This window comes from Leucobacter sp. USHLN154 (assembly GCF_037145595.1).
GTDB classification, from domain to species: Bacteria; Actinomycetota; Actinomycetes; order Actinomycetales; family Microbacteriaceae; genus Leucobacter; species Leucobacter alluvii.
In genome coordinates this window covers 1-56,760 of record NZ_JBBCXF010000006.1, presented here as the reverse complement: position 1 = coordinate 56,760, position 56,760 = coordinate 1, and the positions used below count along the sequence as shown (strand labels likewise).

At 64.8% G+C, this 56,760-nt stretch carries 52 protein-coding genes, 1 tRNA gene and 3 pseudogenes (1 of these 56 only partly in view); 31 read left to right on the top strand and 25 right to left on the bottom strand.

Features of this window, described 5'->3' with window-relative positions; all coding sequences use genetic code 11:
- The 5 genes in view from mvaD to WFH23_RS11660 are tightly spaced (at most 40 nt apart) and all read left to right on the top strand, a layout consistent with a single transcriptional unit that may run on beyond the window.
- Positions 1-636 carry the 3' portion of a diphosphomevalonate decarboxylase gene (mvaD, locus tag WFH23_RS11680; RefSeq protein ID WP_090146193.1) on the top strand. Its footprint begins 375 nt before the window's first position, so only the last 636 of its 1,011 coding nucleotides appear in the window; its start codon lies off the left edge, out of view; it ends in the stop codon at positions 634-636.
- Entirely contained in the window at positions 633-1,727 is a 1,095-nt protein-coding gene (locus WFH23_RS11675; protein ID WP_090146191.1) for a phosphomevalonate kinase, read from the top strand. The genes mvaD and WFH23_RS11675 overlap by 4 nt, the downstream gene beginning before the upstream one ends.
- On the top strand, positions 1,717-2,889 hold the full coding sequence (gene fni / locus WFH23_RS11670; RefSeq protein WP_200330476.1) for a type 2 isopentenyl-diphosphate Delta-isomerase: 1,173 nt from the start codon (positions 1,717-1,719) through the stop codon (positions 2,887-2,889). The genes WFH23_RS11675 and fni overlap by 11 nt, the downstream gene beginning before the upstream one ends.
- A 40-nt stretch (positions 2,890-2,929) precedes the next feature.
- Entirely contained in the window at positions 2,930-3,997 is a 1,068-nt protein-coding gene (locus tag WFH23_RS11665; RefSeq protein ID WP_090146187.1) for a hydroxymethylglutaryl-CoA reductase, read from the top strand.
- Complete coding sequence (locus tag WFH23_RS11660) at positions 3,994-5,139, top strand: hydroxymethylglutaryl-CoA synthase (protein WP_336662640.1); 1,146 nt, start codon at positions 3,994-3,996, stop codon at positions 5,137-5,139. Before WFH23_RS11665 ends, WFH23_RS11660 begins: the two co-directional genes overlap by 4 nt.
- 104 nt (positions 5,140-5,243) lie before the next feature.
- Here the strand turns inward: WFH23_RS11660 and WFH23_RS11655 are convergent, their stop codons facing one another.
- From WFH23_RS11655 to WFH23_RS11635, 5 genes are all read right to left on the bottom strand, one after another.
- Positions 5,244-5,663, bottom strand: a complete 420-nt coding sequence (locus WFH23_RS11655) for an organic hydroperoxide resistance protein (protein ID WP_090146175.1) — start codon at positions 5,661-5,663, stop codon at positions 5,244-5,246.
- 89 nt (positions 5,664-5,752) lie between these two features.
- On the bottom strand, positions 5,753-7,216 hold the full coding sequence (locus WFH23_RS11650; RefSeq protein WP_200330480.1) for a sodium:solute symporter family protein: 1,464 nt from the start codon (positions 7,214-7,216) through the stop codon (positions 5,753-5,755).
- A complete protein-coding gene (locus tag WFH23_RS11645) occupies positions 7,213-7,443 on the bottom strand; it encodes a hypothetical protein (protein WP_336662639.1) in 231 nt (76 codons plus the stop codon). Before WFH23_RS11645 ends, WFH23_RS11650 begins: the two co-directional genes overlap by 4 nt.
- Positions 7,444-7,515: 72 nt before the next feature.
- Positions 7,516-8,943 carry an amidase family protein gene (locus WFH23_RS11640; protein ID WP_336662638.1) on the bottom strand — a complete coding sequence of 476 codons (1,428 nt, stop codon included), beginning with the start codon at positions 8,941-8,943 and terminating at the stop codon, positions 7,516-7,518.
- Positions 8,944-9,044: 101 nt separating this feature from the next.
- Complete coding sequence (locus tag WFH23_RS11635; protein ID WP_336662637.1) at positions 9,045-9,992, bottom strand: Lrp/AsnC family transcriptional regulator; 948 nt, start codon at positions 9,990-9,992, stop codon at positions 9,045-9,047.
- 146 nt (positions 9,993-10,138) lie between these two features.
- Here WFH23_RS11635 and WFH23_RS11630 point away from each other — a divergent pair, with 146 nt between their 5' ends.
- Complete coding sequence (locus tag WFH23_RS11630; protein WP_090146165.1) at positions 10,139-10,357, top strand: hypothetical protein; 219 nt, start codon at positions 10,139-10,141, stop codon at positions 10,355-10,357.
- Positions 10,358-10,443: 86 nt separating this feature from the next.
- Positions 10,444-10,517: transfer RNA gene (locus WFH23_RS11625), tRNA-Met, on the top strand.
- A 246-nt stretch (positions 10,518-10,763) separates the two neighbouring features.
- On the opposite strand, the gene pcaC is transcribed toward WFH23_RS11625, so the two are convergent.
- The 6 genes from pcaC to WFH23_RS11595 all read right to left on the bottom strand — a co-directional run bounded on the left by pcaC (position 10,764) and on the right by WFH23_RS11595 (position 15,723).
- On the bottom strand, positions 10,764-11,201 hold the full coding sequence (gene pcaC / locus WFH23_RS11620) for a 4-carboxymuconolactone decarboxylase (RefSeq protein ID WP_200330490.1): 438 nt from the start codon (positions 11,199-11,201) through the stop codon (positions 10,764-10,766).
- Positions 11,198-11,998 (bottom strand): alpha/beta fold hydrolase, encoded by an 801-nt coding sequence (locus tag WFH23_RS11615; protein WP_336662636.1) that lies wholly within the window; start codon positions 11,996-11,998, stop codon positions 11,198-11,200. The genes pcaC and WFH23_RS11615 overlap by 4 nt, the downstream gene beginning before the upstream one ends.
- Positions 11,995-13,473 (bottom strand): lyase family protein, encoded by a 1,479-nt coding sequence (locus WFH23_RS11610; protein WP_336662635.1) that lies wholly within the window; start codon positions 13,471-13,473, stop codon positions 11,995-11,997. The genes WFH23_RS11615 and WFH23_RS11610 overlap by 4 nt, the downstream gene beginning before the upstream one ends.
- Positions 13,463-14,053 (bottom strand): protocatechuate 3,4-dioxygenase subunit alpha, encoded by a 591-nt coding sequence (gene pcaG / locus WFH23_RS11605; RefSeq protein WP_336662634.1) that lies wholly within the window; start codon positions 14,051-14,053, stop codon positions 13,463-13,465. The genes WFH23_RS11610 and pcaG overlap by 11 nt, the downstream gene beginning before the upstream one ends.
- Positions 14,053-14,871 carry a protocatechuate 3,4-dioxygenase subunit beta gene (pcaH, locus tag WFH23_RS11600; RefSeq protein WP_336662633.1) on the bottom strand — a complete coding sequence of 273 codons (819 nt, stop codon included), beginning with the start codon at positions 14,869-14,871 and terminating at the stop codon, positions 14,053-14,055. Before pcaH ends, pcaG begins: the two co-directional genes overlap by 1 nt.
- A gap of 87 nt (positions 14,872-14,958) precedes the next feature.
- A complete protein-coding gene (locus WFH23_RS11595; protein ID WP_336662632.1) occupies positions 14,959-15,723 on the bottom strand; it encodes an IclR family transcriptional regulator in 765 nt (254 codons plus the stop codon).
- 209 nt (positions 15,724-15,932) lie between these two features.
- On the opposite strand from WFH23_RS11595, the gene WFH23_RS11590 reads away from it, so the two are divergent.
- From WFH23_RS11590 to WFH23_RS11575, 4 genes are all read left to right on the top strand, one after another.
- The gene (locus tag WFH23_RS11590) at positions 15,933-17,111 is read left to right on the top strand and encodes a 4-hydroxybenzoate 3-monooxygenase (protein WP_336662631.1); all 1,179 of its coding nucleotides are present in this window, start codon (positions 15,933-15,935) and stop codon (positions 17,109-17,111) included.
- 102 nt (positions 17,112-17,213) lie between these two features.
- Positions 17,214-18,281, top strand: coding sequence for a 3-oxoacyl-ACP synthase III (locus tag WFH23_RS11585; RefSeq protein ID WP_090146151.1), 1,068 nt, complete (start codon positions 17,214-17,216; stop codon positions 18,279-18,281).
- Positions 18,278-21,007, top strand: a complete 2,730-nt coding sequence (locus WFH23_RS11580; RefSeq protein ID WP_336662630.1) for an alpha/beta fold hydrolase — start codon at positions 18,278-18,280, stop codon at positions 21,005-21,007. Before WFH23_RS11585 ends, WFH23_RS11580 begins: the two co-directional genes overlap by 4 nt.
- A 31-nt stretch (positions 21,008-21,038) precedes the next feature.
- Entirely contained in the window at positions 21,039-22,007 is a 969-nt protein-coding gene (locus tag WFH23_RS11575) for an NAD-dependent epimerase/dehydratase family protein (protein ID WP_336662629.1), read from the top strand.
- Between the two features lie 87 nt (positions 22,008-22,094).
- On the opposite strand, the pseudogene WFH23_RS11570 reads toward WFH23_RS11575, so the two are convergent.
- Positions 22,095-22,292 (bottom strand): annotated as a pseudogene (locus WFH23_RS11570) (thiamine-binding protein); the annotation flags it as partial.
- Between the two features lie 143 nt (positions 22,293-22,435).
- Between WFH23_RS11570 and WFH23_RS14115 the strand changes: the two are divergent.
- Positions 22,436-23,132, top strand: a pseudogene (locus tag WFH23_RS14115) (SDR family oxidoreductase).
- A 192-nt stretch (positions 23,133-23,324) separates the two neighbouring features.
- On the opposite strand, the gene WFH23_RS11565 reads toward WFH23_RS14115, so the two are convergent.
- From WFH23_RS11565 to WFH23_RS11545, 5 genes are all read right to left on the bottom strand, one after another.
- Positions 23,325-24,674 carry a hypothetical protein gene (locus tag WFH23_RS11565; RefSeq protein WP_336662628.1) on the bottom strand — a complete coding sequence of 450 codons (1,350 nt, stop codon included), beginning with the start codon at positions 24,672-24,674 and terminating at the stop codon, positions 23,325-23,327.
- 496 nt (positions 24,675-25,170) lie between these two features.
- Positions 25,171-26,418, bottom strand: coding sequence for an amidase (locus WFH23_RS11560; RefSeq protein ID WP_336662627.1), 1,248 nt, complete (start codon positions 26,416-26,418; stop codon positions 25,171-25,173).
- 82 nt (positions 26,419-26,500) lie between these two features.
- Entirely contained in the window at positions 26,501-28,009 is a 1,509-nt protein-coding gene (locus WFH23_RS11555) for a sodium:solute symporter family protein (RefSeq protein ID WP_336662625.1), read from the bottom strand.
- A 194-nt stretch (positions 28,010-28,203) separates the two neighbouring features.
- Complete coding sequence (locus WFH23_RS11550) at positions 28,204-29,172, bottom strand: LacI family DNA-binding transcriptional regulator (RefSeq protein WP_336662624.1); 969 nt, start codon at positions 29,170-29,172, stop codon at positions 28,204-28,206.
- A gap of 222 nt (positions 29,173-29,394) precedes the next feature.
- On the bottom strand, positions 29,395-30,051 hold the full coding sequence (locus tag WFH23_RS11545; protein WP_336662623.1) for an HAD family hydrolase: 657 nt from the start codon (positions 30,049-30,051) through the stop codon (positions 29,395-29,397).
- A gap of 130 nt (positions 30,052-30,181) precedes the next feature.
- On the opposite strand from WFH23_RS11545, the gene WFH23_RS11540 reads away from it, so the two are divergent.
- The 8 genes from WFH23_RS11540 to ptsP are packed head-to-tail and all read left to right on the top strand — an operon-like array spanning position 30,182 to position 36,692.
- Positions 30,182-30,934: a GntR family transcriptional regulator gene (locus WFH23_RS11540; protein WP_336662622.1), complete on the top strand. Its 753-nt coding sequence runs from the start codon at positions 30,182-30,184 to the stop codon at positions 30,932-30,934.
- A gap of 42 nt (positions 30,935-30,976) precedes the next feature.
- Positions 30,977-31,783: a PTS mannose/fructose/sorbose/N-acetylgalactosamine transporter subunit IIC gene (locus WFH23_RS11535; protein ID WP_336662621.1), complete on the top strand. Its 807-nt coding sequence runs from the start codon at positions 30,977-30,979 to the stop codon at positions 31,781-31,783.
- Between the two features lie 3 nt (positions 31,784-31,786).
- Complete coding sequence (locus WFH23_RS11530; RefSeq protein ID WP_336662620.1) at positions 31,787-32,623, top strand: PTS system mannose/fructose/sorbose family transporter subunit IID; 837 nt, start codon at positions 31,787-31,789, stop codon at positions 32,621-32,623.
- Positions 32,624-32,666: 43 nt separating this feature from the next.
- Positions 32,667-33,161: a PTS system mannose/fructose/N-acetylgalactosamine-transporter subunit IIB gene (locus WFH23_RS11525; RefSeq protein WP_336662619.1), complete on the top strand. Its 495-nt coding sequence runs from the start codon at positions 32,667-32,669 to the stop codon at positions 33,159-33,161.
- A gap of 3 nt (positions 33,162-33,164) precedes the next feature.
- A complete protein-coding gene (locus WFH23_RS11520; protein ID WP_336662618.1) occupies positions 33,165-34,286 on the top strand; it encodes an SIS domain-containing protein in 1,122 nt (373 codons plus the stop codon).
- Between the two features lie 11 nt (positions 34,287-34,297).
- A complete protein-coding gene (locus tag WFH23_RS11515) occupies positions 34,298-34,726 on the top strand; it encodes a PTS sugar transporter subunit IIA (RefSeq protein WP_336662617.1) in 429 nt (142 codons plus the stop codon).
- The gene (locus tag WFH23_RS11510) at positions 34,717-35,001 is read left to right on the top strand and encodes an HPr family phosphocarrier protein (protein ID WP_336662616.1); all 285 of its coding nucleotides are present in this window, start codon (positions 34,717-34,719) and stop codon (positions 34,999-35,001) included. The genes WFH23_RS11515 and WFH23_RS11510 overlap by 10 nt, the downstream gene beginning before the upstream one ends.
- The gene (gene ptsP, locus WFH23_RS11505) at positions 34,998-36,692 is read left to right on the top strand and encodes a phosphoenolpyruvate--protein phosphotransferase (protein WP_336662615.1); all 1,695 of its coding nucleotides are present in this window, start codon (positions 34,998-35,000) and stop codon (positions 36,690-36,692) included. The genes WFH23_RS11510 and ptsP overlap by 4 nt, the downstream gene beginning before the upstream one ends.
- A 351-nt stretch (positions 36,693-37,043) precedes the next feature.
- Here ptsP and WFH23_RS11500 read toward each other — a convergent pair whose 3' ends face one another.
- On the bottom strand, positions 37,044-37,337 hold the full coding sequence (locus WFH23_RS11500; RefSeq protein WP_336662614.1) for a hypothetical protein: 294 nt from the start codon (positions 37,335-37,337) through the stop codon (positions 37,044-37,046).
- Positions 37,338-37,572: 235 nt separating this feature from the next.
- Between WFH23_RS11500 and WFH23_RS11495 the strand changes: the two genes are divergently transcribed.
- The 3 genes from WFH23_RS11495 (at position 37,573) to WFH23_RS14110 (ending at position 39,269) form a co-directional block, all read left to right on the top strand.
- Positions 37,573-38,022: a hypothetical protein gene (locus tag WFH23_RS11495; protein ID WP_336662613.1), complete on the top strand. Its 450-nt coding sequence runs from the start codon at positions 37,573-37,575 to the stop codon at positions 38,020-38,022.
- Between the two features lie 139 nt (positions 38,023-38,161).
- Positions 38,162-38,695, top strand: a complete 534-nt coding sequence (locus WFH23_RS11490) for a hypothetical protein (protein ID WP_336662612.1) — start codon at positions 38,162-38,164, stop codon at positions 38,693-38,695.
- 340 nt (positions 38,696-39,035) lie between these two features.
- Positions 39,036-39,269, top strand: coding sequence for a DDE-type integrase/transposase/recombinase (locus WFH23_RS14110; protein WP_442918744.1), 234 nt, complete (start codon positions 39,036-39,038; stop codon positions 39,267-39,269).
- A 258-nt stretch (positions 39,270-39,527) separates the two neighbouring features.
- On the opposite strand, the gene WFH23_RS11485 is transcribed toward WFH23_RS14110, so the two are convergent.
- The 6 genes and pseudogenes from WFH23_RS11485 to WFH23_RS11460 form a co-directional block, all read right to left on the bottom strand.
- Entirely contained in the window at positions 39,528-41,348 is a 1,821-nt protein-coding gene (locus tag WFH23_RS11485) for an AIPR family protein (protein ID WP_336662611.1), read from the bottom strand.
- 964 nt (positions 41,349-42,312) lie between these two features.
- Positions 42,313-42,447, bottom strand: a pseudogene (locus tag WFH23_RS11480) (thiamine-binding protein); the annotation flags it as partial.
- 44 nt (positions 42,448-42,491) lie between these two features.
- Positions 42,492-44,024 (bottom strand): DHA2 family efflux MFS transporter permease subunit, encoded by a 1,533-nt coding sequence (locus WFH23_RS11475; protein ID WP_336662610.1) that lies wholly within the window; start codon positions 44,022-44,024, stop codon positions 42,492-42,494.
- Between the two features lie 31 nt (positions 44,025-44,055).
- A complete protein-coding gene (locus WFH23_RS11470) occupies positions 44,056-44,457 on the bottom strand; it encodes a cytidine deaminase (protein WP_336662609.1) in 402 nt (133 codons plus the stop codon).
- A gap of 119 nt (positions 44,458-44,576) precedes the next feature.
- A complete protein-coding gene (locus tag WFH23_RS11465; protein ID WP_200330513.1) occupies positions 44,577-45,716 on the bottom strand; it encodes an ABC transporter permease in 1,140 nt (379 codons plus the stop codon).
- Positions 45,713-46,618 carry an ABC transporter ATP-binding protein gene (locus tag WFH23_RS11460; RefSeq protein ID WP_090146091.1) on the bottom strand — a complete coding sequence of 302 codons (906 nt, stop codon included), beginning with the start codon at positions 46,616-46,618 and terminating at the stop codon, positions 45,713-45,715. The genes WFH23_RS11465 and WFH23_RS11460 overlap by 4 nt, the downstream gene beginning before the upstream one ends.
- Before the next feature lie 148 nt (positions 46,619-46,766).
- Between WFH23_RS11460 and WFH23_RS11455 the strand changes: the two genes are divergently transcribed.
- Positions 46,767-48,071 carry a sensor histidine kinase gene (locus WFH23_RS11455; protein ID WP_336662608.1) on the top strand — a complete coding sequence of 435 codons (1,305 nt, stop codon included), beginning with the start codon at positions 46,767-46,769 and terminating at the stop codon, positions 48,069-48,071.
- A 27-nt stretch (positions 48,072-48,098) separates the two neighbouring features.
- Positions 48,099-48,827, top strand: a complete 729-nt coding sequence (locus WFH23_RS11450; protein WP_336662607.1) for a response regulator transcription factor — start codon at positions 48,099-48,101, stop codon at positions 48,825-48,827.
- A 199-nt stretch (positions 48,828-49,026) separates the two neighbouring features.
- Here the strand turns inward: WFH23_RS11450 and WFH23_RS11445 are convergent, their stop codons facing one another.
- Positions 49,027-50,040 (bottom strand): LacI family DNA-binding transcriptional regulator, encoded by a 1,014-nt coding sequence (locus WFH23_RS11445; RefSeq protein ID WP_336662606.1) that lies wholly within the window; start codon positions 50,038-50,040, stop codon positions 49,027-49,029.
- A 231-nt stretch (positions 50,041-50,271) separates the two neighbouring features.
- On the opposite strand from WFH23_RS11445, the gene WFH23_RS11440 reads away from it, so the two are divergent.
- The 6 genes from WFH23_RS11440 to rhaI all read left to right on the top strand — a co-directional run bounded on the left by WFH23_RS11440 (position 50,272) and on the right by rhaI (position 56,711).
- The gene (locus WFH23_RS11440; protein WP_336662605.1) at positions 50,272-51,801 is read left to right on the top strand and encodes a sugar ABC transporter ATP-binding protein; all 1,530 of its coding nucleotides are present in this window, start codon (positions 50,272-50,274) and stop codon (positions 51,799-51,801) included.
- Positions 51,798-52,829, top strand: a complete 1,032-nt coding sequence (locus WFH23_RS11435; RefSeq protein WP_090146081.1) for an ABC transporter permease — start codon at positions 51,798-51,800, stop codon at positions 52,827-52,829. Before WFH23_RS11440 ends, WFH23_RS11435 begins: the two co-directional genes overlap by 4 nt.
- A complete protein-coding gene (locus WFH23_RS11430) occupies positions 52,826-53,896 on the top strand; it encodes an ABC transporter permease (protein ID WP_336662604.1) in 1,071 nt (356 codons plus the stop codon). Before WFH23_RS11435 ends, WFH23_RS11430 begins: the two co-directional genes overlap by 4 nt.
- A gap of 87 nt (positions 53,897-53,983) precedes the next feature.
- Positions 53,984-55,027, top strand: a complete 1,044-nt coding sequence (gene rhaS / locus WFH23_RS11425; protein ID WP_200330525.1) for a rhamnose ABC transporter substrate-binding protein — start codon at positions 53,984-53,986, stop codon at positions 55,025-55,027.
- A gap of 132 nt (positions 55,028-55,159) precedes the next feature.
- Positions 55,160-55,513, top strand: coding sequence for an L-rhamnose mutarotase (locus tag WFH23_RS11420; protein ID WP_090146074.1), 354 nt, complete (start codon positions 55,160-55,162; stop codon positions 55,511-55,513).
- A gap of 28 nt (positions 55,514-55,541) precedes the next feature.
- Positions 55,542-56,711, top strand: coding sequence for an L-rhamnose isomerase (gene rhaI / locus WFH23_RS11415; RefSeq protein ID WP_090146072.1), 1,170 nt, complete (start codon positions 55,542-55,544; stop codon positions 56,709-56,711).
- Positions 56,712-56,760: the final 49 nt, after the last annotated feature.

Below are 56,760 nucleotides of genomic sequence, written 5' to 3'. Positions count from 1 at the left end.
GGCCTCGATCTCGATCGCCGCGACCTCAGCCGCCTCGCGCGCCGCGGATCCGGGTCCGCATCGCGCAGCCTCGTCGACGGCCTCGCCGTCTGGCACGCCGGCGACGACGCGCATTCGTACGCCGAAGCCGTTGCAGGACCGGATATGCGGATGGTGATCGTCACGGTCGATACCGCTCAGAAGGCCGTCTCGAGCCGAGCGGCGATGCGGCGGACCGCGCTCACGTCCCCGTTCTTCCCCGCGTGGATCTCATCGACCGAGGAGTCGCTCGCGGCGATGCTCGAGGCCTGCGCCGCCGACGATTTCACCCGGGTGGGACGCATCACCGAGTCGCACGCTCTGCGCATGCACGCGGTGATCCAGTCGTGCGACCCGCCGATCCGTTACCTCGCTCCCACGAGCGTCGCCGTCTTCGACGCGGTCGCGGCATTGCGCGAGCAGGGTCTCGAGGCGTACTCGACTGCGGACGCCGGCCCGAACGTCGCCGTCATCGTGCGGCCGGAGCAGGCGGAGGACCTGCGCGACGCCCTTGCGGGCTTCGGGTCGGTGCGGCTCGTCGGCGCGGGCGACGGCGCGCGCCTGATCGATGCGGGAGCGACTGCGGCGGCGGAAGCCAGACCCGGAGCCGGCGCATGATCGAGCAGCGCGCGCCAGGCAAGCTCTACATCGCAGGCGAGTACGCCGTCGTCGACCCGGGGCAGCCCGCCGTGATCGTCGCGGTCGACCGCTACATCACGGTGCAGCTCACCGAGGGATCGCAGGTGGGCCGCGTGCGTTCGAGCGCCTATGGCCGCTCCCCGCTCGTATGGGTGCGCGACGACGCGAACGACCGCATCGTGCTCGAGCACCAGCCCTACGACTACGTCTTCGCAGCGATCACCGCCGTCGAACAGCTGCGCTCGGAGCTCAGCCTCCCGCCCCGCTATTACGATCTCGACATCAGCAGCGAACTCGACGATGTCAGCGGCCGCAAGTTCGGGCTCGGCTCGTCGGCCGCGGTGACCGTCGCCGTCGTCGCCGCGCTCGACGAGTTCTACAGTCTGGGCCTCAGCCGGGTCGACCGCTTCAAGCTCGCCCTGCTGGCGACCATCGAGGTCGCGCCAACGGCTTCGGGCGGCGACCTCGCGGCGAGCACCTTCGGCGGCTGGATCCGCTACGCCTCCCCCGACCGGGGCGCACTGCGCACGCACCGCGCCGCGCACGGCGTCTCCGCCGCGCTGGCGGCATCGCAGCAGTGGGCCGGAAGCGGCGTGACGCGGCTCGACCACCCCGACGCGGTGCAATTGCTCGTGGGCTGGACCGGATCTCCGGCCTCGACTGAACGGCTCGTCGAGCAGGTGCGCACCTCGGACAGCCGCACACCGGTCCAACCGTACGCGACGTTCATCGAAGACAGCAGCGCTCTCGTCGACGCCCTCGTCGACGCATTCGGACGGGGCGGGGCGGGAGCCCCCGAGGTCATCGGACGGGCTCGCCGAGTGCTGCAGCGGTTGAGCGCGTCATCGGGCATCACCATCGAGACGCCGCAACTGCAAGCGCTCTGCGACATCGCCGAGCGCCACGGGGCTGCGGGCAAGCCGTCGGGAGCCGGCGGAGGCGACTGCGGTATCGTGCTTGCGGACGCGGATCTCGCGACCGACCCCATCTTGCGCGAGTGGGAGGCCAACGACATCCGTCGCCTCAGCCTCGCTCCGCACCCCGCGTCAGGAGGCGTCGATGCATTCTGATCTCGAGTCGGACCAGGTGTCCGCAGCTCTTCCGCCCGCTCTCGAGACCGACGGCTCCCGCGCGGCCCGCAAAGACGAGCACGTCGACCTCGCGCTCGGCCAGCAGGGCGACGGCGCCGCGCACAACGAATTCGACGATCTCGACTTCGTGCATCAGGCGCTCGACGGCGTCGACGCCGAGCGCGTCGATCTCGGTGTGGGCATCGCCTTCGGCGCCGGCCCTCAGCACGCCGCCGGCGAATGGCACTGGGAGACGCCGTTCTACGTCAACGGGATGACGGGCGGAACCGATCGCACCACGCGCATCAACCGCGAGCTCGCGATCGCAGCGCGTGAGACAGGTCTGCCGATGGCCAGCGGTTCCGTATCGGTCGCGCTCGACGATCCAGACGCTGCACGGGGTTTCGCCGTGATCCGCGCCGAGAACCCCGACGGCTTCGTCATGGCGAATCTCGGCGTCGGCCGGCCCGCCTCCGACGCTCCGCGTGCCGTCGAGCTGCTCGGCGCGAACGCGCTGCAGATCCACGTCAACGCGGTGCAGGAGACGGCGATGCCGGAGGGCTCGCGCGACTTCTCGTCGTGGATCTCGTCGGTCGAGCAGCTCGCAGCCGCCTCGCCGGTGCCCGTCGTCGTGAAAGAGGTCGGCTTCGGCCTCAGCCGCAGCGCGCTGCGGCACCTCTCCGATATCGGCGTCGGCATCGCCGATGTCGGCGGCCGGGGCGGCACCGACTTCCTGCGGATCGAGAACGCGCGTCGTTCGGCCGGCGAGTACGCGATGCTCGCCGGCTTCGGTCAGTCGGCGCTCGCGAGCCTGCTCGACGCCCCGCGGAACGCGCCGACGCTGCTCGCATCGGGAGGCGTTCGCACGCCGTTCGACGTGGTGAAGGCGCTCGCCGCCGGCGCCCAGGCCGTCGGCGTCGCCGGCGCCTTCCTCGCCGCCATCGGCAGCGACGGCGCGTCTGGCGGCGCCGAGCGCCTCATCGCGCTCGTCGACGACTGGAAGCTGCGCACCCGGGCCGTGTACGCACTGCTCGGCGCGGTCACACGCGACGATCTGCTCGCCACCGATGTCATCCTGCGCGGCAGGCTCAGGGAATTCTGCGCCGACCGCGGCGTTAACCTCAGTGCGCTCGCGCTCCGCTCGGAGGCGCGACGCCCGTGAACTTCACCCAGCACCCACGCACTCACTCACGAAGGAAGCCATGAGCGTTCCCGAACAGGCCCACCGCGAGACCGTCACGGAGATCCCGACCAGCTGGGTCGGCCCGATCAGGATCACCGGATCCTCGGTCTCCGGCGAGATCTCGGTGCCCCTCGCCACCTACGAGACACCGCTCTGGCCGTCCGTCGGACGCGGTGCTCGCGTCTCCCGCGCCGTCGAAGGCGGCATCCGCACCGTCGTCACCGGTGAGCGGATGACCCGGTCCGTGCTCTTCACGGCGCGTGGCGCTGTCGGTGCGCAGATCGCCGCGCAGACCATCGAGGCCCGCCTCGGCGAGTTGCAGGAGGTCGTCACCGCTGGCAGCCGTCACGCGAAGCTGCTCGAGGCGCACCCCGAGATCGTCGGCAACCTGCTGTTCGTCCGCTTCGCGTTCACCACGGGTGACGCGTCGGGTCACAACATGGTGACGAACGCGGCCGATGCGCTCATGGAGCGGATCCTGTCGTGGGGGCTCGAGATCGAATACGGTTCCATCTCGGGCAACTACTGCTCCGACAAGAAGGCGACGGCGGTGAACGGGATTCTGGGCCGCGGGCGCAGCGTGGTCGCCGAGATCCTGATCCCGCACGAGCTCGTCGCCAGCGGACTGCGCACCGACGCCCAGCGCGTCACCGACATGGTCGTGCGCAAGAACCTGGTGGGCAGCACCATCGCCGGCGCGATCCGCTCGGCGAACGCCCACTACGCCAACATGCTGCTCGGCTTCTACCTGGCGACGGGGCAGGACGCGGCGAACATCGTCGAGGGATCGCAGGGGATCACCTACGCGGAGAACCGGGAAGAGGGGCTGTACTTCTCGTGCACCGTGCCCCACCTCATCGTGGGAACGGTCGGCAACGGCAAGCACCTGCCCCACATCGAGGAGGCGCTGACCCGCATCGGCTGCCGGGAGGATCGGGAGCCGGGCGAGAACGCCCGCCGTCTCGCCGAGCTCATGGCCGCCACCGTGCTCTGCGGCGAGCTCTCGCTCATCGCAGCGCAGACGAACCCGGGCGAACTCATGGCTGCGCACCTGCGCATCGAGCGGAAGGAGACGCCGAACGCATGACCTCCATCGGCATTCACGACATCGAACTGGCGACCACGCACCACCTGCTCGACCTGGGCACGCTTGCCGAGACGACCGGCGTCGACCCTGCCAAGTACCGGCTCGGCCTCGGGCAAGACGAGTTCAGCGTTCCCGCGGCTGACGAGGACATCGTCACCATGGGCGCCACCGCCGCGCTCGCGCTGCTCGACCGGAACGGACTCGACGGGGTGCGCACCCTGCTGTTCGCGACCGAGTCCGGTCTCGACCATTCGAAGGCTGCCGGCGTCTTCGTGCACAAGCTGCTCGGACTGCCGCCCCAGGTGCGCGTCGCCGAGATCAAGCAGGCCTGCTACGGCGGCACCGCCGCGATCCAGGCCGCCGTCGGTATCGTGCAGCGCAACCCGAACGAGCGCGTGCTCGTGATCGCGAGCGACATCGCGCGCTACGCGCTGGACTCCCCCGGTGAGCCCACGCAGGGCGCGGGCGCCGCAGCGATCCTCATCGGCGTCGATCCGGCCCTCGTCGAGATCGAGCCCGCCTCAGGGCTCTTCTCCGCCGACGTCGACGACTTCTGGCGGCCGAACGACTCGTCGACGGCGATCGTCGACGGCGCTCTGTCGATCTCGGCGTACCTCGACGCCATGACGGGCGCCTGGGACGATCTCGCCGCGCACGGCGGTCCCGCCATCACCGAGATCGACCGCCTCGTCTACCACCAGCCGTACACGAAGATGGCGCGCAAGGCGCAGGCTCGCCTGGGCGAGCACACGGGCGTTGACCTCGGCGATGACGGCCTCGTGCCGGGCGCGATCTACAACCGTCGCCTCGGCAACGCGTACACCGCCTCACTGTACGCCGGCGTCGCCTCGGTGCTCGACCACGAGCGAGACCTCGTCGGCAAGCGCCTCGGCATGTTCAGCTACGGCTCCGGCAGCGTGAGCGAATTCTTGACGGGTGTGGTGCAGCCGGCGGCAGCATCGCGCAGCGACCACTTCACCTCCGTGCTCGACGCGCGCGTTCCGCTCAGCGTGCCCGAATACCGCGAGCTGCACGCGCGCGAGCTGCCGAGCAACGTCGACGTCGAGACCCCGCGCGTCACCGAGGCTCCGTTCCGCTTCGCCGGTCTGCGCGGCAGCGCCCGCCGCTACGAGCGCCGCTAGGCGCCCCCTCGCCGAGCCCCTGCCGGCGCGCAGAACCCCTGCCGAGATCACGTATTCTCGGCAGGGGTTCGGCGTTTCGGCGGGCGTTCGGCGCCCGCCGAGGCTCAGTCGTCGGAGGCTGTGACCTTCACTTCGATGTTGCCGCGTGTCGCCTTCGAGTACGGGCACACCTGGTGCGCGGCGTCGGCGAGTTCTTGAGCCTGCGCGTGCTCGAGATGCGGGAGCACGACCTCGAGCTCGACTGAGAGCTCGAAGCCCCCGTCGACGTTGCTCAGGTGCACGCGGGAACCGACACTGGAATCCGCGATGTCGACCTTCTTCTCGCGCGCAACCGCCTGCAGGGCGCCGTGGAAGCATGCGGCGTAGCCTGCGGCGAACAGCACCTCGGGGTTCGGGGCGCCGCCGGGGCCGCCCATCTCCTTCGGAGCGCGCAGATCGGTGTCGACGAGCCCGTCGACGGTCTTGACGTGGCCATTGCGTCCGTCTCCGGTCGCGAGTGCCTCAGCGGTGTACATGATGCTCATCGGTTCCCCTTTCACGTGCCGGGCTCTCGTACCGGCCTCGCTCGCAGGCTACGCCCTGGGGCTGGCACTGCGCCGATACTCGCCAGAAGTCAGCTCAGAGCGGACACGGATCTCCCCCCGATCACGCTCTCGGGCTCCGGTACCGCGACCTGCTCCACGTCGCGTCCGCCCCGTGCCCGGCGAATGGCCTCGGCCACGATGAGGACGACGAGATTGGGGACGAGGGCGATGAGGCCGGAATCCCAGCTGCCGATCGGGATCTCCGCGAACGTGATGACCGCCACGGTGAGCGCGCCGGTGGCGATGCTGAGCCCCACCGGCCAGGCGCCGACCCGCACGCGGTCGGCCAGAGCGATCGCGATCGCCGGGGCGAACTGCGTGGTGCACCCGTAGGTGAGCAGCAGCAGGGCCCCGATGTCCGAGCGCACGAGACCGAAGGCGAGCGCGAGGCCGATCGCGACCACGATGACGAGGTAGTTCACCGTCATGTGGTGCTTCGCGCGCAGCTCGCCGATCACGTTGCGGGTGACGAGAGTGGAGATTCCCATGACGATCGCGGACGCCGGTACCATCGCCGCCGAGGCGCCGGCGATCGCGACGATTCCCACGAGCCAATCCGGGAGGATCTCGCCGGACATGGTGAGCAGCACCGTGTTGCCCGTCGTATCGCCCGGCAGCACGAGCACCGCTGCGAGGCCCACCGTGATGGGCAGGAAGAGCACGAGCTGGTAGATCGGCAGCCACTTCGCGTTGCTCCGCAGCACCTCACCGCTCTTCGCAGCGAGCACCGGCGGCCAGAGGTGCGGCAGCGTGTTGAAGCTCGACCCGATGACCGTGACCAGCGTCGCCGTGATGAAGAAGACGGGATCGTAGCCGTCGACGTGCATGGTGAGCAGCACGGGAGCCTCGCGCGCGATCTGGCCGAAGATCTCGGGAATCCCGCCGAATGAGATGATGAGCCCGGCAGCGATGACGACCATGGCGACGACCATCATGATGTCTTTCAGGATCGCCACGCGGGCGATGCCCTTCAGTCCCGACCATGCGACGAAGACGGCGACCAGAATGCTCGCCACGACCATGCTGAGCCCGCGGGCGCGCTCGCTCCCAGTGGCGAGTTCGACGATCAGGCCGAGACCGGTGATCTGCAGTTGCAGGTACGGGATGAGGGCCAGCGCACCGATCACCGACACGATGCGACCGAGCCAGCGGCTGCGGAAGCGGTCCTCGAAGAAGTCTCCCAGGGTCAGGTATCCGCGACGCTGCCCGAACTCGCGGATGCGGGGCGCCACGAAGTACAGGCCGAGCCACGAGATCGTCAGGTAGGCGACGGCGAACGTCGCGCTGACGCCCCCGCCGAACGCGATGCCGGCGAGCCCGAGGAAGCTGAACGTGGTCAGCGACTCTCCCGCTTGGAGGAACCACGAGGTCCATTTCGGATTGCTGCGCTCGCCGACGGTCCAGTTGCTCATACTCTTCTGGCGGCGTCGGCTCGCGACGCCCAGTGCGCCGATCAGCACAATGCCGACGACGATCATGATGGAGAGTGTCATCGCACGCCCTCGCTGTCCTCTGCGGCGATGCGAGCCGCGCGGATCTGCTCGATCTGCTGGGTGGCGAAGCGCTCGGCCTCCTGCAGATCGGCCTCACGTCCGCCGGCGCGCAGGTAGAGCATTTCGACGACCTGCAGAGCGGCGACTGAGAGCAGCACCATCAGCGCGCTCCACACCAGCACTGCGGGAAGGCCGAGCCAGAGCACGGGCTGCTGAGCGAAGGGCAAGAACGGAATCGCGAAGAATCCGAGGGCCGGAACGCTCGATCGCGAGCCTTCCGAGAGTGAACAGTCGAGGTTTCATCGTGCTTCATTGCTCCAATGGTGAGAGGCGGTCGGAAGTTCTGGGGAGTGACGGGCGAAACCCGTGAGGGCCTCGTAGGCTCTGGCGATCCCGAGCAGCCGGTGATCGCTGCCGAACGGCCCGACCATCTGCAGGCCGACGGGCAGCGACTCGCGTGTGAAACCGGCGGGTACGGAGAGCGCCGGCACGCCGAGCATGGTGATCGTCGTCGCCGCGCGCATCCAGTCGAGGTAGTGCGCTTGCGCCTCACCGGCGATGGTGCGCGGGTAATCCCAGTCGACGGGAAACGGCGCGACCGTCACTGCCGGCGCGAGGAGCACGTCGAAGTTCTCGAAGAAGCGCGCGGCCCCGCGCATGAGTGCGGTCTGGCGCTCTTGCGCGCTCATGATGTCGCGTCCGGTCAGCGAGCGCCCCTGCGTGATATTCCAGGTGAGGCGCTCATTGAAGTCTTCTGGGTCGGCGTCGAGCGCATCGCCCCACGTCATCTCGAATTCGGCTGCGCGCAGGGTGAGGAAGGCGTCTGCTGCGCCGCTGAGATCGGGGCAGGCCGTTTCAACGCTCGCCCCCGCTTCCGCCAGCAGCGCGACGGCGCGTTCGAGCACCTCGGCGACGTCAGCCGAGAGCGGCGCGTTGCCGCCGAGCGTCGGCGCCCAGGCCACCCGCAACCCGCGGAGGTCTCGGGGCTCGCCCGCGGCGCCCAGGGACGGCGCGGCGATCGGGGTGCGCGCATCTGGAGTTCCGATCACCGAGAGCAGCAGTGCGACGTCGTCGACGGTACGCCCCATCGGCCCGGCGGTGGTGAGCGGCGTGAGCAGATTGGTCGATTCGGCTTCGGGAACCACTCCCGGCGAGGGCCGCAGTCCGACGACATTGCAGAAGGAGGCGGGGTTGCGAAGCGAGCCGCCCATGTCGCTCCCGTCGGCGAGGGCGACCTGGCGAGCGGCGAGCGCCGCAGCCGCCCCGCCGCTGCTTCCCCCCGCCGAACGGTCGAGCGCGTACGGATTGCGCGTCGCACCGAAGACTCGGTTGACGGAGTGAGAACCGGCGGCGTACTCGGGCACGTTCGTCTTCCCGATGACGATGGCTCCGGCTTCCCGCATGCGCCGCACGTGCAGTGCATCGTGCTGCGGCACGTGTTCGGCGTGGCGGATCGAGCCGTATGTCGTACGCATGCCTGCCGTGTCGTGGGTGTCTTTGATGCCGACCGGGAGCCCGAAGAGCGGGAGGCTCGGGTCGGGCCCCTCGGCGTCGAGCTGCGCTGCCCGCCGCAACGCCGCGGCGGCATCCACCGTGACCATCGCGTTCACTGCCGCGCCGCGCTCGATGCGCGCCAGATACGCGGTCACCGCCTCGACGGCGCTGATGTCACGGGCACCCAGTGCCGCTCGGAGTTCCGTGGCGGAGAGTTCGGCCGGATCGGCCATAGCGCATTCCCATCGTCATTGACTTACTACTACGGTCAGTAATTTAACCACGACTTTGGATTTACGCCAACATCGACGCAAAAGTTTTCGTTTTGCGCTTCTCAGGCGGCGATGATGCGTCCACTTCGCTTGACCACTCGAGTGACCAGCGCCGGATGCAGGCGACCGACCCTCGTGGTCCACTCCTCGTGCAGCAGTCGACGCACGTGCGGCAGGTCGTCGGCCGCGAAGTGCGCGATGAGCGAATGCTCGCCGAGCAACTCCGCGACGTACCGACTCTCGGGCAGATCGGCGATCGCCTCGCCCACCGCCCGCACCTCGCCGGGGACGCAGTCGATGCGCACGCACGTTTCGATGCCGAACCCGAGCAGGTGCGGATCGATCAGCACGCGCGTAGCGACGGCTCCGCGCGCATCGAGGTCTGCGAGCCGTTTCCTCGCAGTCGGCTCGGTGACCCCCGCGAGCTCGGCCAATTCGACGATTCCCGCTCGCCCATCCCGTTCGAGCGCTTGAACGATCGCACTGTCGGCGGCGTCGAGGCGCTCTGGCGGCGCCGTCGACTCCTCGACGCGGGCCCGCGATCCGAGCATCGACGTCTCGGCCGCCGTCAGCAACCCCGGCTGCCAGTCGGCGTTCGTCTTGAAATAGTGGAGCACCGGCGTAGCCGACACCTCGAGCACACCGGCGTACGCGGGAATGACCGAGAGCGTCATCGTGCCGAGATCGAACATCTGCTCGTGCACCTCGACCAGCACGCTCGACGGGTTCGCGAGAACGAAGACGTAGACGACTCCCGGGTGCTGTGCGAGCTCCTCCGCCAGTGATTCCAGACGAGACGGCTTGCAGGTGATCTCGATCACGCAGGTGGGGCCGAGATTGCGCAGCCCGACCACCGAGAGCATCCCCGACTCCAGCAGCACCCTGCCGCGGCGAGCGACCGTGCGCAGTGGCTCGTCGAGCGCACGGGCGACACTGCTCCAAGGCGCTCTGCCGTCGACCTGCAGTGCGCCGACGATGCGGCGATCCAGCTCGGAAAGCACGTCATCCACGTGTGGGCCTCCTCAGTGCGCGTGTTCTCTCGATCGTAGTCACCGCACGACGGTCACCGCTCCGGCGGACCGGTTCGGTCCAACACATCACCCGCGCGAATGCAATCCCCTGGCCCCTCCGGCGACTTCGACGGAGGGTGGAGTGCATGACGAACGCAGACGAGATCAAGCAGCCCCTCGACCACCTCCCGCCGCAGGACGAGCGCGACGCCGCACACGACGCGCCGACCGAAGCGGACAAGCCGAGCTACCCGACCTCCGGCGAGACCCCCTCCGGTGCAACGCAGGCATCGCCCGACACCGCGGCGGAACCGAGTGAGCCCAACCGTCACGGGATCGACAAGCTTCCGCCCTCCGGTCGGTGACACTGCCCCCGGCTCCTCGCGGCGACGCGCCGGATGCGCTCCCCGATTCGAACTTCCCCGGCTGCCGCGATACGGTTGTCACGTGCCGCGGGGTGGAGCAGTTCGGTAGCTCGCCGGGCTCATAACCCGGAGGTCGTGGGTTCAAATCCCGCCCCCGCAACGAAGACAATGCCCCTGGTCCGGAGTCCGCTCCGCACCAGGGGCATTGTGCTGTGTGCGAGCACTGATGCGGTCGATGTGGTCGACGCCGCACGTTTCAGCCGCTGGATCAGCGCACGACGTCGTAGATCACCTTCACGACCCCGTTCCCGTAGGCCTCCGACGCCCGGAGCCCGTGCTGCCCGCCGGCGATGACTCCCATGATAAGCACCGTCGCCGACGTGCGCTGAGCAGGTTCACCCCGGAGCTACAGGTCCCCGAGCTCCTCGAGCACCCGCTGCGCGACGCCGAACGCGGAGTTCGCCGCCGGCACCCCGCAGTAGAGCCCGGCCTGCAGAATCACTTCCTTGATCTCGTCGACGGTGAGCCCGTTGGCGCGCGCCGCGCGCACGTGCATCGCGAGCTCAGCGTCGTGACCGAGCGCGATCAGGGCGGTGAGCACCGCCACGGAGCGCGACCGCCGGTCGAGCCCTGGCCGCGACCAGATGTCGCCCCACGCGGTGCGCGTGATGAAGTCCTGGAAGTCGGCGGTGAACGGGGTCATCTGCGCATTCGCGCGATCGACGTGCGCGTCTGAGAGCACGGCGCGGCGCACGGCCATGCCCTGCTCGAAGCGCCCCGCGTCCGACAGCCCGCCTGCTCCTGCGCCGGCTGATCCCGTCGCGTCACTCGACTCGGCGTTCATGCCCGACCCCCTCCGCTCGCGTCCGCGCCGAGGAACGCGAGGAGCGCCTCCGCGACGGCGGAACCGTTCTCTGCCGGAGGCTGATGCGCCACGTCCTCGATCATCAGTCTCCGCGCATTCGGGATGCCCGCGACGAGCTCGTCCTGCCGTTCCTCGGGAGCGACCTGGTCCTGGCGGCCCCCGAGCGCGAGTACCGGGATGCGAATCTCACCGAGCCGGTCTCGCAGGTCGTACGTCGCGAGCGCCTCCGCGCAGCGCGCGTACCCCTCGTCGGAGGTGTCTTGCAGCGCGTGCAGAATGCGCCCGGTCAGCTCGGGCTCGCGGCTGATCGATTCGGGCGCGAACCACGCCTGCGCGGATGCCGCGATGAGCGCCGAGGTCGATTGCGTGCGCACCGTGGCCGCACGCGTCTTCCAGTGCTCCGACGAGCCGAGCGATGCGGCCGAGGCGAGACTGGCCGCACGCGTGACGACATCGGGGTGCCGCAGTGCGAGCGTGAGGGCGAGCGCACCGCCGATCGAGACCCCAGCGAAGTACGCGGTGCCGATCGTGCCCGCCAACTCGCGCACGCGATCTGCCACGACATCGGCGAGCTCGTCGAGCGTAAACGCGTCCGTGGGCACCGGCGCGACTCCATGGCCGGGCAGGGTGAGCAGCGACACGCGGTATTCCTTCGCGAGCAGCGGCACGACGGGCTCCCAGATGAGCGGGCCGGTGCCCAGGGAGTGGGCGAGCACGATCAGCGGCGCACCGTCGGCGCCGATCGGTTCGGTGAGTGCGATTTCTGGGGCGGTCATCCTGGCTCCTCGGTCGGGGCGGGCGCGTCGGCTGCGGGGCGGGCGCCGCCCTCCTGGGCAGCGCCGGGTGCGAGCGCGTGATCGACGAGCCCGTGGGCCAGGCCGGTGTACTGCGCAGGATCAGCCAGCTGTGCGATCGTCGGCCCTCCTCGGGCGGCGAGAGCATCGACGAGGCCGGGCTCGGCGTGCAGCGCGTCGGCGAGCCCCGCCCCGTCCCGCACCCGCGACACGATGTCGCGCACCCGCTCGGCGCCGATGATCGCGCCGAGCACGATCGAGAGCCGCTCGGCGACGATCAGGCCGTTCGTCATCCCCAGATTGCGTGCGATCGCGTCGGTGTCGACGGCGAGACCCGCGGCGAGCTCGGCGGCATGGGCACTCGCGCCGAGCGTGACGCGGAGCAGCTCGCGCAGCGTCTGCCACTCGGCGTGCCACGCCCCATCGGGTCGCTCGTCGACGGCGAGCGCCGCAGCGGCGTGCAGGGTCGCGCCGAGATGAGGTGCGCGGATCGCCGCGGAGCGGATCAGCACGGAATGCGCCGGATTCCGCTTCTGCGGCATCGCTGATGATCCACCTCCGCGCGACTCCGCGACCTCCCCGATCTCTGTGCGGCTGAGGGTCGCCACATCGGCCGTCAGCACGCCGAGTGCATCGACGCACTGCACGAGTGCGTCGCCCAGCTCGGTGATCGGCCAGCGCACCGTGTGCCACGGCCCGTCCGGGGTCGCGAGCCCGAGCTCTGCGGCGAACGCCGCGGGGAGCTTCCCCGCAGCGCGCACGGCGCGCTCGTCCGAACCGAGCTCTGCGCGAGCGACGGCGACGTATCCCGCCATCGTCCCGCCCGCCCCGGCGATCTGCACCGGGAGCTCCGACAGCGCGCCTGACAGACGGTCGGCGGCGCGCCGCACCCCGCGCAGCCACCCGGCGACGCGCAGGCCGAACGTGGTCGGCACCGCGTGCTGAGTCAGGGTACGGGCGACGGCGACGCGATCCTGCTCGGTGCTCGCGAGCCGCGCGAGCGCGGTCTCCGTCTGCCGCAACCGCTGCAGCGTCTCCCGGCCTGCCCGGTGCGCGATCAGCATGAGCGCGGAGTCGAGCACGTCTTGACTGGTCGCACCGCGGTGCACCCAGTGCCGCAGCTCGGGGGAGGTGCGGTCGCGGAGTTTCGGCACCAATGGGATCACGGGGTTGCCGCCGCCCGGGGCCTCCGCCGCGAGCTGCGGCAGCCAGGCGTCGAAGCCCGCGCAGACGTCGCCCGTTCCGCTCCAGCCGAGGGCGGATGACAGTTCGGCAGCCTGTGCGCGGGGTGCGACACCGATCTCCGCCCACGCCCGCACCAGTGCGACCTCGGTCGCGACGAGCGCGCCGAGCACCTCCGCATCGGCCAGCACGGCGTCGCTCCCCGCGCTCACCGGCGAGAGGAGCCCCGCGTCGAACTCGCGGCGGGGTGCGTGTGCATCCGGATCAGTAGGCAAGGAACACGGTCTCCTTCGCACCTTGCAGGTGAATGTCATGAGCGAGATGGCCCTCTGGCGTGCGTGCTGCCACGAGCGTACTCCGCAGTTCGGCCGAAAGCACGGAGAGCAGCGGGTCGGCGTCGAGGCGCGCTGCATCGTCGGGGAGGTAGATCCGCGTGTGCAGCTTGTCGGGCAGACCGCGAGCGAAGACGATCGCCGCGAAGAACGGCGCCTCGCCTGACGACGACCCGGGGTCGCGGGTCCAGAACTCGAAGCGCCCCTCGTCGTCGGTGAAGGCTCGCCCGAAACCGGTGAACGCATGATCGTTGCGGCGCAGCGTGCCTCGAGCTCGCGGCACACTGCCATCCGTATCGGCGGCGAAGATCTCGATCATCGCATCGGGGATCGGGGTGCCGGCCCCGTCGAAGACGGTTCCTGCCAGCACGATGGCGCCCGGCGAGTGCGGGAAGGCGATCTCGTGCTGCTTCGGGAACGTGGTGCCGTACGCGAAGAACGGGCCGACCGTCTGGCCCGGGGTCGGGGCGAGCGTCTTCGCGGGCGCGGGCGAGTGCTGCTGGGGCGCGGGCTGCCGGGGCATCAGTGCTCCCCTTCCTCGGGTTCGAACCAGGTGGCCTGCGGGCCGTCCAAGACGATGTCGAATCGGTAGCCCATCGAGAACTCCGGCACCGTCAGGTCGTGGTCGTAGACGCCGATGAGCCGATCACGGTCCTTCTGCTCGCGGATCGAGTTGTAGATCGGGTCGAGCGCGAACAGCGGGTCGCCCGGAAAGTACATCTGGGTGACGAGGCGCTGCGTGAAGGATCGGCCGAACACCGAGAAGTGGATGTGCGCCGGCCGCCAGGCGTTCACGTGGTTCTTCCACGGATACGGCCCCGGTTTGATCGTCGTGAACGTGTACTCGCCGGCTTCGTTCGTGATCGCGCGACCCGCACCCGTGAAGTTCGGATCGAGCGGTGCCGGATGCTGGTCGCGCTGGTGGATGTACCGGCCCGCCGCGTTCGCCTGCCAGATCTCGATCAGCTGATTCGGCACGGGGCGGCCCCACGCGTCGAGCAACCGCCCGGTGACGGTGATGCGCTCGCCGAGGGGCTCACCCGTGTGGTGCAGCGTCAGGTCCGATTCGATCGCCGCGACATCGCGCTGCCCATAGGCGGGAGACCACAGTTCGATCGTCTCCGGATCGACGAGCTGCGGGTCCTTGGTCGGATGCCGCAGCAGGCTCGAACGGTACGGCGGGAAGTCGTACATGGTGCGCGGCAGGCGTTCGCCATCGGCAGCGCGGCGGAAGAAGTCGGCGTGGAGTGACGCGATCTCCTCCGAGATCTGCTGCTGAGAAGCCTGATCGGGTGCTGCGAGCAGGGCTTCCGGTGCCGGGGCGATGGGGTGCTCGGGCATGAGGTGCTCTCCTTCGAGGTCGTGACCTGCGCATCAGCGTGGCAGCCGACGACGACGATCGCTCCCGGAGTTCTCACTGAGCGGGAATCAGATGCTCCGTATCTCGGAGTGGATCTCCTTCGCCGCCTGCTGCACGAGCCGTGACAGGAGCCGCTCGTCGGCCCGCTCGAGGTGCACCACGACGCCGAGCGCGATCGGGGGCAATCCGTCGACGCTCGGCAGTGCGACGGCGATCGACACATTGCCGAGAGTCATCTCCTCGCGGGTGCTCCAGTAGCCGCGCGCGCGGCCGGCGGCGAGGTCGGTGCGGAGCGCGTGCTCGTCGACGATCGAGTGCGTCGTCTCCCGGAGCAGCGGACTCGCGCCGAAGTAGCGCTGCAACCAGGCGTCGTCGCACCCCGAGAGCAGCGCCTTGCCGACGCCCGTCGTATGCAGCGGACCCCGCCCGCCCGCGCGGCTCACCGTGGGGATCGAACGGCGGCCGGTGACGCGCCCCACGTAGAGCACGCTCGCGCGCTCCGCCGGCCCATCGAGCACGCCGAGGTGCACGTTCTCGCCCGTCACCTCGTAGAGCCGCATGAGGTGCGGGATCGCGCGTTCGCGCAGGCGCAGCGCGAGCGGGGAGAGCTCGCCGAGCTCCCACAGCCGCGCACCGACCGCCAGCCGCCGATTCGGCAGGCGCGTGAGCAGACCGCGGTCGACGAGCACGGCGACGAGGCGATGGAGCGTCGACGAGGCGAGGCCGGTGCGCTCGACGAGCTGGCCGGCGGAGAGCTCGGGTTCGTCCTCGCTGAAGCACGACAACACCGCGAGCGCGCGGTCGAGCACGCCAGGCGTCACCTGCTCCGCCATCTCGCCTCCTCGAGTTCACCTCCTGCCGAGCGTAGCGGGCGGGCGGAGTGGGGCAGGTCCGGCCGGTTTCCCAGTGAGTGAGAAAAGTGCGGCCGGGCGGGGCCGATCCCAGCACACTGGTCGCGGATCGCCATGGCTGCACTCGGCACGCGCCGTTCGCACGCCGCGCGCGATACCGGCGCCCCCTTCGACCCCGCCAAAGGAGACCCATGACCGTCGAGCGCACCCGAGTCGCCATCGTCGGAGCGGGGCCCGCCGGCCTCCTGCTGTCGCACCTGCTGGCAGCGGCAGGCGTCGAATCCATCGTGGTCGATGCGCGCAGTCGTCAGGAGATCGAGACGACCATCCGCGCAGGCATTCTCGAGCAGGGGACGGTCGAGGTGCTCGATGGCATCGAAGGCAGCCGTGCCCGCACCGTCGGGCACCGCCACGACGGCATCGAGCTCCGCTTCGCCGGCGAGGGCCACCGCATCGATTTCCCGTCACTCGTCGGACGGTCTGTGTGGCTCTATCCGCAGCACGAGGTACTGAAAGACCTCATCGCTGCGCGCCTCGCCGCCGGGCAAGATCTGCGGTTCAGCACGAGCGTCACCGCCGTGCACGACGTCGATTCGGAGCCGCGCGTCGTCGCCACGGACGCTGACGGAGCCCCGTTCGAGATCCGTTGCGACTTCGTCGTCGGCGCTGATGGATCGCGGAGCGTCGTGCGCCCCGCGGTCGCCGGTGACCGCGGGAACGGCGCATTCCGCGAGTATCCCTTCGCATGGTTCGGTGTGCTGTGCGAGGCGGCGCCGAGCTCGGACGAGTTGATCTACAGCAATGCGCCCGACGGCTTCGCGCTGATCAGTCAGCGGTCGGAGACGGTGCAGCGCATGTACTTCCAGTGCGACCCGAGCACCGACCCTGACGCGTTCAGCGAGGCCGAGATCTGGGATGCGTTGCAGCGTCGGGTTCCCGGCACCCGCCTCACCGAGGGTCCGATCTTCCAACGGGACGTGCTGCGCTTCCGCAGCTTCGTCGCCGGCGGGCTGCGGCGCGGTCGCGCTGCGCTCGTGGGCGACGCCGCGCACACAGTGCCCCCGACTGGGGCCAAGGGCATGAATCTCGCGATCGCGGACGTGCTGCTGCTCGGCGATGCACTGCGGCGTCTCCTCTTCGAGCACGATGAGCGGGGCATCGACGCGTACGCCGAAACGGCGCTCCGCCGCATCTGGAAGGCCCAGCATTTTTCCTGGTGGATGACGAGCATGCTGCACGCGGTGCCTGGCGCCGACGCGTTCGACCGCCAGCGGCAGCTCGGAGAACTCAGAGGCGTCATCGAGTCCGAGGCCGGCCAGCGCTTCCTGGCCGAGGCGTACACCGGGTGGCCGCTCCCCTCCACGTTCTGACCGACGAATGTGACGGGCACCGTGTCGAAAAACGCGCACCGGGCAGTCGCTGCGCGCGACATATGAAGGTTGAGTTATGTCATACGACTACAGTTGACCCCAATGAAACCCGAACCTCCGTCGCCGGCCACCGGGTCCGATGCAGACGCCGCGAACAGCAACTCACGACATTCGAACGTCGCACTTCTCGGGCTCGCCGAAGCTGTCGCACCGGTCGAGGTGACCTCCCAATCATTCGACGAACGACTCAGCGACACGCTCAAAAGTCTGAACCTTCCGCGAGGCCTGCTCCAGCGGGTCGCAGGCGTCTCCGCGAAACGCAATTGGGAACGCCCAACGGATTACATCGAAGGAGCGGCCTCCGCCGGACGTCAGGCGCTGGCCGAGTCAGGAATCCCCGCAGAGAAGATCGGGCTTCTGATCAACGCCTCGGTTTCTCGCGAGGCGCTCGAGCCATCCGTCGCGGTCGCCGTCCACGACAGCATCGGCCTCGGCCCGGCAGCGATGAACTTCGACATCACCAATGCATGCCTGGGATTCGTCAACGGGATCACCGTCGCTGCGAGCATGATCGATGCCGGCCAGATCGACTACGCACTCATCGTCGCGGGCGAGGACATGTCGCGGGTGCAAGAGGCCACCGTCGCCCGCTTGAATCGCGACGGTATCACGCGCGAAGAGTACCTGAACGAATTCGCGACGCTGACCCTCGGCTCCGGAGCCGCCGCCGCCGTGCTCGGACGAGCGGATCTGCACCCCGAAGGGCACCGTATCCATGGTGGAGTCTCGCGCGCAGCGACGTGGAATCACGCGCTCTGCGTTGGCGACTACGAGGGCATGTTCACCGATACGCAAGGGCTGCTCAGCAACGGCATGAGACTCATCTCCGACGCCTGGCACGAGGCTCACGAGAACGACTGGGACTGGAAGGACATGGATCATTACATTCCGCACCAGGTCTCGAACGTCCACGTCGATGCCCTGACGAACGCCATCGACATCGACGAGTCCAGGATCGCCAAGACCTATCCTGAGCTGGGCAATGTGGGCCCGGCCTCCTTGCCGATCACCCTCGCCCGCACAGCTCCGAAGATGAAGCCAGGCGACCGCGTTCTCTGCTTGGGCGTCGGATCAGGTCTGAACACTGCAATGGTGGAGATCACCTGGTGAGGTTCACGGCGCGTCCGGCGGTTCTCCCAGGACTCCTCCCCGAGTGGGACCAGCAGTGGTCGCGTCTCGTGACGGTGGATACAGGAGACGGCGAACGCACGTTCCATGTACTCGACACGCTTCCAGCGCTGCAGGCGCGAGGTCTCGAGCCGAGTGGCACCATTCTGGCGCTGCACGGGAACCCCACGTGGTCGTACTTGTGGCGCGGCGTCGCCGCCGCAGCACTGAGCGACGCCACAGGAAGGATCTGGCGCGTCATCGCCCCGGATCAGCTCGACATGGGCTACTCCGAGCGCCTCACGCATGATGCGCTGCCCACGACGCACGGGTCCGGATACCGCCGTCTTGCCGAACGCGTGCGTGATTTCGACGCGGTCGTGCGGTCGCTCCTCGCCGATACTGCCGGGGCCGAGGGATCGCCCTCGCATCCAATCGTCACCCTCGGCCATGACTGGGGCGGAATCGTATCGCTCACCTGGGCGGCACGAAACCTCGACATCGTGGACGGGGTGATCAGCCTCAACACGGGCGTGCACCTCCCCGCGGAGATGTCGCTTCCGGCCCCGCTCCGGTTGGCGCTGAGCGGGCCGATCCTGCCCATCTCCACCGTGTTCACGGACGGGTTTCTGCGCACCACCCTGCATCTCGGTCAGGGGCCCATCCCATCCGAGATTCGTGACGCGTACCGCGCTCCGTATCGCGCCGCCGGTCTGCGAGGCGGTATCGGCGCATTCGTCGCCGATGTTCCCGTCGATCCCTCCCATCCGTCGTACGCCGAGCTGCAGCAGTCGGCTGCCGACATCAGCGGCATCGACACTCCGGCGCTGCTCGTCTGGGGGCCGAAGGACCCGGTGTTCGGTGAGCAGTTCCTGCGCGACCTCCGTCAGCGACTGCCGCAGGCGGACGTGCATCGCGTAGAGCAGGCCTCGCACCTCGTCAGTGAGGACTCCGACGTCGCACCCCTGATCCTCGCCTGGCTTCGGCAGCGCTTCCCCGGCGAGACCCCGTCCCCAGAAGGGGCATCGCGCCAGAGCGCGGAAGGCGCCGTCACCGCCGCGCGCGATCCTCGCGCTCCGATGATCTTCGAAGCTCTCGACGCCCGTCGCAATGATTCCTCAGTGGCGAGCGTCGACATGACGCGCACCCCGCCGCACGAGGTGTCCTGGCGGCAGCTCACGAGCGTGAGCGATGGAATCGCGCAGGGGTTGCAGCAGCTGGGCCTGAAACGAGGAGACCGGGTCTCGTTGCTGGTGACTCCGGGCAACGATCTCACCGCGGTGCTCTACGGCGTGCTCAAGGCGGGTGGAGTGGCGGTCGTCGCCGATTCCGGGCTCGGCGCGGCCGGCATGACCCGTGCCGTCAAAGCATCCGATCCGCAGTGGATCATCGGCCAGAAGCCCGGCCTGCTCCTGGCCCGAGCCGCCGGATGGCCCGGCCGGCGCATCTCCGTTCGACGGCTGAACGCACTCGAACGCGCCGCACTGGGCGTCGAGACGAGTGTGACCGAGCTGTCGCGCGCGCCGGGCCACGAGCCGATCCGCTCCCCCGGCCCCGATGATGACGCCGTGATCCTGTTCACTTCTGGGTCGACGGGGCCGGCGAAGGGCGTGCGGTACACGCACGCCCGGTTGGGCGCGCTGGCCCGCACGCTCCGCGAGCAGTTCACCGTGCACGGCGAAACGAGCTGGGCGGCCGGATTCGCCCCCTTCGCTCTGCTCGGACCGGGTCTCGGCATCCGCAGCGTGACTCCCGACATGTCGGTCACGAAGCCGCGCACCCTGACGGCCTCCGCGCTCGCCGATGCGATTCTCGCCGGCGCATGCACGATGGTCTTCGCGTCGCCTGCCGCGTACCGCAACGTGCAGGCGACCGCCGCTGACCTGACCTCCGAGCAACGCGCGGCCCTCGCGGGCGTCGAGCTCGTGCTGTCGGCCGGAGCTCCCGTGCCGTTGCGACTGCTCGACAACCTCGCGGAGCTCTTTCCGAACGCGCAGATCCGCTCGCCCTACGGCATGACCGAGGGCCTGATGCTCACCGATATCGATCGCGAGGGCGTCGCGGCCGCCGTCGCTCAATCCCGGGATCACGGCGTCTGCGTCGGGAGGCCGGTTCCGCGCGTGCGAATCGCTGTCGCGCCGCTCGACGAGACCGGGCGGCCCGCCGATGCTCTGCTCACGGACACCGCAGCCGTCGACGTTCTCGGTGAATTCGTCGTCTCGGCCCCCCACCTCAAAGCGGGCTACGACGGGTTGTGGCACACCGACGCGGCGTCGAAGCGCGACACGCTCGACGGCCTGGTCTGGCACCGCACGAGCGATATCGGCCACATCGACCCCGAGGGTCGGATCTGGATCGAGGGGCGTCTGCAGCACGTGCTCACCACCTCGTCCGGACCGCTCGGCCCCGGTGGATTGGAAGCCGTCGTCGACCAGGTGCCCCAGGTGTACCGCTCGGCCGTCGTCGGGGCCGGCCCGCGAGGAGCGCAGGCCGTCGTCGTCGTCGTCGAACCAGCGCCTGGGACCCGCATGCGGTCGGGTCTTGCTCCTCTGGAGCTCACGGACGCGGTACGGACGGCGCTCGCAGAGCACTTCCCGCACGACGTCGCCGCGGTGCTGGTGTCGACCTCGTTCCCGACCGACATCCGTCACAACTCGAAGATCGATCGCACACGACTGTCGGTGTGGGCTGACGCCGTGCTGCGCGGTGAGCGCGTCGGCGCGCCGTGACACCGATCGACTCGGCGCGAAAGGAACTCCCGTGAAGGTACTCGTCACCGGCGCCTCGGGCGTGCTCGGCTCCTCGGTCGTGCGGGCGTTGATCGATGGCGGAGACGACGTGACCACGCTGCAGCGCCGGCCCTCAGGCATCGAGAGCGCGCGCGATGTGCTGGGGAGCGTGACCGAGGACGACGCGGTTGCGAGAGCAATGGCCGGCCAGGCCGCCGTGATCCACCTCGCCGCCAAGGTATCGATGGCCGGTGACGCGAGGGACTTCGAGAGAGTCAACATCGACGGCACTCGGAGCGTGCTCGATGCGGCACGGAGTGCCGGGGTCACCCGGTTCGTCCACATCTCCTCACCCTCTGTCGCGCATTCGGGGACGTCTCTCGTCGGAGCGCCGGCCGAGGCGGCCGACCCGACGTCCGCCCGCGGAGAGTACGCGCGCACGAAGGGCGAAGGCGAGCTCCTCGCCCTCGCGGCGAGTTCAGATGAGTTCCCCGTGCTCGTGCTGCGCCCGCATCTCATCTGGGGCCCGGGCGACACCCAGCTCACCGAGCGGATCATCGAGCGGTCCAGGCAGGGGCGCATGCCGATCCTCGGCGCTGGCGCGGCCCTCGTCGACACCCTGTACGTCTCCAACGCCATCGACGCGATCGTCGCGGCACTCGACGCGGTCACCCGCGTGCACGGAGAGGCGCTCGTCGTCACCAATGGGCAGCCGCGGCCGATCGCCGAGTTCGTCGAACGCCTCGCGCTGGCGGGGGGTGCGCGGAAACCTCGGCTTCGGCTCCCGGTCGGGCTCGCCCTCGCGGCCGGCACCACCGTGGATACGGTGTGGAATCTGCGGGAGCACGACGACGAGCCGCCCCTCACCCGATTCCTCGCCGAGCAGATGTCGACCGCCCACTGGTTCGATCAGCGCCGCACGCGCGAAGTGCTGCGGTGGGAACCCGCGGTGAGTTTCGCCGCAGGCATGGAGGCTGTAGCCCGGCACTACGGCCGGTGAGCTGCTGGTCTGCGGACCCGAGGTCGTGAGCGGCGAGCGTGCTCGCATGCAATGAGGCGCGCTTGGCGGCAGGCGCTGCCGAGCCCGCTACTCGCCCGCATCCCCGATCGCAGCCTCCAGCCGCTCCAGCTTCCCGTCGAGCTCGCCCTCGAACCCGGGACGGATGTCGGCTTTCATCACGAGCGACACCCGCGACCCGAAGGGCAGCACCGCCTCGGTCGCGCGCTTCACGACGTCGAAGACCTCATCCCATGAGCCTTCGATCTCGGTGAACATCGATCGATTGGGACATGGGTGTCGTTTTCGACGACGTACCCGAGTCGAAACCTGCTGCAGGTCAGGTCAAACTGTCACTTAAACGCGCAGCAGACCTCTGACTTCCCCGCGGAACTCACTGTCCACATCAGCTCGGCGACGGCGCCCTCGCGATCCCCGCCGACGTCACCGACCGAAACTCCCTCACTGCCGCCGCACAACAGGTGCAAGACGAGCTCGGCAGTGCCGACGTCCTGATCAACAACGCCGGCATCATGCTTCTCGGCCCGTTCTCCGCCGACCAGCGCGACGATTACCGGCAGATGATCGAGATCAACCTGCTCGGCGCGATCACCACCACCGAGGTGTTCCTCGATCAGCTCACTGCCTCCACCGGCGGCGACATCATCAACCTATCCTCTCGCCGGCCGCACCGCCCGCGCAGGCAACAGCGTCTATGCCGCCACCAAATGGGGCATCAATGGCTGGTCAGAATCCATCCGACAAGAACTACTTCCCGATGTCCGCGTCACCCTCATCGAACCCGGCGTCGTAGCGACCGACCTCCCCAACCACATCACTCACAGCCAAACCAAGACAGCAATCACCGACCTCTACGACAAGGCGACAGTGACCCCCGAAGACATCGCCGAAGCCATCGCGTTCACACTCGCTCGCCCCGACACCTCGCCCTCAACGAGATCCTGCTCCGCCCCGCGGACCAAGCCTGAGACACCGCGCCACATCTATCTGACGTCAAAAGTGCCCGCCCACCGCGGCCCCGGGAGCAAGAAATGGGCGACCATGATGTCTTGTAAACGATCGTTTACGGCGCGATCATCGATCGGACTGTACAGCGGTCACCACTAGCTTGTGCCGGAAAAGAGTTTCGGCGGACCCTTTCGGTCGGTTGATGGGTGTTCGAAAGGACATGTCAAGCGAGGTGACGTCGTGTCACTCCGCGCTGCCCTGGCGATTGCGGGTCGCATCTCTGACTAAGGAGATTCACGAGCACGAGATCGCCTAGAAGGTGCCCGGGCGAAGACTCGACCCACCGCTGGCTCAGAGGCCGGGAGCGTTGTTCCAGGCGTCGACGAACCCCTGCACGTCACCGTCTGCCGTCCCGGCCGACACCTTCACCAGGTTCTGGTGGAGCTTGCCGGTCACCGTGAACGAAAATTCCGCACGGTCGGTGTTCGAGGCCCAGCTCGTCGAGCCGAAGACCTCCGCGTCCTGATCGCGAAGCGCTGCTGCTTTAACCGCCGGGGCAACCTTCGTAGCATCAGCACCGTGTTCGAGTACGACGTCCAGTTCGAGCGGGCCGAGCGCGACCGAGCGCACACCGTCTGTCTCCGCAAGTCCGAGCGCCCGGTCGAAGTTGCCGACGAAGCCCTCGTCCCTCATGGTTTTCGCGGTGATGCGAGTGCCAGGCTCGTCCTGTTGCAGCACGAAGAGTTGCAGTGAGTTGAACGCCTGCAGATCCGACGACGCGAGGAGCGCCTGCTGCACGGTCGCGGCTGCGTTGGCATCCGTCGTCGTCGCCGACAGGTGCAGAGCCTTCGGGCCGTGCGTGTCGATCGACGCCCCGACCACACCCTCCATCGGCGTGAGGATCGCGCTGAGCCGCCCGGCCAGATCGTCCTGCAACTGAGGCGCCGTCATGATGCCGCTGCTCAGGCTTACGTCGATCGGCAGCCCGGCGGCGGCCATCGCGTCGACAACGGGTGCCACTGCCTGCGCGCCTTCGTCCGTGCGCATCCGCAGCGTCAGCGATTCGTCCTCGAGTGAGTACTTCTGGATCGGGCCGACGGCGGCCGCGACTGCGATCGTCTCGAGTGCCGGCTTCAGCGCCGCCGGGTCCTGCGTCTCGACCGACGATCGCTCGTGCACGTCGAAGACCTTCAGCCGCACCCCGTCGTCGACCGGCCCCGACGCCGCCGCATCAGCCAGCGGAGTGATCACAGCAGCTGGATCGATCCCCGCCTCCGCGACGACCTCAATGCCGAGAGCGCCATCGTCGGACCAGACCTTCCCCTGCAGTATGCCATCGACGCCGGCCAGCTCTCCGACCGCATGCGCGAGGTCTGCCACGTCGCCGTCGTCGCCCGCAAGCGTCCACTGCCAGGCGGCGGCGCGCAGTCTCAGGACCACGTCGTCGTCGGTGACCGACTCGGCGAGGTCACCAAGGCGCCCGGCGACCTCGGCGAAGTCTGCGGGAGCGACCGAGTCATCGAGCGTGATCTGGTAACCGCCGTCCGCTGCCTCCTCGACCGAGGAAACGGCCGAATCCTCGGCGACCTGCGCTTCCAGGTCCTCCGACTTCCGCATAGTGCACCCCACGAGCGCCGTCACGGCGATCGCCCCTCCGAGCAGCAGAGCAACACCACGAACGATCCCCCGCTTCGCACGCATTCTCCAAGGGTATGTGGAAAACCTGTCTGCGCCCGTGGGGGAGCACTGCCCCAGGCTCGTGCAGGAGTGATCCAACATTGCACAGCGCTGCCGAAAACGGTGCTCGGGTTACATAATTTAAGTACGCGGGTTACACGACGCAGAATGCCGTTGTCGGCGATGATCGGTGGAAGTGTCGCGCAAACGACCGTTTATGTAGACCTTCACTCATGCCAGGAATCGAAGAGCGGCAGCGCTACTCCTTATAAGAGTCGAACGCCCGGTTCTGACCGATTTCCGTTTTCTGTTTCAGCATGCGCCCAGATCGAGGTTGTTCGTCCATGTGCGTTTTCGTACACCCATGTCAACACATCACGAACATCGTCGACATCAGATATGTCGTACTCTACGTTGGGACTGACCCAGGAGGGATGTAGTCTTCGTTCTTCGGCAAACAGAACGTGATAAACGACCAAACCTCCCTCCGCGATACGTTCTCGTGTAACTTGACGAACCTTCACTGAAGCTGTTCTCGTCCGTCACTCCGGGGAGAGCCCGGTGGTTCCCTTGTCACAACAGTAAATTGTTCTGCTATTTCGAAAAGGTCGAAGTCGTCTCCACTAATCTGCTCAAGGGTGAGTCCTAGCGGTATCCCGCATTGAGAGTGCTTCCCGATCGGGATACTGATGGCCGGATTCCCGTAGAGAGTCGCCGGCGTGGAATTCATCACAATGGTTTTCAGCTGTTGTTCTGTATTGGCTATATCGGGTGTTGCCTGTGCGACAGGTGGGTCGGAAGTCACAGTGGGGTAAGCAAGTGTCCTAATTCCTGATTTCGCCATTGAAGCTGCGAAATCTTCATTGAGACGCCGTAGTTCGCGCTTGGCACTGTTGTATTCCGCGAAATTAACAGGGGTGTCCCTCGCCTTTTCGAGAATCTTTCGGGTGTCCGGGGTCTCAGATGCTTCGACGAGCTCGCGCCAGGAGCGCAGTGCGAAATTCGTTTCCAGATACATAGAAATCGACTGCTTCGTCTCAGCTGCGAGAACGATCAGCCCGAGTTCGAAGCAACGATCCAGGTGACGAGAGCGCGAGATCGACGAAATTTCGATACCCCTTCCCGCGGCTTGATTCAACGCTCCTATAAAATGCGAGCGAGAGACGTCGTCCAACGCCTGGAGCGTTTCCTCAAGGACACCGACGGGCCCAACTCGTACCGCAGCAGGTGCCGCGTTTTTCGCAAGCACACTATCCATCAACCGAATGTCGGAAACAGATCGGCTGATAAGCCCAACGGCGTCGCGGGTCGTTGAGATCCCGAGTACGCCGGCAGTTGAATATCGTCCTGCCGTGGGCCGATATCCCAGGAGTCCGCAGTAGCTGGCAGGGATGCGGACAGATCCTCCGGTGTCAGTGCCCAAAGCGATTCTTGCAGCTCCGAACAACACTGCAAGCGCGCTTCCACCGCTGGACCCGCCGACAGTGAGCGCGGGATCAAACGGGTGCCTGGTCGTACCAAAGGTCGGGTTGATTCCGCTGATTCCATGGCCGAGTTCATGCAGATTCGTCTTTCCAACGATCGTGCCGCCTGCGCGTCGAATTTCCGAGACTACTGGGGCGTCCTCATTCTTCATATTGGAGGTGAGGTACTTGGTACCGCCCGTCGTGGGTAAGCCTGCGACATCGATGTTGTCTTTTACAGCGATCGGCCACCCAGACAGGGGGCCATCGGCCGACGGCTGGATCGTTGCTCTGGTAATGAACACGTTGAATTGTCTGAGTAGCGATTCAGGCGCCTGAGTCCCGAAACCCGCTCTCAGAGCGCTGTCCGTATTAATATCTCGTCTCCTATGCCGAAACGGTGGTGGCCTCGGTCTTGGGGTCGCGTTCCGCCCCAACGATGTCCCAGAGCTCTGCCACGCGTTGCCGTTCAGCTGCAGAGGGCCCCTTAACGAGAGACACGATTACCAGCACTGCAGCATTCAGGAGCATCGCGACAATTCCAGACGTCAACCCCCCGAGCCAGGGAATCTGTACCGGGTACATGACCTGGAGAATCGCAGCGACGACGAAGCCGGTGATCATCCCCGAAATAGCACCAGCAGCGTTCGCGCGCTTCCAAAAGATTCCGAGGAGCAGTGTGGGGGCGAGTTGCACGATCCCCTGGTACGAGACTTGTGCGAGGCTGACGAGTCCGGACACGGTTTCCAATGTGAGAAGAGCGATGCCAGCGGCAATCGCTGTCGTAATTGCCACAGACCACTTCGCCACGCGCGTATTCGCCCCGCTCTCAGGACGAACGATCGATGCGATGTCGTTCGCTGCTTGAGCTCCGACCGCCTGGATGTTCGCACCCACGTTTCCAAGCGTGGCCCCGACGACTGCAATTGCCGCGAGCGTCAACACCCATATTCCGGCATCGCCAGCAATAATGAACCAGACGTGATCGGGGGCAGCGCTGACGCGCGGGTCAGACGACGCGAGATAGGCGACCAACAGCACCGCTGTCGTGAATACCACCATGATCGGAGCGGCAAGTCCGGCCGTCTTCCGGATGGTGGAGGTGCTGTTGGCCGTGAAGAGTCGAACGAAGATGTCCGGCCAACACCAGGTCCCCAGCGCTCCGGTGACAGTGATTGCCACCGCGTAGAGTGGCCCGTACGATTCGTCGGGGCCGAGCAGCGAGGTGAATCCGTCGGGAACGTCCGCGAAGCCGTGCCCATTGGTGAGCAGCATCACCAGGAGGCCGAGAGCGATCAGCGTCCCGATGAAGTAGGCGAAGATGCCTTGGACCATGTCACTCACGATGATGCCGCGCATACCGTGTCGGACGGTCCAGATCTGACGCACGACGATCACGACAACGCTTAGCACGACTGCAACAACCGGGGCGATCACGCTACCCGACAGGTACTCAAATACGAGGGAGAGGGATTGCAGGCCCAGTACGATCCAGGGGACGGTAGAAATGATTCCGATGACCGAAGCGACGAGGCGCACGTTCCGTGACCCATACCGAAGGCCCAGCAAATCAGATTGCGTGCCAAGGTTGAAACGTTTCCCCCAGCGGAAGACGGGCTTTGATAGCGCCAACATCAGAAGGATGCCCAGAAGACCGTAAGCAAGCAAGTAAAAACCGAGGACTCCGCTGAGCGCCGCCAAACCCGCAAACGAGATGAAGACCGTGCCCGGCAGGAAAGTGTTAACGTACGCCATCGTCCCGAAGAAGGGTCCGAATGATCTGCCGGCGGTCGCGTACTCAGTGAAGCCACCCGCCGGTTTACGCGTCTTCTCCATCACGAGAATGGTGAGCACCAGAAAAATGGCCACGCCGGTGTAGCCAACGAATGCATCCATGAAAACTGACCTTCCTTGGTCGAAATGAGTTGCTGGATCGATCCAGCAACTGGAGAATATGTCTCATTTAAATGATTGTCAATTGCAGATCGCTCCTCATATCGACCACTTTCACGGGTCGCTTCGAGGAAATCGCCCCACAAGGTGCGGACAGCACCTCGCGCCTTCGGACCGCCGTGGTAGCGGCCAAAAAGCTAGCTCAGGGTGGGGATGAAGTCGATGGTCGCGTTCTTCGCCATCCCTCGGACCACGATTTCAACGAGGGTATTGGCCGTTTCAAAGCCGAAGCGGTGCGGTTCTAGGTCCAAAGCAGCATCGAACCTGGATACGGATCGTGCTCGATTGCGACTGAGATACGTTCCAATCTTGAGGTCGCGATGTCGCTCTTCACTGTTGGCAAGTATGAGCTGAGCACGTTCGGCTGCGTCTTGCCACCCAAACACGATCCCATCAATGCCGTCATGAGCGACGATTTCATGAACCGCGGACAATACCTGATCGTTGTCAGCAAAAGGGGGAAGCGTCCGCGCGACAGGCTGTAACCGGTGACCTTCCATCCACTTCAGATACCCCTCGAGAACGCGGGAGGACCAAGATTTTTCATCGCGAAGCGACGCTCCGATAAGCGCAGGATGACGAACTCCACGCAGCGCTAACGCATCAAGGACGCGCATGATGCCTTGCTCATGATCAATGGCGATCTCGGCGGCGACCTGTCGGCTCAATCGTTGATCGAGGTGTCCGGCAGCGACCACGGGTACGCCGGATTGAAGAAGAGAATGGGCGATCGGGTCATCGTGCACGACGTCGATCACGATGACCCCACCGTAACCGAGCCAGCCGGTAGGATCTTCTGGCGCAGTCGTCACAATTGCCAGGTCATACCCATGACGACTCGCTGCTTCTACGGCACCGAAAGCAAACCCTAAATAGAAGTCCATCTCGCGAATATCTGCTGGCACGTACAAACCGATCATGCCACCCGTGCGCGTGCGCAAACGGCGTGCATTCGTATTAGCCACATACCCTTTCTCAAGGGCCATCGCCCGAACACGTTCACGCGTCTGCTCGGATGTACGGCCCGTGCCATTGAGCGCAGCAGCCACTGTCGACTTTGACAGCCCAAGAGCCTTTGCCAAATCAAAAATTGTCGGCGAGCTCACGAGCTCACTCTAGCCGGAATGATAAACACATGCTCAGCTCATAAACCATTGTGTAGGGCCTGGTAACTCTACTGGGATAGGTAGACTTGACCCCTATCCGAGACAATACAAACGATGGCGAGTCAGAAAGAACATGATGCACGAGATACTCGCAAACTCGTTCGCTTTCCATGTCAAAAAGACATTCTGAGGCTCACTCCTCTTGCCTAATGTGAGGCTGCCCTAGCGCCTCAAGAGTTGGGGAAGTTCAGACATACTCAGGAAAACTTCCGCACCCACTGCCTTCAATTCTGAAGCCAAAGACAGGCCACCTGCATAGCCAAAAACATGCATACCGGCCGCACGCGCTGAGACGACACCGGTGGGGCTGTCCTCAACAGCCGCGCAATAGGTCGGAGAAACTCTGAGCATTCGCGCCGCTTCTAGGTAGGGATCCGGAGCTGGTTTCCCAGACGGAACATCATCAATGCCCACGATGTTGCTACCGAAAAACCTGCGTAGATTGGTCCGATCTAGAGAAGATATAACTCCTCCTCGACGACTGTTTGACGCAACAGCCTTAGGTAATGAGATCTCTTTCAAGGCGCGTTCGACACCTTCTATAGCAATAAGCTCCGTTGCCATTGCGTTCTCATATAGGTGCTCGTAAGGAGCTCGCCAGTTCGCTGAAACCGGCCCGAGCACACTTGCGATCTCTCGTTCGTACTCCGGCCCAGCCTTACCCAGAAATCGCGCGGTGATCTCCTCGATCGTCGCTTCCCATCCAAGTTCGCGAAAAACAACCTGATCGATTCTCGCCATGAGTCTCTCGCTGTCCACGAGAACACCATCGCAATCAAAAACGACGGCCTCAAACCCTTCTCCCGATGACGCTCTCACTGAGCCCCTCTCCACTGTTGCTAGTTGACGAACCGAACGACCACCGCTAATCTCAACTTGTCAGACGTCCGGATGACCTACACGGATAATGACATGCGGCGCTCAAGAAAACAATGTTGTTAGGACGGCAATGTCTACAGAACTGCGACCTCGTTTGAGTCGTGCGACCATCGCCCATCAGGTGCGCGATGATCTGCGCGAACAGATTAAAAGTGGCGCACTGTCCGCCGGCACTAAAGTGCCATCAGAAGCCGAGTGCTGCGACATCTACGGCGTATCCCGCGCTACCGTCCGAGAGGCGTATCGCCTCCTCGAACAAGAAGGCCTTATCGAGACCAGACATGGCTCAGGACGCTACGTGTTGCACGGCGCCAACGTCATTGTGCAGGGCGAAGTCAAACTCATGGAGTCCGCGCTCGATGTTCTTCGTGGCCTCAATTACGAACCCAAGCTCGAGGTTCTCCGGATCGAAGAACGTGCAGCTACTGCGGGCGAAGCGAGCGAGTTTGGCATTCCTGTCGGATCTCGCATGGTCGAAGTGGAACGCGCATACGTTCACGGGCGCCAGTTACTCGTTCACACGACAAATCTCATCGATGTCGATCGCCTACCAAAGCCCATCGAACGTATGGACTGGACAAGTTCCTTGGCAACGGCGTACCGGGCTGTTGGCCGCGAGATCACATCAGGCTTCAGCGATATAGCTGCGACCCATCTGCCCAGTGATGTGGCCCAAAAATTCGAGATTCCTGATGCGTCAGCTTGGTTGACCTTTGACGGCCCTCTTTTTGATCAGCATGGCGAGTTCCTGTGGTTCTCGCACGAGTGCTGGTGGAACGACCTTCGCCCGCTGCGCGTTGTAACGCGGCCCGCCACTGACTAATCAACCACACCAAGATCTTTCAATGAAGAAAGGAAAATCCAAGTGACCTTAACTCAAGCGGTACTCATTGGATTAGTAGCAGCGCTCACCCATCTTGATGGTGCGTGGTTCGGTGAGATGAAGTTTCGCGAACCAATCATTACCGGCTTCCTCGTCGGACTCATCCTCGGAGATGTCGCGGGCGGCCTCGTGATCGGTGCTGCATTGCAGCTCATGTGGATGGGAATCACCGGCGTTGGCGTAACTCCGAAACTGGATATTGGTGTTGGCGGAACGATCGGTGCTGCGGCGGCCCTCTCAACGGGAGCCGGCGCGGAAAAAGCAATCCTCTTCGCCGTACCAGTCGCGCTTCTGATGCAGTTCGTTGACACCCTCATGACCTCCGCTTTCTCCGCTCTCATGCCCGTGGCCGAGCGGCAGATTGACCAACTCAAGATCAACTCTGTTCAAGCCATCCACTACATGTGTGGAGTTATCGCCCTGATCGTCTACTTTGTACCCACGTTCGCCGGCATGTACTACGGGAATGAAGCGATCCAAGCTATCGTGGATGCCCTGCCGGAGTGGCTGAACAACGGTTTGATCGGCATTTCGGTGCTACTGCCCGCCCTCGGCTTCGCGATGCTTCTCGACATCATCCTGACGCCGAAACTTGTCCCCTTCCTCATCCTGGGCTTTGTTCCTGCAGCTTTCGTGGGACACGACCTCACCATGGTTGGAATCGCAGCGATCGCCGTCGCCATCGCGCTCGTCATCTACTCGATCTATACGGACCTGCGACCCAAACCTGCAGTCCAAATCGAGCCAAACGAACGAGAACTCGTTGCCGCCAATGAATGGGAGGACTAAATCATGACCGTCACGACGCACGACACCCCTCCAACTCCGCAGCTGCCAAAGAAAGAATTCAGAAGCATCTTTTGGCGGAGCTTTTCACTCCTCGGATCTTTCAACTTCCAAAGGTTTCAAGGTCTCGCGTTCCTTTTTGCAGTCCTCCCCTCACTCAAGCGCATTTATCGGGGCGACGACGACGGCCTGAAAGACGCCATGCGCCGCCATATGGAGACATTCAATATGACTGTCGCTCCGGCACCTGTGGTGATGGGCGCTGCCATCGCGATGGAAGAGCGCGCCAAGGCAGACCCAAATTTTGATCGAACGACCATTAGTGCTTTCAAGGTCTCACTCATGGGACCCCTTTCGGGCATTGGTGACACGTTCTTCTGGGGAATCTTCCGCATTCTCGCATGCTCATTGGCAATTGGTTTTGCAGAGGGCGGCAGCTGGCTAGCTCCGTTCGTGCTGCTCGTTGTCTTCAACATCCCAAATTTTGCCACCCGCTATTACGGCTTGAAGATCGGCTACAGCCAAGGCCAAGGAATCATGCGTTCGATGGGTTCATCAGGCTCGATGCAGCTCTTCACGTTCTGCGCGGGAATTGTTGGAGCGATGGCGATGGGATCGATGATCGCTTTCTGGGTACCTATCTCATCCCCACTTGAGTTCACCATCAATGGAAGCGAATTCATCGTTCAGGACTACCTCAACCAGATTTTCCCGGCGCTGCTCCCTATCGCTTTCACGCTCGTGATCCTCTGGATCGCGCGCAAGCGTTTCAACCCGATGGCAATCATCGGCATCGTGATGGCGGTTGGCTTCGTACTAGGCGTGTTCGGCATCATCGCGTAAGCATCGACAGCATGGACAGCATGGACAGCATGGAGAAACACTAATGGCAATCACCGAAGTCAGGATCGACGATCGACTCATCCATGGCCAGGTTTCGACCCTTTGGGTGCCAAACCTGCAGATCGAACGACTACTCATCATTGATGACAAGGTCGCGATTGATGAGGACCGCAAGAACGTACTCAAGTTCGCCACTCCCCCGCAATGCAAGCTCTCGGTATTCGACGCCATAAAAGCTGCGGAAAAACTCTCACGCAACATCGATGCGGGCACAAAGGTAATGATCGTATGCGCTAGCCCAGAACCGTTGGTCACTATGAGCAATCTGGGTTACACCGTGCCGAGAATCACGGTCGGCAACCTTTCAAGGCGCGAACATACACAGGTACTAGCCCAAACGGCCTACGTCACGAAGCCCGAGCTCGAAGCATTTGCCACATTGGTGAGTCAAGGCGCGGAAGTGGCATTCCAACCCACCCCCACCAGCCACAGAGAGAATCTTGCGGTTGAAATCCAGAAGCTCCAGGAAGGACGCTAAACAATGACAAGCATCAAAACCCACGACCAGACCGTTCTCGGTAACGTGCACGACCAGCCTGAAATGCTCCGTGAAGCGTTCGCGCGTAGGTCAGAGATCATCGAACCATTCGTCCGCTCGTTTACATCCGCGCCCGTTAAACGAGTCGTTTTCCTCGGATCCGGTACGTCCTATAACGTCTCAAACATTGCCGCTGCATATTTCACTCGTCTCGTCGGTGTGGAGGGGGTTGCCCCGTATCCCACCGAGTTCATGAACTACGGCGTGGGACTTGATCCGCAGCACAATGACCCCCAGTCAGTTCTCGTTGTGGGTATCAGCCAGTCCGGCACATCGATCTCCACCTGCGAAGCGATGGAATGGGCGAAGAACCAGGGGTACCGCACGTTCGCCATCACCTCTGACGTCACGAGCAAGATCACAGAGATCGTCACGGATGTTGCTCCACTCCTCGTCGGGCAGGAACTCACCGGTCCAGAAACAAAGGGATATACGGCCTCCATTCTCAGCATCTACCTGTGGGCTTATAGTGCAGCGGGAGCCGTTGGTTCTCTTTCTGAGAACGAGGTAGAGGCAGCCCTGCAAGCTGCCGGAACAGTCTGCAACGACTTTGATCGAGTAATCGCCGAATCTGAGGCCTGGTACGACCGCAACCGTCCTGGGCTGCTTCACAGCAGTCGCATCAATGTGCTCGGTTACGGCATTGACTATGGAACGATGCTCGAAGGAACACTCAAGATCGCCGAGATGCTCCGCGTTCCGACGATCGGAAACTTGCTTGAGGAGCACGGTCACGGGCCCACCTACGCACTCAAGTTCGATCACGCCACGCTGATTGTTGGTTCGGAGGAGAAGGAGTTCGAGCGAGCATTGGAATTCCGGCGAGCCCTGCCCGAGTATGCTCCCGGAACGCACGTGATTACGTGTCAAGACTTCGATGACGCGGACGAACGAGACCTCGTGTTCTCGACGAAGGCGGGAACGTACCTTGCTCCGCTTCTCTACTCGGTGCCCATGCAGTTCCTCTCCGCCAAGGGCGGAGAGGACGTCTACATCGATACTGACCACAACCCGGTCGATATCCACTTGGGGCATTATGAAGCTGAGCGACAGAGCGGGAACTGAAGAGTCACGGCATGCGAAATACAATCATTGTTACCGGGCACGGAACGTTTGCAAGCGGCGTTGTAAGCGCCATGCAAATGATCATGGGACCTCAAGAGAACGTCGTAGCTGTCGACTTCACTAGCGCAGACACCGCAGCTGAGTTGCGGGAGAGATTCCGTGAAATCTATGAGCGTGTACAAGCAGGCCCTCTCCTTGTTCTCGCTGACCTTCGAGGCGGTTCCCCGTCAAATATGGCCTTGGAAGTGTCGCGACAGAGCAGAAATGTACAAATCATTTACGGAGCGAACCTGCCTCTTTTGATTGATCTCGTTGTGAACGCCGAGCGAGAGAATCCGTTCCACAGCGGGACCATCGACGAGGCCAGAGAAGCTGTGGGGTTGTTAGTGCCGTCGGACTTGGATCCTTCAGAAGAATCAGAGGACGCCGCATGGATGTGAACCCAGTACCAGCAGGCTCGATGGCTTCACGTGAGGTTGTCGTGGCTTCAAAGTCTGGATTGCATGCACGACCAGCGAGAATTATTGCGGAAGCAGCTGCCGGCACCGGCGTGCGTATCGCGAAAGCAGGGTCTGCAGACGTTGATGCGAGCAGCATTCTCCGCGTCATGTCCCTGGGAATTGCGTATGGCGAGACGGTGACATTGTCAGGGGATAATGAAGCTTCCTTGGACGAGCTTGCCTCACTCCTCTCACAGGATCTGGACGCAGTGTGATCGAGAAGAACCCGACACGCCAGGTCTTTGCTGGCGCCGGTGTGGGACGCGGAGCGGCTATTGGGCCAGTTATCCGCGTCCCCTCCGCCGCGCACCCTCTTAGCGAGGGAGAAAGCGAACAGGTGCCCGTTCAATCGGTTCAAGATGCTTTCGTATCAGTCATTCGGCTTCTTGAAGTGCGTGCCGCAGAAGCGCACGACGCTACTGTCCGCGAAGTGCTCGAAGCAACCGCCTCGATCGCCTCTGACCCGGAACTCCAACGCGCTGTGTTGGCCCAAATGGAATCTGGACATAATGCCGTCGCGGCTGTCAACCACGCAGTAAGCGAGTTCGCAGATGCTTTCACGCACGCCGGTGGTTATCTCGCGGAGAGAGTCACCGACCTGCATTCAGTGCGGGACAAACTGATTGCTGAGATTCTGGGTCTGAGCGCACAAGAGAGCTTTCACCTGGAGCAGCCAAGCGTACTGGTCGCTGAGGACTTAGCTCCGGTGGATACCGCGGGACTCGATCTCAGTATGGTTCTCGCTATCGTGCTCGAACGAGGAGGACCGACCGGGCATACCGCGATCATTGCTACCCAACACGGCATTCCATGCGTAATGCGTGTCACAGGCGCAAAAGAACTCCACAGCGGGGATATCGTCGCCGTGAATGCTGCAGAGAGTACGGTCATTTTTGCGCCCACTTCGGAGGACCGCACCCGGATTGAGGCCTATAACGCGGCCCTACAGTCAATTGTGACAAATGGGGTGGGCGCAACCAGAGATGGTCATCCGGTGCAACTTCTGAGCAACATTGGGACGCCAGAGGATGCTGAATCGCTAAACCGTAATGAGTGTGAAGGGGTTGGGCTATTCCGCACGGAGCTTCCTTTTCTTGGGCGTGAGGTGGCCCCGTCAATAACTGAACAGCGCGAACTTTACAGTCGTGTGCTGCGAGCTTTCACTCCTCAAAAGGTCGTCGTTCGAACCCTCGATGCCGGCGCTGATAAGCCGCTTCCGTTCTTGCGAGCCGACCGAGAAGAAAACCCTGCCCTAGGTATCCGCGGGTACAGACTTACACGTCGTACCACCACACTTCTTGACGCCCAGCTCCGGAGCTTGTCAGCGGCCGCAACAGCAACAAATAGCGAACCTTGGGTAATGGCGCCAATGATTACCACTGCGGTTGAAGCAGGTGACTTTGTTCGTCTCGCGCGCGCAGCCGGATTCAAGAATGCCGGGGTGATGATTGAGGTCCCTGCTGCTGCGCTTCGGATCGGCGACATTCTGCGGGAGGTTGATTTCGTCTCCATCGGAACAAATGATCTCGCCCAGTACACTATGGCTTCTGACCGCCTCGTAGGGGAACTGGCCGACCTACTTAGCCCGTGGCAGCCTGCGCTGCTCGGCCTCATTTCCCATGTTTTGGCTGAGTCAAAGCGATTCGGAAAACAGGCAGGCATATGTGGTGAATCCGCCGCTGATCCTGTAATGGCACTTGTCCTGACAGGGCTTGGGGCTTCATCCTTGTCGATGAGTATTTCAGCATTGCCGGCTGTGAGATATGCGTTGAGTCAACATACGCTCAAGGAGTGCCAGGGTATTGCCACGGCTGCCATGAGTGCAGACACAGCAGAGCGTGCTTATACTCGCGCCCGAGACTTAGTTCACCCCGAAGTTAAAACCAAGCTCTCGATCCGTGATTGATGGCTGACTCTTAAGACGTTGCGTGGCCACTGTCAACGATACTGAAGTGTTCAGTCACGCGTTGAGAACGGATTAGTCCCACCATCAATCCTAGACATGCGTTACAGTGAGCGCGTTCTTCTCAAGTCAATGGTCGATGTGAAGCTACGCTACTTGTGAAGGTTGATCGAACTCTCTCGCTACTGCCCTACGGAAAGCTTCGATGGACGATGCTGTTAATTCAGCATGTACTTACGCCCGGAGCTCCCGGGTATCAGGTCTCCCCCCGGCGGCTTTCCCTTTTCGAACTGGCGCCCAGTTCGTCTCGTAAATGACCGCTTTTGACACGAGCGCAGTACTCAGAAGGCTTCGTTAAGGCACTTTGCCCGAATATGCATCATCCACCAGGTTGATGCCGGATACGGGGCATTTCTTGAGTGTCTCTATTACTTCCGATTGACTTCCAACCCAGGCTGCTACTTGAGGATCAACAAGGTTGAAGAATTCCTCAAACTCGCGCAGTCTAGAAGCCAAACCAGTTGTGGTGCTAAAAACAGGCTCCCAATGGGCAAGTCGGTTCCAGAATCTATTGAGCTTGCAAACACGATCATGAATTGACCCCCGCGGTTTTCCAGGGCACAAATCGTCGAGAATGTCGGTGAACATCGATCGATTGGGAAATGGTCCTTTCGAGAGCTAATCGATGCCGCGAATGGCGATGCCGACCCCCTGCCAGTCTGGGCACCGCAATTGATGCTTCCTTCGCGATCCCCGTTCTTCCGCTTCCTTCGCGATCCCCGTTCTTCCGCTTTGTTCGCCGAAGGACTAGTTTCGCTTGCGAGAGGACAGAATGACACTTCACGAGGCAATCAGAGCTTTGCTCACTTCAGCGAGCCACTCGATGACCACCGTGGAAATCGCCGAACACATCAACGAGCGACGGCTCTATCTAAAGCGCGATGGCACTCCAGTGATGCCTTCTCAAATTCATGGACGGACGCGAAACTATCCGGAGCTGTTCTTCCGAGACGGCGACAGTGTTTACCTACCGGAATGGCCCGATCTTCCGACACTGACGACTGTCTTGAAAGCCGCAGAAGCTGTGCCCACAGCACCAGCCCCGACATCTGCCGCGCAAGAGGTCAGTACTGCCACCGTCAACGAAAGCTGGTTGGATTTCTCCCGGTACCGGCCGACCGGGTTCGTCGACCTCGAGATTCCCGATGCTCTGGATGAGAGGGTACGCCACAACTCGCGGGATGCCTCGCCAGAGCTGTGGCACCCCTGCGTACGGCCTAAGCAAGAGCGTCGTGTCTCGCCCGTTGGCCTTCCGGGAGTGCCTCGAGAATAGTGTGCGCCGCGGCCCGGCCGAAGCGTCCAGAATCTTCCGCACTCTTACTGATGCTGGATCACCTCGCGGAACTCACCCTGCACGTGCAGGGCAGGTGAGCAGTGCTCGCGACTCTCTGAAGCGTCGATACGATGAGAGGATGCAGCTCGAGCCCGGTCGAGGATCGACCCTTCCCTCCGATGAGATCGACGCGTCGCTGGTGCTCAAGGTGGCCGAGTCACTCATCACGCTTCGTGAGCTGGTCGGAAACAGCATCGCGGACCGCACGTTGAAGGAAGTCATCTGGTCGAAGTGGGAGCTCCCACGTCTCCCGCGCCCGCTCATCGACGGAAAATATCCGACCGCCTACCCCTGGTCGGCGCCGGCCCGCGAACTGTTTCTGCGGTCGCCGAAGAAAGTGGGACGTGTAGGTGGGCTCGTGATCGAGCATGCGCTCCCAAAGCGTGAGCTACTGCAGCTCGTCTCCGAGCGGATGTCGACCGCGACAGCCGCAGACATGGTGCAGCTGCTCCAGGCAGGATGTCGGGCGGTCGTCGTGACGAAGGAAGAAGACCTACAGCTCACCCGTGCGGGTTTCGGGCACCTCAGAACGAACACCGAAGACCTGTGGTCAAGATACCGGGAAACGGGACTGGATCCGTCGACCTTCGCCCTGCTCCGGGATGCACCGTAGCTGACCACGCATTCTTAAGTGTGCACGTCGAAGTCCCCAGTGTTCTTCGGGGCCTGTTGGCTATCAGTTCATCTCCGACGAGATCGAAGCCGAAACGGGCTTGTCAGCGTCAGAACGGCGCGAGTGGCGATTGTGTTTGGAGCAACGCCTGTGGTCGGTGTTCTCGAAGAAGCGCGGCCTGAATCGCAAAGCTGGGCTACTCGTGCACGACGATCTTGTGCTTCGTGACTTCACCGCGTCCCGGGCGGACCAGCTCTGGCTGACGGATATGACTGAGCATTGGACCGACGAAGGATAGCCGTATCTTCGCGCGATCGGAAACGTCCACCCCAACGAGACTGTGGCGTATCAGCCCGGTTCGAGCATGACGGCCGAGCTCGCCGTCGCGGCGCTTCGCAACGCGGTCGCACTGCGAGACCCGGTCGGGACGACTCTGCACTCGGACCGCGGATCCCAATTTCGGCCGCGGAAGTTTATCGAACAGCTCCGCCAGAGCGGGATCACCGGATCGATGGAACGCGTCGAAGCATGTGGGCACAACGCCGAGATGGAGTCATACTTCGCGTTGCTGTAGAAGAACGCCCTCAACAAGAAACGCTGGCGCTCACGGCAGGACCTGCGCTTAGAGGTCGTGACATGCATCGAACGGGCCTACCACCGTCGACGCCGACGATGACAATTCGGAATACTCACGCCAATCGAGTTCGAGCCAATCAACATATTGGCCGCTCACGCTGCCTGAAACCCCAAGCGAGACGAGTCAACCGAACCATCAGCAGTCCCATTTCAGCCAAGCGTGCTGATTGCAAGATCAAAGCCCTATCAAAAATCTTCAGCGAAGGACGGCCGACGCGAATTGATCGAATGGCGCTGTATTGGCCGAACGCACAGCCGCAACCATGGCGGCAAAATTCTGAATGGATGACTGCACTTTATCTTTTGATTTCAGCCCTTGGTCGGTGGCTGGAAGGAGCTGCGCAGTAAAGGCCAGAACGATGTCGAGCAGTGGTGACCATAGGGCAACAGCCTGCGCCGGCGACACTCTAGCGCCGAATGTCAGCGCGTAAGTATCCGTGACAGGCGCATCGAGGATTGTTTCCATGCATGCTGCAACAGCCGCGACGACGAGATGATTTGAACCCCGCGTGCTAAAAAACAGGGATTGACGGCGCTGAATATCCGTTCGATCAGCATCGGGGATTTTGCCAATCGAACGCTTGCGTTCGTCTACCGCAACTAGGAGGCTTTGGGTCAATACAACATGAAGCGCAGTCAACCCATCGCGAAAAACACTCGCGTATGTTCCGTCCGACTCCCAGATCGTGCGAGTTTCGTTGTATGCCAAGTTGGGACTACCGTGAAACGCTGCGAGTGACTGTGCGACGGATGAATCACTCAGAAGCGATCTGCTTCTCGAAATCGCGTCCGAAGCACCACCCCTGCGCCCACCTCGATAATCCGCATCAGGAATGCGAGCGAATTCCTCCCGCAACCGGCTTTGGACCGCGTCGCCGCTTCGAAAGTCTGTGGCTTCGACCTTGTTCTGCGTGTTGTTGAATTTCACGATGTTGCCGAGCACCGTTGGGTCTGTGCAGGTGACGAAGCGTGTCATTACTTGCGCGTTAGTGTTTTCGTCAATGTCCTCGAGAGGCATCTCCCCCACCGCCCCCGTGGTTTGTCCTCCGTTAACGATGCCGATCCCCTTTGCTTCAATCTGCAGCGATGACGCGTCAACTACGTAGTCGTTGGTCAGGATTGTGATCCCGTTATTGTAAATCGCGAAATTATAGGGTTCGACTTTCGCAGTCTCCTTGATGCCATGGTTAATGTTTCCGGATTTCTTCACTACGCCGAGATAGTCCCGAACGTTCGGAGACATAAGTGAAACCCCGTGGTCAGCCCAGATCGCGCGAAGGTCTGCAAGATTGATCGCTGTCGAATAGGCTCTCCAACCGGGCCCTTCGACTTCAAATCCGCCAGGAATCGTGAATTTGCGTGAGCTGCTTACGAGTATCGGAGCATTGCTCTGCTGATAGTCAGTTTCGAGTTGGGTCCGCCCAATTTCGATAGCTCGAACGTCTACATTCGCGTTTGGGAAGTAACGTGAGAGCGCCGCTTCTGCGGTAATCACTGCTTGGTCGAGTTCGTTTTGGACGTTTCCCGATTCAGGAAGGTTGTGCACATACCAGATTTCGAACTCACTGATGGACCCATCACGAAGCTCGGCACGAACTTCCTCAGCGGCACTGCGTAGCTTTTCGGGAACTTGATCCAATAACCCTGCCAGGAGCCAAGACACCGCCGTATTAAGATCGGAGGCTTTGTTAGCGGGCGCAGCAGCCTTATCGGCCAAAGCTTCATATCCCTGCGCCACAACAACTCGGCCTCGGTCATTTGAGACCGCAACCATGTCGCACTTCTTATCGTTCGAGTGGTCGGTAAGCGCATTACTGGCGAATACATCTATGTCATCGACACCCAGCCGAAGTTCAGCGGCATATAGAAGAAGGGCATTTGGATCGTGCGTTTGGAGATCTCTACGAGCAAGATACGCTGCGAACGCAGGGCTCTCCTGGGCCAATGCCTCCGTCAAGGGACTGCGGTTTCTATATCCGTCAACTGTCGTCATGATTGATGCCGCACTTTGAGCCATGTTCTTGAGAGTAAGTCAGGACCATGGAACGCAAAAGCTAATAGACTCGAGAATCCTATTTTCACCTCCAAATTCACCCTCATTGGCAGACAAACTCGACTTAGACAATTGACCTGCCCCTGGGGCCTTCCCCCGCTGGGTTCCCGGTCGAAAATGCGCGCAAGCCCAACGGATATAGATGAACATCGATCAATTGGGCGGGTGACGCACTCAAGAGTTGGTGAGTGGAAACCAACTTGCAGTTCGGAGAGGTTGCCAAACCGCAGGTCAGGTCAGCTCGCGTAACACGGCAACTCCGACAGCCCGAAGCTGTAATAGCGAGAAAGAAGGCACTATTTTCGCCGCTGAGGGGACAAGGCGCGCCTCGTTCTACGGGATTGCCCCGCTACGACTTCATATAGCGGACCGGCTTCCAGGCTCTCCTCTGATTTCGGCGCCTACATCCTCCCCTTGCGGGAGCCTTAAGTTGGCCAGCTTCAAGGGGTGTGCCGCTGCCTCAGAGGCAATCGTGTGATTCATGACGATCGTCGCGCAGTTCGCATGTCAACGCAGCCGGGGCGCGAAATGAGACACGGTACAGACAAGCACTATCCCTGTTGAGTGGCATGCTTCACAGAGTCAGACCGCGTCGTTGAGTGACATGGAGCCCGTATTGCTGTCGCACCTCGGGTTTTGACAGATGCGCTCAATCTCAATTGGCGGCGCGACGTCTGCTAGCGACATCTGCCCTTTGAACCGTCGCTCGTGCACCTCACCGTTGCAGATGCCGCAACGCGCTGGGCCCTCGGTGTTATAGCGGTAACGATCTTCCATCTTGCGATCCTTTGATTGATTGGCTGTTCGCTCAGGATAACTTCGGCCGACTAGGAGGCGCTTCAATAACCACGAAGTTCGCTATTGATCTGCTCGCCCTACTCAGCCGCATAGGCGTGACGATCAAATCAAAGACTTCGTTTCACGAATCTTCAAGTTCGGTGAACATCGAGGAGGTGCGGTGCGGCAAGCCCGATGCGCGCACCACCTTCACCGCCTCGGCGACGGCATCGGAGACGGAGGCGTTGCCGGTGCCCGACGGGGCGACGGAGAATGCGAGGATCATGGTGTTCGCGTTCCTTTCTCGGGTGCAATGAGGTGAGGTGAGCACTACGCCTCCGCCGGCACCTCGATGGGGTTGGTGTTGGTCTTCTGCGGGCGGCGGGCGAACCAGAGCGACACGATCGCCCCGATGAGGATCGCGGCCACCGGCAGCAGCATGGATTGCGCCATCGCAGCGGCGAACCCTTCGCGCGCCGCCTCGGGCAGCTGGCCGCCGCCCATCCCGGCCTCGCCACCGGCAGCACCAGCAGCGCCGGCACCACCACCGCTCGCGCCGCCCAGCTCTGCGGCGATGCGCGACTGCATCAGCGCGGCGATCGCGGCCGACCCGAGCACGGCGCCCACCTGGCGCGACGTGTTGTAGACGCCGGAGCCGGCGCCCGCGAGCTGCGGAGCGAGGCTGAACGTGGTGATCGATGCGAGCGGCCCCCACATGCAGGCGTTCGCGACGCCGAGCACGGCGCTCGGCACGAGCAGCAGCCAGAGCGGCGTCTCGGGGCGCAGCAGGAAGAAGTACAGCAGCATGCCGGCGGCGACGAGCGCGAGCCCGAAGGTCGCGATGCGGCGCGGATCGGTGCGATCGATGAGCAGACCGACGGGACGTGCGAGCCCAGCCGAGAGCAGCGCCATCGGCACGAGCATGAGCGCCGACTGGGTCGGCGTGAGGCCGCGCACGAGCTGGTAGTAGAACATCAGCGGCAGCCCCATGCTGGTGACGGCGAGTCCGACCGTGACGATCGTGCCGGTGCCGACGGAGAAGTTGCGGTCCTTGAAGATCTCGAGCGGCAGCAGCGGCTCGCCGCGCTGCACGCGCTGCCAGATGACGAAGAGCACCAGTACGAGCGCGCCGACAATGATCAGGCTCCACACCGAGATCGGCCCCCAGATCACACCCCACTCGTAGCTCTCGCCCTCCTGGATGCCGAAGACGAGCATGAACATGCCGGCGGCGCTCAGGAGCACGCCGATCCAGTCGAAGTGGTGGGCGTGCGTCTCGAGTTTCGGCACGAATCGCACCGCGAGCACGAAGCCGATGATGCCGACGGGCACATTGATGAAGAAGATCCACTCCCATCCGAACCCGTCGAGCAGCACGCCGCCGAGAATCGGACCGACGAGCGTGGCGACGCCAGCGGTGATCCCCCAGACGGCCATCGCCGAACCGCGATTGCGGGGCGAGAAGATGCGGGTGATCACCGCCATCGTCTGCGGGGTCATGAGCGCGGCGCCGAGGCCCTGGAAGACGCGCGCGATGATGAGCGCCTCGATCGTCCCGGCCATGCCGCACGCGAGCGACGACAGCGTGAAGACGGTGAGCCCGAAGAGGTAGATGCGACGCGGCCCGAAGCGGTCTCCGAGCCGGCCGGTGATGAGCAGCGGCACCGCGTACGCGAGCAGGTACGCGCTGGTCGCCCAGAGCGTCGCCACCATCGTGGTGCCGAGCCCCTCCATGATCGAGGGGTTCGCGACGGAGACGATCGTGGTGTCGACGAGGATCATGAAGAAGCCGAGCACCAGCGACCACAGGGCGGGCCAGGGGCGGATCTCGGGCTTCGGGGAAGCGGGGGTTTCGGTGCTCACCCGAGAAGACTACTCCTGGCCGCGGACAGTGTTAGGGAGTCGCGCCGGCCATCTCCGACGGGCCGAAGCTCTCGGGCAGCATCTGCTCGATCGTGCGGATTCCCGCGGGTGTCTGCAGCAGCATCCCGGGTGCGGCGGCTTCGGCGAGGAGCTGCCGGCAGCGCCCGCACGGCGTGATCGGCTGACCGTTGCCGACGCAGGCGAACGCGATGAGGCGCCCGCCCCCTCCGAGGTGCAGCTGACCGATCATGGTGCACTCGGCGCACAGGGTCACGCCGTAACTCGCGTTCTCGACGTTGCAGCCCGTGATCAGACGGCCGTCTTCGACGAGCGCGGCGCACCCCACGGCGTAGCCCGAGTAGGGGGCGTACGCGTGCTCGGCTGCGGCGAGCGCGGCGTCCGTGAGCTCGGTCCAGTCGATGTCGTGTGCCATGCATCCAGCGTATCCGGCCCGCGGGCCCAGCTGAGCGGCACAGATGTCGGGCCTTGCGAGAACCCGGAACGCCCGGGGCGGGAGCCCCGGGCGTTCCGATCCTGCACTGATGTCGGCGACTAGTCCTTCAGCGCATCGCGCAGCTTGACGCGCACGCCGGTGCGCAGAATCGAGTTGCTGTAGATGCGCGACCCGATCCAGATGACGACCGCGATGGTGACGACCAGGATGCCGAGCGACACGATCGGCTCCCACCACTCGGCGATGCCGAGGTAGAGGCGCATCGGCATCGCGTTCGGGGCGGAGAACGGGATGTAACTCATGATCGCGAGCGCCTGGGGGTTGTCGTTGAAGAGGATGATGAGGAAGAACGGGATCATCACGAGCATCATGACCGGGCTCGTCACCGATCCGATGTCCTCCTGTCGAGACACGAGCGCTGCCGCGGCCGCGTACATCGCAGCGAGCAGCACGAAGCCGAACGCGAACAGGATGCCGAACCAGATGAGCGAGGCGCCGAGCTCGCCGAGCAGCAGATCCTGCCCCGTCGCGAGCATGCCGACCGAGGCGAGGGCGAGGATCGCGACCACCGTGCCGAGCGCGAGGATGCTGTTGCCCAGGATCTTGCCCGCGAGCATCGTGCGCGCGGAGACGGTGGCGAGCAGGATCTCGATGATGCGCGTCTGCTTCTCTTCGACCACGCTCTGCGCGATCGTCGTGCCGAAGGTGAGCGCGGTGGTGTAGAAGATCATGCCGAAGGCGAGGGCGATGATGTACGCGAGGAACGGGTTCGTGCCGAGGGGTTCGAGCAGTTCGACCGACGGCACCACCGAGAGCGCCTGCACGAGATCGGTCGGAGCGCTGTCGAGCGCGACCACGGTGAGATCGAGCGGGGTGTCTCCGCCGGGAACGATCGCAGCCTCGACGTCGCCGTCGCGCACGAGTTGCTCGGCTTCGGCCCGGTCACCGACCTCGGTCACCTCGAAACCGGCGGAGGTGAGCGCGTCGCCCTGCTCCCCGCTCGCACCGGCCACCGTCGCCACCTGCGTGGGGCTTCCGATTCCGCCGTTCTGGGAGAGCAGCCCGCTGATGACGACGCCCCCGAGCACGACGAGCAGGAGGATGCCGGTCGAGATGAGGAAGGCCTTGCTGCGCAGGCGCGTCGTGATCTCGCGTTCGGCGACGAGCCAGGCTCCCTGAGCCCCGCTGATCGGGCGCGACGAGGATCGCCGAGACTGGGAAGTGAGTGGGGCGGTCATCGCACGACCTCCTTGAAGATCTGAGCCAGTGATGGGGTGATGGGGGCGAAGCGCCGCACCGACGTGCCGGGTGCGGAGTGCTGCACGGCGCGAGCGAGCACCGCCTGGGCGGCGGACTCGTCCGGAGCATCGAAGCGGGCGAACCCGCCGTCGAGATGCGTGACCTCCACCCCTGGCAGCTCGCGCACCCAGCCGGCGTCGGCCGCCGGCCCAGCGAGCTCGAGCTCGAAGCTGCTCCCGGAGTGCTGCGCCCGAAGGCCCTCGCGCGAGCCGGAGGCGAGGATCCTGCCCCCGCCGATCACCACGACGTCGTCGCAGAGCCGCTCCACGATGTCGAGCTGGTGCGAGGAGAAGAGCACCGGGGCGCCCTGCGCGGCATAGTCGCGCAGCACCGCGAGCACGACCTCGACGGCCATGGGGTCGAGGCCGGAGAACGGCTCGTCGAGCACGAGGGCGGACGGCTCGTGCACCAGTGCCGCGGCGATCTGCGCGCGCTGCTGATTGCCGAGCGAGAGGCTCTCGAGGGTGTCGGTGCCGCGCTCCCCGAGTCCCAGCCGCTCGATGAGGTCGGCCGCGGATTTCTTCGCCGCTCCCGCGCTCATGCCGTGGAGTCGCCCGAGGTAGACGAGCTGCTCGAGCACCTGCATCTTCGGGTAGAGGCCGCGCTCCTCCGGCATGTAGCCGAAGCGCGCGCGGTCGGCCGGGGTGAGGGGCGCTCCGTCGAGGCTGACCGAGCCGGCGTCGGCGGAGAGCACCCCGAGGATGATGCGCATGGTCGTGGTCTTGCCCGCGCCGTTGCCTCCGACGAAACCGGTCATGCGACCGCCCTCGACCGTGAAGCTCACGTCGTCGAGCACGCGCCGCTCGCCGAAGCTGCGGGTGACGCCTGCGATGTCGATCATCTCGATCCCTTCTATCGTGTGATTCCAGCATGGCGGGGCACCGGCGCGCCGCGCTTCCCCCTCACGGCTGATTGCTGCGGCGAGGGGCGGATCGCCCTCCCCCGCGCGACGGAAGCGCCGTGTCGGCGGCACACCCTACGCTGGTGCCATGGAGGATCACGCGGAGTGGAGTCGGCCGAGCCCGGGCCGGAGCGGCCTGCGCGCCGACATCGCGCTCGCGCTGGTGCTCGCGCTCGCGTCGGTGACCACCGCGCTGCTCTACCAGCGCACCGGGATGTACCCGGGAGCAGCGGAGCCCTGGGTCTGGGCCGTCGGGCTGGGCTTGACGACGCTGCCGCTGGCACTGCGCCGCCTCTACCCGGTGCCGGTCGCGATCATCGTGTCGATCGGGTTCTTCGTCTGCGGCCAGTTCGGCGTGCCAGAGGTGCTGATCATCAACATCGCGCTGTTCTGCGCGCTCTACACCGTCGGCGCCTGGGAGCGCCGGCGCGCGCTCGCGCTCTGGGTGCGCCTCGGCATCGGGGTCGCCATGATGGTGTGGATCACCGTCGTCCTCATCGTCTCGTCTTCGAGCGATGACGCCTTCGAGGGCATTTCGCGATCGGGCATCTTCTCGGCATACGCCACCTTCGCGGTCATCCAGATCATCACGAACCTGCTGTACTTCAGCGGCGCCTACTTCTTCGGTGAACGCTCCTGGCGCTCGGCGCGTCAGCAGGCGCTGCTCGAGGCGCAGGGGCGCGAGCTCGATCTCGAACGGCAGACGAGCGCGGCGCAGGCCATTGCGCTCGACCGGCTGGCGATCGCGCGCGAGCTGCACGACGTCGTGGCGCACCACGTGTCGGTCATGGGCATTCAGGCGGCCGCCGCGCGGCGCAGCATCGAGCGCGATCCCGCCCGTGCGGTCGCAGCCCTCGGCGTCGTCGAGGAGAGCGCGGGCACCGCCGTCGACGAGCTGCGGCGGCTCGTCGGCACCCTGCGCGACCCGGCGAAAGAAGGATCGGCGCCGACCACGATCGGCGTCGCGCACCTCTCCGAGCTCGTGGCAGAGGCGCAGAGCTCTGGCACGCCGACGACACTCATCGTCGCCGGTGAGCCGCGGCCCATCCCCATGCTCGTCGACGTCGCGCTCTACCGCGTCGTGCAAGAGGCGCTGACAAATGTGCGCAAGCACGCCGGCCGCGGTGCGACCGCCGAGGTGCGCCTGCGATTCGGCGCGGATGCCGTCGAGGTGGAGGTCGCGGACGACGGGGTGCGGCAGGAGCTGACCCAGCGCTCCCGCGGGTCCGGCCTCGGGCTGCAGGGCATGCGCGAGCGCATCGGCGCCGTCGGCGGTACCGTGCACGCCGGGCGGCGAGAGCGCGGAGGGTTCATCGTCCGCGCGTGCGTGCCGAATGAACTCACCTCCGCCCATCCCCGCGCTGCCGCTGCCGCTGCCGCTGCCGCGAGCTGACATGCACCACTTCTCCGAAAGGCTCACATGATTCGCGTGCTGCTCGTCGACGACCAAGCGCTCGTGCGCTCGGGCTTCCGCATCATCCTGGAGTCGGAGCCCGACATCGAGGTGGTCGGTGAGGCCGAGAACGGCGCCGTCGCCGTCGCGCTCGCCGCCGAACTCCATCCCGACGTCATCTGCATGGACGTCGAAATGCCCGTGCTCAACGGGATCGATGCATCGCGGCGCATCCTGATGTCGGCTTCGTCGGCTTCGTCGGTCGCATCGGCTTCGGGCCGCGCGGCTCCGGCGATCCTGGTGCTCACGACGTTCGGGCACGAGCAGTACCTCTTCGACGCACTCGCCGCCGGAGTCAGCGGTTTCCTCCTGAAGACCGCACGCGCCGAGCAGCTCATCGACGCCGTGCACTCGCTCGCGGCGGGCAACGCGCTGCTCGGCCCCGACGTCACACGCGCCGTGATCGAGCGGGTCTCGGCGAGTACCGCCGTCGATGCGAAGGCCGCCGAGGCGGGCGGCGATCTCGAATCGAGCCAGGTACCCGATGCGGCGGCCACGGCGATGACGGAGGCGGGCCTCACCGACCGCGAGCGGGAAGTGCTCGCCCTCGTAGCGCAGGGCAAGTCGAACGGCGAGATCGCCGCGGCGCTCTTCCTCGGCGAGGCGACCATCAAGACGCACGTGTCGAACCTGCTGCAGAAACTCGGCGTGCGCGACCGCATTCAAGCGGTCGTGTGGGTGCACACGCGGCCGTAGCACGCCGCTCCCGGCCCGGCGCCGGCGCAGCTGTGCGCCTCGAGATGGCAGCTGGGTCACTTTCGGAGCGTGTCGGGCGCTTTCGCAGACGCGACACCCTCCCAAAGTGACCCGCCTCGCAGGGAGGGGAGGGGGGAGGGGAGGATGGGAGTACGGCGGTCTCCGGCGCGCCGAGCGGCGCCGCAGCGGCGCCGCAGCGTCAGGCGCCGCCCACCGTCGAGGCGCGCACCACCAGCTCGGGGGTGAACTCGATCTGCTCGCGCGTCGCATCGGCACCGGCCTGCGCCTCTGACAGCAGCAACCCCACCGCGGTGGCGCCGATCTCGACCGCGGGCTGACGCACCGACGTGATCGGCACCACCGCGGCGCTCGCGAAGTCGATGTCGTCGTATCCGATGAGGGCGATGTCCTCTGGCACCCGCAGCGATCCGGTCATCACGAAGGCCTGCAGCACTCCCATGGCGAGCAGATCATTCGCGGCGAAGACGGCGTCCGGCCTGCGGTCGGCTGGCAGCGCGATGATCTCCTCGGCGATCCTGCGCCCCTCGAGCACGCTCAATGCGCGCGTCTCGCGCACCTCGAGCGTCGCTCCCGACGTCTCGGCGACCACCGACGTCGCGCCGTTGACGCGATCGGAGACCTGCTTGATGCCCAGCGGTCCGCCCACGAACGCGATGCGACGGCGCCCGAGCTCCAAGAGATGGCGGGCGGCGATGCGCCCGCCTTCCACGTCATCGACCGAGACGGAGGAGAAGGAGCGGTCGCTCGAACCGCGGTCGACGAGCACGACGGGGATCCCAGCTTGGCGCAGCCTCCAGAGCTGCGTGAGGTCGGTATCGACGGGAGAGATGAGCACGCCTGCGACACGATGCTCCTCGAACATTTCGAGGATGCTGTGCTCGCGCTTCGGAGAGTCATCGCTGCCCCCCATCAGCACGGTGTACCCGTCATCGATCGCGCGGCGCTGCGCTCCGTGTGCCAGGTCCATGAAGAAGGGGTTGCGGGTGTCGAGCACGACGAGTCCGAAGCTGGTGCTGCGCCCGGCGCGCAGCTGTCGCGCGGCGTCGTTGCGCACGAAGCCCAACTGCTCGATCGCTTGGGTGACGCGCGCCACCGTGCCTGCGGCGACGATCTCCGGCCGGTTGAGCACGTTGGAGACGGTCCCGACCGACACCCCCGCCTCGCGCGCGACGTCGCGGATACTCGCTGCCATGGCGTGATCTCCCACTTCGTTGTCGTAAAGCCCTGTGCTGGGCAGCAGTCTACCGATCGCATCACTCTTTTGAAACGCTTCAATAACGACTGTGAAACCGTCTCGACATCGACTTGACTCATTGGAGACTCGCGCCATAAACTCACCTCAATCGCGATTGAAACGATTCACAAGTTCAAGCGCGCACCACCCCTGATATGCCCTTCCAATGGCAGGAAGTCCGTGAGTTCAATGAAGAAACCACCCGCCGGCGAGCCGCTGCTCGAACTGCGCGGCGTCGCCAAGGCCTTCGGCCAGGTGATTGCACTGCGCGACAGCACCCTCGCACTCTACCCGGGATCCATCCACGCCCTCGTCGGCGAGAACGGCGCGGGCAAGTCGACGCTGGTCAAGATCATCGCGGGTCTCTACCGCCGCGACAGCGGCGACTTCCGCTACGACGGCGAGACGGTCGACTTCTCCACCACCGCCGAGTCGAAGGCCGCGGGCATCGCGGTCATCTACCAGGAGCCGACGCTCTTCCCCGATCTCTCGGTCACCGAGAACATCTTCATGGGCCGGCAACCCCGCGGTCGGCTCGGCCGCATCGATCGCGGTGCGATGCGCGCCGAGGTCGAATCGCTCTTCACGCGCCTCGGCGTCGTGATGGATCCGGATCGCACCGCCGACGGCCTCTCCATCGCCGACCAGCAGATGATCGAGATCGCGAAGGCGATCTCGCTCGACGCACGCGTGCTCGTCATGGACGAGCCCACCGCAGCGCTCTCCGGCGTGGAGGTCGAGCGCCTCTTCCAGGTCGCACGCGCGCTCCGCGATGAGAACCGCGCGCTCGTCTTCATCTCGCATCGCTTCGACGAGGTCTTCGCGCTCTGCGACACGATCACCGTCATGCGCGACGGCAGTTACGTCTCGACGCGCGCCATCAGCGAGACGGATCCCGACAGCGTCGTCGCCGAAATGGTCGGTCGCGAGATCACGGACCTCTTCCCGAAGATCGAGACCGAAGCCGGCGAGCCGCTGCTCGTCGTCGAGGGGCTCACGAGCCCCGGCATCTTCAATGACATCAGCTTCACCGTGCGCGCCGGGGAGATCGTCGGGCTCGCCGGACTGGTCGGCGCCGGCCGCAGCGAGGTCGCCCGCGCCGTGTTCGGCGTCGACTCCTACCGCACCGGCACCGTCACCGTCGCTGGCACGAAGGTGGCGAAGAACAAGCCGACGGCCGCCATGCGCGCCGGACTCGCGCTCGTGCCGGAGGATCGCCGCAAGCAGGGTCTCGTGCTCGATTCGAGCGTGGGCCGCAACACCACGTCCGTGATCCTCGACTCCCTCGCGAAACTCGGCATCGTCACGACCGGCGCGGAGAACCACGCCGCGCGCCCGTGGGCGGAGAAGCTCGAGGTCAAGGCGAACGCGCTGACCACCATCGCCGGCACCCTGTCGGGCGGCAACCAGCAGAAAGTCGTGCTCGGCAAGTGGCTCGCGACCGATCCGCGCGTGCTCATCATCGATGAACCGACGCGCGGCATCGACGTCGGCACCAAGTCGGAGGTGCACCGCCTGCTCTCCACCCTCGCGAGCCAGGGAATGGGCGTGCTCATGATCTCGAGCGAGCTCCCCGAGGTGCTCGGCATGGCCGACCGCGTCGTCGTCATGCACGAGGGCCGCATCACCGCCACCATCGATCGCGAAGACGCGACGCAGGAGAACGTCATGCGCGCCGCGACCCACAGCTCGAGTACGGAATCGGAGCACGCCGCATGAGCGCCACGACATTGAAGGCCCCGAGCGTCGGGTTCGGTGCGATCGTCGGCCGCCTGACACGGGCGCGCGAGGCGAGCATTCTGCTCGCCGTGCTGCTCGTCGTCGCAGCCGCAACGATCAAGAACCCCAACTTCCTGTTCTCGACCGACGGGTACCGCGACCTCTGGCTGACACCGTCGCTGCTCCTGCTCGTCGCAGTGGGTCAGGCCGTCGTGCTGATCACCCGCAACGTCGACCTGTCGGTCGGCTCGATCCTCGGCCTCAGCGCGTACCTCACCGGCCGCCTGTTCATCGACATGCCGGGGCTGCCCGCCATCGTCGTCGTCGTGATCGCGATCGTCTTCGGCGGCCTGCTCGGTTTGATCAACGGCGCGCTCGTCGCGTTCGCGAAAGTGCCGGCTCTCGTCATCACGCTCGGCACGATGTACGCCTTCCGCGGCATCAACGTGCTCTGGACGGGATCGGATCGCATCAACGCCTCCGACATGCCCCGCAGCTTCCTCGCCCTCGGCACGGCGCAGGTGCTGACGATCCCAGTGCTCACCATCATCGCCGTCGTCGTGCTGATCGCCGTCGCCTGGTGGATGAAGAACACCCGAGGCGGGCGCGAATGCTACGCGATCGGCTCCGATCCCGACGCGGCCCAGCTCTACGGGCTGCCCGTCACGCGCCGCGTGCTCACCGCCTTCGTGCTGTCGGGCGCACTCTCCGGCTTCGCCGGCGTGCTCTACGCCGCCCGCTACGGCACCATCAACTCGCAGGCGGGCGCCGGCTGGGAGTTCGACGCGATCGGTGCGGCCGTCATCGGCGGCGTCGCCATCTTCGGCGGAGTCGGATCGGTGTGGGGCGCCGCCATCGGCGCGGCACTGCTCATGACCATCAACCGTGCGCTTCCGGTGCTCGGCGTGCCCGACTTCTGGCAGCGCGCCGTCGTCGGCGTCCTGATCATCGGAGCGATCGTGCTCGACCGGGTCCTGTCGCTCCGACAACATCGGAAGCTCATCGAAGAACGGGAGACGCAGCGATGACCGCTCAGACCACCGTCACCACCTCCACGACCAGCCTGCGGCACATCGCAGACTACGATCGTCCGCTCTGGCAGCGCCTCCTCCTCACCCGCGAGAGCGCGATCATCGCCCTCGTCATCGTCGTCGTGCTCTTCGCGAGCATCGTGGTGCCGAACTTCGGCAGCAAGATCACGATGACCTACCTGCTCCTCGACATCTTCCCGATCCTGATCATCGCGCTGCCGATGACGGCGATCATCGTGACGGGCGAGATCGACCTGTCGGTCGCGAGCATCGTCGGGCTCTCGAGCGTGCTCACCGGCGTGCTCACCCAGGCGGGGGTGCCGTTCGGGCTCACCATCGTGCTGGCGCTGGCGGCCGGCCTGCTCGCAGGCACCATCAACGGGTTCCTCATCACAGCGGTGGGGCTTCCCTCGCTCGCCGTGACCATCGGCACCCTGGCGCTCTTCCGCGGCATCGCCGTCGGCATGCTCGGCACCACCGCGGTGACCGAGTTCCCCGCCTTCTGGACGGACCTCGCGAAGGAGAAGATCGGCTCGACCGGCATTCCGGTCGTCATGATCCTCTTCGTGGTACTCGCCATCGCATTCGCGATCCTGCTGCACTTCACGAAGCTGGGCCGAGGCATCTTCGCGATCGGCCTGTCGCCGGAAGCAGCGCGATTCTCCGGCGTCGACGTCGCCCGCACGAAGATGCTGCTGTACATGCTCAGCGGCGCGGTCTCAGCTCTCGCCGGCATCTACTTCACCCTCCGCTACGGCAGCGCCCGCGGCGACAACGCGACGGGCATGGAGCTGCAGGTGATCGCCGCAGTGCTGCTCGGCGGCGTGTCGATCTTCGGCGGCCGCGGCGCCCTGCACGGCGTGATCGCCGGCGTCGTGCTGATCGGCGTGCTCGGCAGCGCGCTGCGCCTCGCGAACGTCACCTCCGACGTGATCAACATCATCACCGGAGCCCTGCTCATCGGCGCCGTCATCTCGACCAGCGTGATCGCTGCGGTGAAGAACCGGCGGAGAACGGGAAAGAAGCTGCAGATCGCCGGAGCTCGGGCCGCGACGACGTCCTGACGCACATCGGCACGCTTTCCCAGCACACTTCCACGACCACCCACACCAGTCCCCGCACCGCGGGGTGATGAAAGGAAACAACGAACGATGTGGTTCCAGAACAATAAGAAGAAGGCAGGCGCCGTTCTCGCGCTCGCCGCCAGCGCAGCCCTGCTGCTCTCGAGCTGCTCAGGCGGCGACGCCGGCAACGGCGGATCCGAAGGCGGATCCGAGGGATCGGGCGCGAGCATCACCTTCCTGCCGAAGAACCTCGGCAACCCGTACTTCGACACCTCCAGCAAGGGCGGCAAGGCCGCGGTCGAGGCGCTCGGCGGCACCTTCAACGAGGTCGGCCCCACCGAGGCCACGCCCGACGCGCAGGTCAGCTTCATCAACACCGCGACCCAGCAGGGCGTCGGCGCGCTCGCCATCTCGGCGAACGATCCGAAGGCGATCTGCGACGCGGTGAACGAGGCACGCGACAACGACGTGAAGGTCGTCACCTTCGACTCGGACACCAGCGCCGACTGCCGCGACCTGTTCGTGAACCAGGCCGACGCCGCCGGCATCGCCCAGGTGCAGGTCGACATGATCACCGAGCAGATCGGCGACAAGGGTGAGATCGCCGTGCTCTCGGCCGCCGCGAACGCGACGAACCAGAACGCCTGGATCGACCTCATGAAGGAAGAGCTCGAAGCGAACCACCCCGACGTCGAGCTCGTCGAGGTCGTGTACGGCGACGACGACGATCAGACCTCGTTCGACAAGACCGCTGCCCTCCTCCAGACCTACCCCGAGCTCAAGGGCATCGTCTCGCCGACCACGGTCGGCATCGCAGCCGCAGCTCGCTACCTCTCGACCTCGGACGCGAAGGGCGAGGTCGCGCTGACCGGGCTCGGCACCCCGAACCAGATGCGCGAGTACGTGGAAGACGGCACCGTCACCGAGTTCGCGCTCTGGAACCCCGAGGACCTCGGTTACCTGACCGCGTACGCGGCGAACGCGCTCGCCACCGGTGAGATCGAGGGCAAGGAAGGCGACACCTTCGAGGCCGGCGACCTCGGCGAGTACTCGGTCGGCGCCGACGGCGTCGTGCTCCTCGGCGATCCGTTCCGCTTCAACGCGGACAACATCAGCGACTTCGACTTCTAAGCCGCCCCGGGCGCGGGGATCCTGATCCGAGATCGTCAGGATCAGGATCCCCTCCGCACGCTCTCCGCTTCACTCCCCGACACCCCCACTCCCCCACGCCCCCATTCGCCCGCGAGCCTCTCGGAGAATCACATGCGAGTCTGCTTCCAGATGCAGGTCAAGCCCGACCGCCTCTCCGAGTACGCCGAGCACCACGCCGCGGTCTGGCCCGACATGCTCGCGGCGATCGCAGATGCCGGGCGCCGCAACTATTCGCTTTTCCTCCGCCCCGACGGACTGCTCATCGGGTACTACGAGACCGATGACGACGACGCCGCCCAGCGCGCGCTCGAAGCCGACCCGCGCACCGCCGCGTGGGAGGAGAAGATGGCCGACTACTTCGTCGCCCTGGCCGGCCGCCCCGACCAGGCGGCCCCCCGACTTTCCGAGGTGTTCCACCTCGAAGACCAACTCGCGCGCCACCACGCGGGCACGAATCGCGCATAGCGCAGCATCAGACAGAAAGCCGCAGAACATGAGCACCCAGCTGACTCCCGAAATCCTCAGCACCCTCGAGAAGCAGTCCATCGAGGTCCCGTCGTGGGCCTACGGCAACTCGGGCACGCGCTTCAAGGTGTTCGGCACGCCGGGCACGCCGCGCGATCCGTTCGAGAAGATCGCCGATGCGGCCGAGGTCAACCGGCTCACCGGCCTCGCGCCGGCTGTCGCGCTGCACATCCCGTGGGATCTCGTCGACGACTTCTCGAAGCTCCGCGCACACGCCGAAGATCTCGGCGTGCAACTCGGCACCGTGAACTCCAACACCTTCCAGGATGATGACTACAAGTTCGGCGCCCTCACGCACGAGGACGCCGCGATCCGTCGCAAAGCCATCGACCACCACCTGCAGTGCGTCGACGTCATGGACGAGACCGGCTCGCGTGACCTCAAGATCTGGCTCGCCGAGGGATCGAACTACCCGGGTCAGGCCGACATGCGCGGCCGTCAGGATCGCCTGCAGGAGTCCCTCCAGGAGATCTACGCCCGCCTCTCCGATGACCAGCGCCTCGTGCTCGAGTACAAGTTCTTCGAGCCGGCGTTCTACCACACCGATGTTCCCGACTGGGGCACGTCGTACGCCCAGGTCGCGTCGCTCGGAGAGAAGGCCATGGTCTGCCTCGACACCGGGCACCACGCCCCTGGCACCAACATCGAGTTCATCGTGATGCAGCTGCTGCGGCTCGGCAAGCTCGGCTCGTTCGACTTCAACAGCCGCTTCTACGCCGATGACGACCTGATCGTGGGCGCCGCCGATCCGTTCCAGCTCTTCCGCATTCTCGTCGAGGTCGTGCGCGGCGACGGGCTGAACAACCCCGACGTCAGCTTCATGCTCGACCAGTGCCACAACGTCGAGGAGAAGATCCCCGGCCAGATCCGCTCGGTGCTCAACGTGCAGGAGATGACGGCCCGAGCCCTGCTGCTCGACCGTGACGCACTCGGTGCGGCGCAGCGCTCCGGCGATGTGCTCGGAGCCAACGCGATCATGATGGACGCCTTCTACACGGATGTGCGGCCGGCGCTCGCCGAGTGGCGCGAGTCGCGGGGCCTGCCCGCCGACCCGATGGCCGCGTACGCCGCCTCGGGCTACCAGGCGAAGATCAACGCCGACCGCGTCGGCGGCGCTCAGGCGAGCTGGGGCGCGTAACCGCCTCCCCGCCCCCTCCATCCCCACCCCTCCCCATCTGCGAGCGGGG

What these genes read in the sequence shown, in the direction of transcription:
- WFH23_RS11590 (WP_336662631.1), top strand. Translation starts at nt 15,933, where the DNA reads ATGACCGTCGAGCGCACCCGAGTCGCCATCGTCGGAGCGGGGCCCGCC.
- WFH23_RS11420 (WP_090146074.1), top strand. Translation starts at nt 55,160, where the DNA reads ATGCGAGTCTGCTTCCAGATGCAGGTCAAGCCCGACCGCCTCTCCGAG.
- WFH23_RS11430 (WP_336662604.1), top strand. Translation starts at nt 52,826, where the DNA reads ATGACCGCTCAGACCACCGTCACCACCTCCACGACCAGCCTGCGGCAC.
- WFH23_RS11660 (WP_336662640.1), top strand. Translation starts at nt 3,994, where the DNA reads ATGACCTCCATCGGCATTCACGACATCGAACTGGCGACCACGCACCAC.
- pcaG (WP_336662634.1), bottom strand. Translation starts at nt 14,053, where the DNA reads ATGCCCCGGCAGCCCGCGCCCCAGCAGCACTCGCCCGCGCCCGCGAAG.
- WFH23_RS11525 (WP_336662619.1), top strand. Translation starts at nt 32,667, where the DNA reads ATGGCAATCACCGAAGTCAGGATCGACGATCGACTCATCCATGGCCAG.
- WFH23_RS11675 (WP_090146191.1), top strand. Translation starts at nt 633, where the DNA reads ATGATCGAGCAGCGCGCGCCAGGCAAGCTCTACATCGCAGGCGAGTAC.
- WFH23_RS11515 (WP_336662617.1), top strand. Translation starts at nt 34,298, where the DNA reads ATGCGAAATACAATCATTGTTACCGGGCACGGAACGTTTGCAAGCGGC.
- WFH23_RS11520 (WP_336662618.1), top strand. Translation starts at nt 33,165, where the DNA reads ATGACAAGCATCAAAACCCACGACCAGACCGTTCTCGGTAACGTGCAC.
- WFH23_RS11530 (WP_336662620.1), top strand. Translation starts at nt 31,787, where the DNA reads ATGACCGTCACGACGCACGACACCCCTCCAACTCCGCAGCTGCCAAAG.
- WFH23_RS11615 (WP_336662636.1), bottom strand. Translation starts at nt 11,998, where the DNA reads ATGACCGCCCCAGAAATCGCACTCACCGAACCGATCGGCGCCGACGGT.
- rhaS (WP_200330525.1), top strand. Translation starts at nt 53,984, where the DNA reads ATGTGGTTCCAGAACAATAAGAAGAAGGCAGGCGCCGTTCTCGCGCTC.
- WFH23_RS11490 (WP_336662612.1), top strand. Translation starts at nt 38,162, where the DNA reads ATGCAGCTCGAGCCCGGTCGAGGATCGACCCTTCCCTCCGATGAGATC.
- WFH23_RS11585 (WP_090146151.1), top strand. Translation starts at nt 17,214, where the DNA reads ATGAAACCCGAACCTCCGTCGCCGGCCACCGGGTCCGATGCAGACGCC.
- WFH23_RS11460 (WP_090146091.1), bottom strand. Translation starts at nt 46,618, where the DNA reads ATGATCGACATCGCAGGCGTCACCCGCAGCTTCGGCGAGCGGCGCGTG.
- WFH23_RS11540 (WP_336662622.1), top strand. Translation starts at nt 30,182, where the DNA reads ATGTCTACAGAACTGCGACCTCGTTTGAGTCGTGCGACCATCGCCCAT.
- WFH23_RS11455 (WP_336662608.1), top strand. Translation starts at nt 46,767, where the DNA reads ATGGAGGATCACGCGGAGTGGAGTCGGCCGAGCCCGGGCCGGAGCGGC.
- WFH23_RS11465 (WP_200330513.1), bottom strand. Translation starts at nt 45,716, where the DNA reads ATGACCGCCCCACTCACTTCCCAGTCTCGGCGATCCTCGTCGCGCCCG.
- WFH23_RS11510 (WP_336662616.1), top strand. Translation starts at nt 34,717, where the DNA reads ATGGATGTGAACCCAGTACCAGCAGGCTCGATGGCTTCACGTGAGGTT.
- WFH23_RS11440 (WP_336662605.1), top strand. Translation starts at nt 50,272, where the DNA reads ATGAAGAAACCACCCGCCGGCGAGCCGCTGCTCGAACTGCGCGGCGTC.
- WFH23_RS11450 (WP_336662607.1), top strand. Translation starts at nt 48,099, where the DNA reads ATGATTCGCGTGCTGCTCGTCGACGACCAAGCGCTCGTGCGCTCGGGC.
- WFH23_RS11485 (WP_336662611.1), bottom strand. Translation starts at nt 41,348, where the DNA reads ATGGCTCAAAGTGCGGCATCAATCATGACGACAGTTGACGGATATAGA.
- WFH23_RS11630 (WP_090146165.1), top strand. Translation starts at nt 10,139, where the DNA reads ATGACGAACGCAGACGAGATCAAGCAGCCCCTCGACCACCTCCCGCCG.
- WFH23_RS11555 (WP_336662625.1), bottom strand. Translation starts at nt 28,009, where the DNA reads ATGGATGCATTCGTTGGCTACACCGGCGTGGCCATTTTTCTGGTGCTC.
- WFH23_RS11640 (WP_336662638.1), bottom strand. Translation starts at nt 8,943, where the DNA reads ATGGCCGATCCGGCCGAACTCTCCGCCACGGAACTCCGAGCGGCACTG.
- WFH23_RS11595 (WP_336662632.1), bottom strand. Translation starts at nt 15,723, where the DNA reads ATGGCGGAGCAGGTGACGCCTGGCGTGCTCGACCGCGCGCTCGCGGTG.
- WFH23_RS11470 (WP_336662609.1), bottom strand. Translation starts at nt 44,457, where the DNA reads ATGGCACACGACATCGACTGGACCGAGCTCACGGACGCCGCGCTCGCC.
- pcaH (WP_336662633.1), bottom strand. Translation starts at nt 14,871, where the DNA reads ATGCCCGAGCACCCCATCGCCCCGGCACCGGAAGCCCTGCTCGCAGCA.
- WFH23_RS11445 (WP_336662606.1), bottom strand. Translation starts at nt 50,040, where the DNA reads ATGGCAGCGAGTATCCGCGACGTCGCGCGCGAGGCGGGGGTGTCGGTC.
- WFH23_RS11495 (WP_336662613.1), top strand. Translation starts at nt 37,573, where the DNA reads ATGACCACCGTGGAAATCGCCGAACACATCAACGAGCGACGGCTCTAT.
- WFH23_RS11665 (WP_090146187.1), top strand. Translation starts at nt 2,930, where the DNA reads ATGAGCGTTCCCGAACAGGCCCACCGCGAGACCGTCACGGAGATCCCG.
- fni (WP_200330476.1), top strand. Translation starts at nt 1,717, where the DNA reads ATGCATTCTGATCTCGAGTCGGACCAGGTGTCCGCAGCTCTTCCGCCC.
- WFH23_RS11565 (WP_336662628.1), bottom strand. Translation starts at nt 24,674, where the DNA reads ATGCGTGCGAAGCGGGGGATCGTTCGTGGTGTTGCTCTGCTGCTCGGA.
- WFH23_RS11650 (WP_200330480.1), bottom strand. Translation starts at nt 7,216, where the DNA reads ATGACACTCTCCATCATGATCGTCGTCGGCATTGTGCTGATCGGCGCA.
- WFH23_RS11500 (WP_336662614.1), bottom strand. Translation starts at nt 37,337, where the DNA reads ATGTTCACCGACATTCTCGACGATTTGTGCCCTGGAAAACCGCGGGGG.
- rhaI (WP_090146072.1), top strand. Translation starts at nt 55,542, where the DNA reads ATGAGCACCCAGCTGACTCCCGAAATCCTCAGCACCCTCGAGAAGCAG.
- pcaC (WP_200330490.1), bottom strand. Translation starts at nt 11,201, where the DNA reads ATGAACGCCGAGTCGAGTGACGCGACGGGATCAGCCGGCGCAGGAGCA.
- WFH23_RS11655 (WP_090146175.1), bottom strand. Translation starts at nt 5,663, where the DNA reads ATGAGCATCATGTACACCGCTGAGGCACTCGCGACCGGAGACGGACGC.
- WFH23_RS11435 (WP_090146081.1), top strand. Translation starts at nt 51,798, where the DNA reads ATGAGCGCCACGACATTGAAGGCCCCGAGCGTCGGGTTCGGTGCGATC.